Source organism: uncultured Shewanella sp. (genome assembly GCF_947497935.1).
Classification (GTDB): Bacteria; Pseudomonadota; Gammaproteobacteria; order Enterobacterales; family Shewanellaceae; genus Shewanella.
Genome location: NZ_CANMIO010000010.1, coordinates 1 through 57671, shown reverse-complemented (window position 1 = coordinate 57671; position 57671 = coordinate 1). Strand labels below are relative to the sequence as shown.

53 protein-coding genes and 1 pseudogene are annotated in these 57671 nt (G+C 42.0%); 50 read left to right on the top strand and 4 right to left on the bottom strand.

From position 1 onward, the window contains the following. Nucleotides 1–113: 113 nt before the first annotated feature. From Q1A86_RS12930 to Q1A86_RS12825, 22 genes are all read left to right on the top strand, one after another. Nucleotides 114–1685: a flagellar hook-length control protein FliK gene (locus Q1A86_RS12930; protein WP_299807177.1), complete on the top strand. Its 1572-nt coding sequence runs from the start codon at nucleotides 114–116 to the stop codon at nucleotides 1683–1685. Nucleotides 1686–1774: 89 nt separating this feature from the next. Then, nucleotides 1775–2293 (top strand): flagellar basal body-associated protein FliL, encoded by a 519-nt coding sequence (fliL, locus tag Q1A86_RS12925; RefSeq protein ID WP_299807175.1) that lies wholly within the window; start codon nucleotides 1775–1777, stop codon nucleotides 2291–2293. Between the two features lie 68 nt (nucleotides 2294–2361). Further along, a complete protein-coding gene (gene fliM / locus Q1A86_RS12920; RefSeq protein ID WP_299807173.1) occupies nucleotides 2362–3390 on the top strand; it encodes a flagellar motor switch protein FliM in 1029 nt (342 codons plus the stop codon). 12 nt (nucleotides 3391–3402) lie between these two features. Next, entirely contained in the window at nucleotides 3403–3783 is a 381-nt protein-coding gene (gene fliN / locus Q1A86_RS12915) for a flagellar motor switch protein FliN (protein WP_299807171.1), read from the top strand. A 27-nt stretch (nucleotides 3784–3810) separates the two neighbouring features. Continuing rightward, entirely contained in the window at nucleotides 3811–4185 is a 375-nt protein-coding gene (gene fliO, locus Q1A86_RS12910) for a flagellar biosynthetic protein FliO (RefSeq protein WP_299807169.1), read from the top strand. 10 nt (nucleotides 4186–4195) lie between these two features. After that, on the top strand, nucleotides 4196–4945 hold the full coding sequence (fliP, locus tag Q1A86_RS12905) for a flagellar type III secretion system pore protein FliP (protein ID WP_299807167.1): 750 nt from the start codon (nucleotides 4196–4198) through the stop codon (nucleotides 4943–4945). A gap of 7 nt (nucleotides 4946–4952) precedes the next feature. Then, nucleotides 4953–5222, top strand: coding sequence for a flagellar biosynthesis protein FliQ (gene fliQ, locus Q1A86_RS12900; protein WP_299807165.1), 270 nt, complete (start codon nucleotides 4953–4955; stop codon nucleotides 5220–5222). 135 nt (nucleotides 5223–5357) lie between these two features. After that, complete coding sequence (gene fliR, locus Q1A86_RS12895; protein WP_299807163.1) at nucleotides 5358–6158, top strand: flagellar biosynthetic protein FliR; 801 nt, start codon at nucleotides 5358–5360, stop codon at nucleotides 6156–6158. Between the two features lie 68 nt (nucleotides 6159–6226). After that, the gene (flhB, locus tag Q1A86_RS12890; protein ID WP_299807161.1) at nucleotides 6227–7360 is read left to right on the top strand and encodes a flagellar biosynthesis protein FlhB; all 1134 of its coding nucleotides are present in this window, start codon (nucleotides 6227–6229) and stop codon (nucleotides 7358–7360) included. A gap of 265 nt (nucleotides 7361–7625) precedes the next feature. Continuing rightward, entirely contained in the window at nucleotides 7626–9725 is a 2100-nt protein-coding gene (flhA, locus tag Q1A86_RS12885) for a flagellar biosynthesis protein FlhA (protein ID WP_299807159.1), read from the top strand. An 11-nt stretch (nucleotides 9726–9736) separates the two neighbouring features. After that, nucleotides 9737–11149 (top strand): flagellar biosynthesis protein FlhF, encoded by a 1413-nt coding sequence (flhF, locus tag Q1A86_RS12880; RefSeq protein WP_299807157.1) that lies wholly within the window; start codon nucleotides 9737–9739, stop codon nucleotides 11147–11149. Nucleotides 11150–11153: 4 nt separating this feature from the next. Continuing rightward, nucleotides 11154–12035, top strand: a complete 882-nt coding sequence (locus Q1A86_RS12875; protein WP_012154630.1) for a MinD/ParA family protein — start codon at nucleotides 11154–11156, stop codon at nucleotides 12033–12035. Then, entirely contained in the window at nucleotides 12028–12747 is a 720-nt protein-coding gene (locus Q1A86_RS12870; protein ID WP_299807155.1) for an RNA polymerase sigma factor FliA, read from the top strand. Before Q1A86_RS12875 ends, Q1A86_RS12870 begins: the two co-directional genes overlap by 8 nt. 60 nt (nucleotides 12748–12807) lie before the next feature. After that, a complete protein-coding gene (gene cheY, locus Q1A86_RS12865) occupies nucleotides 12808–13191 on the top strand; it encodes a chemotaxis response regulator CheY (RefSeq protein ID WP_220760167.1) in 384 nt (127 codons plus the stop codon). Between the two features lie 13 nt (nucleotides 13192–13204). Continuing rightward, nucleotides 13205–13942 carry a protein phosphatase CheZ gene (locus Q1A86_RS12860; RefSeq protein ID WP_299807152.1) on the top strand — a complete coding sequence of 246 codons (738 nt, stop codon included), beginning with the start codon at nucleotides 13205–13207 and terminating at the stop codon, nucleotides 13940–13942. Nucleotides 13943–13954: 12 nt separating this feature from the next. After that, the gene (locus tag Q1A86_RS12855) at nucleotides 13955–16174 is read left to right on the top strand and encodes a chemotaxis protein CheA (protein ID WP_299807150.1); all 2220 of its coding nucleotides are present in this window, start codon (nucleotides 13955–13957) and stop codon (nucleotides 16172–16174) included. Between the two features lie 94 nt (nucleotides 16175–16268). Further along, entirely contained in the window at nucleotides 16269–17450 is a 1182-nt protein-coding gene (locus Q1A86_RS12850; protein WP_299807148.1) for a chemotaxis response regulator protein-glutamate methylesterase, read from the top strand. Beyond that, complete coding sequence (locus tag Q1A86_RS12845; RefSeq protein ID WP_299807146.1) at nucleotides 17443–18141, top strand: hypothetical protein; 699 nt, start codon at nucleotides 17443–17445, stop codon at nucleotides 18139–18141. The genes Q1A86_RS12850 and Q1A86_RS12845 overlap by 8 nt, the downstream gene beginning before the upstream one ends. A gap of 128 nt (nucleotides 18142–18269) precedes the next feature. Beyond that, on the top strand, nucleotides 18270–19061 hold the full coding sequence (locus Q1A86_RS12840) for a ParA family protein (protein WP_299807144.1): 792 nt from the start codon (nucleotides 18270–18272) through the stop codon (nucleotides 19059–19061). After that, complete coding sequence (locus Q1A86_RS12835) at nucleotides 19045–19971, top strand: chemotaxis protein CheW (RefSeq protein WP_299807142.1); 927 nt, start codon at nucleotides 19045–19047, stop codon at nucleotides 19969–19971. Before Q1A86_RS12840 ends, Q1A86_RS12835 begins: the two co-directional genes overlap by 17 nt. A 467-nt stretch (nucleotides 19972–20438) precedes the next feature. Further along, nucleotides 20439–20930, top strand: a complete 492-nt coding sequence (locus tag Q1A86_RS12830) for a chemotaxis protein CheW (RefSeq protein ID WP_299807140.1) — start codon at nucleotides 20439–20441, stop codon at nucleotides 20928–20930. Nucleotides 20931–21206: 276 nt separating this feature from the next. Beyond that, nucleotides 21207–21611 (top strand): DUF2802 domain-containing protein, encoded by a 405-nt coding sequence (locus tag Q1A86_RS12825; RefSeq protein ID WP_299807138.1) that lies wholly within the window; start codon nucleotides 21207–21209, stop codon nucleotides 21609–21611. A 257-nt stretch (nucleotides 21612–21868) separates the two neighbouring features. Here Q1A86_RS12825 and Q1A86_RS12820 read toward each other — a convergent pair whose 3' ends face one another. Further along, on the bottom strand, nucleotides 21869–22177 hold the full coding sequence (locus Q1A86_RS12820) for an EscU/YscU/HrcU family type III secretion system export apparatus switch protein (RefSeq protein WP_299807136.1): 309 nt from the start codon (nucleotides 22175–22177) through the stop codon (nucleotides 21869–21871). A gap of 113 nt (nucleotides 22178–22290) precedes the next feature. After that, entirely contained in the window at nucleotides 22291–23898 is a 1608-nt protein-coding gene (locus tag Q1A86_RS12815) for a hypothetical protein (protein ID WP_299807134.1), read from the bottom strand. A 402-nt stretch (nucleotides 23899–24300) separates the two neighbouring features. Between Q1A86_RS12815 and Q1A86_RS12810 the strand changes: the two genes are divergently transcribed. The 3 genes from Q1A86_RS12810 (at nucleotide 24301) to Q1A86_RS12800 (ending at nucleotide 26828) form a co-directional block, all read left to right on the top strand. Then, complete coding sequence (locus tag Q1A86_RS12810) at nucleotides 24301–25068, top strand: VacJ family lipoprotein (RefSeq protein WP_299807132.1); 768 nt, start codon at nucleotides 24301–24303, stop codon at nucleotides 25066–25068. A 94-nt stretch (nucleotides 25069–25162) separates the two neighbouring features. Then, on the top strand, nucleotides 25163–26269 hold the full coding sequence (locus tag Q1A86_RS12805) for a response regulator (RefSeq protein ID WP_299807130.1): 1107 nt from the start codon (nucleotides 25163–25165) through the stop codon (nucleotides 26267–26269). Nucleotides 26270–26474: 205 nt separating this feature from the next. Further along, nucleotides 26475–26828, top strand: coding sequence for a four helix bundle protein (locus tag Q1A86_RS12800; protein WP_299807128.1), 354 nt, complete (start codon nucleotides 26475–26477; stop codon nucleotides 26826–26828). A gap of 473 nt (nucleotides 26829–27301) precedes the next feature. On the opposite strand, the gene Q1A86_RS12795 is transcribed toward Q1A86_RS12800, so the two are convergent. Beyond that, nucleotides 27302–28771: a peptide MFS transporter gene (locus Q1A86_RS12795; protein ID WP_299807126.1), complete on the bottom strand. Its 1470-nt coding sequence runs from the start codon at nucleotides 28769–28771 to the stop codon at nucleotides 27302–27304. Nucleotides 28772–29213: 442 nt separating this feature from the next. Between Q1A86_RS12795 and rfaH the strand changes: the two genes are divergently transcribed. From rfaH to Q1A86_RS12685, 23 genes and pseudogenes are all read left to right on the top strand, one after another. Next, nucleotides 29214–29735: a transcription/translation regulatory transformer protein RfaH gene (gene rfaH, locus Q1A86_RS12790; protein WP_299807124.1), complete on the top strand. Its 522-nt coding sequence runs from the start codon at nucleotides 29214–29216 to the stop codon at nucleotides 29733–29735. A 1089-nt stretch (nucleotides 29736–30824) separates the two neighbouring features. Continuing rightward, on the top strand, nucleotides 30825–33599 hold the full coding sequence (locus tag Q1A86_RS12785) for an SLBB domain-containing protein (protein WP_299807122.1): 2775 nt from the start codon (nucleotides 30825–30827) through the stop codon (nucleotides 33597–33599). A 244-nt stretch (nucleotides 33600–33843) separates the two neighbouring features. After that, nucleotides 33844–34221 (top strand): four helix bundle protein, encoded by a 378-nt coding sequence (locus Q1A86_RS12780; RefSeq protein ID WP_299807120.1) that lies wholly within the window; start codon nucleotides 33844–33846, stop codon nucleotides 34219–34221. Nucleotides 34222–34287: 66 nt separating this feature from the next. Next, complete coding sequence (locus Q1A86_RS12775; protein ID WP_299807118.1) at nucleotides 34288–35274, top strand: Wzz/FepE/Etk N-terminal domain-containing protein; 987 nt, start codon at nucleotides 34288–34290, stop codon at nucleotides 35272–35274. A 2-nt stretch (nucleotides 35275–35276) separates the two neighbouring features. Beyond that, entirely contained in the window at nucleotides 35277–36266 is a 990-nt protein-coding gene (locus tag Q1A86_RS12770; protein ID WP_299807116.1) for an exopolysaccharide biosynthesis polyprenyl glycosylphosphotransferase, read from the top strand. After that, nucleotides 36267–37010: a glycosyltransferase family 2 protein gene (locus tag Q1A86_RS12765; protein WP_299807114.1), complete on the top strand. Its 744-nt coding sequence runs from the start codon at nucleotides 36267–36269 to the stop codon at nucleotides 37008–37010. It abuts the gene before it with no gap. A gap of 14 nt (nucleotides 37011–37024) precedes the next feature. After that, nucleotides 37025–38119, top strand: coding sequence for a dTDP-glucose 4,6-dehydratase (gene rffG / locus Q1A86_RS12760; RefSeq protein WP_299807112.1), 1095 nt, complete (start codon nucleotides 37025–37027; stop codon nucleotides 38117–38119). Next, nucleotides 38119–38988, top strand: coding sequence for a glucose-1-phosphate thymidylyltransferase RfbA (rfbA, locus tag Q1A86_RS12755; RefSeq protein WP_299807110.1), 870 nt, complete (start codon nucleotides 38119–38121; stop codon nucleotides 38986–38988). The genes rffG and rfbA overlap by 1 nt, the downstream gene beginning before the upstream one ends. 79 nt (nucleotides 38989–39067) lie before the next feature. Next, a complete protein-coding gene (locus tag Q1A86_RS12750; protein WP_299807108.1) occupies nucleotides 39068–39286 on the top strand; it encodes an acyl carrier protein in 219 nt (72 codons plus the stop codon). 18 nt (nucleotides 39287–39304) lie between these two features. Next, on the top strand, nucleotides 39305–40312 hold the full coding sequence (locus Q1A86_RS12745) for a ketoacyl-ACP synthase III (RefSeq protein ID WP_299807106.1): 1008 nt from the start codon (nucleotides 39305–39307) through the stop codon (nucleotides 40310–40312). After that, nucleotides 40302–41060: an SDR family NAD(P)-dependent oxidoreductase gene (locus Q1A86_RS12740; protein WP_299807104.1), complete on the top strand. Its 759-nt coding sequence runs from the start codon at nucleotides 40302–40304 to the stop codon at nucleotides 41058–41060. The genes Q1A86_RS12745 and Q1A86_RS12740 overlap by 11 nt, the downstream gene beginning before the upstream one ends. Further along, the gene (locus Q1A86_RS12735) at nucleotides 41050–42093 is read left to right on the top strand and encodes a 3-oxoacyl-ACP synthase III family protein (protein ID WP_299807102.1); all 1044 of its coding nucleotides are present in this window, start codon (nucleotides 41050–41052) and stop codon (nucleotides 42091–42093) included. The genes Q1A86_RS12740 and Q1A86_RS12735 overlap by 11 nt, the downstream gene beginning before the upstream one ends. Next, nucleotides 42087–42611 (top strand): GNAT family N-acetyltransferase, encoded by a 525-nt coding sequence (locus tag Q1A86_RS12730; RefSeq protein WP_299807100.1) that lies wholly within the window; start codon nucleotides 42087–42089, stop codon nucleotides 42609–42611. Before Q1A86_RS12735 ends, Q1A86_RS12730 begins: the two co-directional genes overlap by 7 nt. Further along, nucleotides 42611–43771 (top strand): dTDP-4-amino-4,6-dideoxygalactose transaminase, encoded by a 1161-nt coding sequence (rffA, locus tag Q1A86_RS12725; protein WP_299807098.1) that lies wholly within the window; start codon nucleotides 42611–42613, stop codon nucleotides 43769–43771. Before Q1A86_RS12730 ends, rffA begins: the two co-directional genes overlap by 1 nt. A gap of 200 nt (nucleotides 43772–43971) precedes the next feature. Then, nucleotides 43972–44826, top strand: coding sequence for a TDP-N-acetylfucosamine:lipid II N-acetylfucosaminyltransferase (locus tag Q1A86_RS12720; protein WP_299807095.1), 855 nt, complete (start codon nucleotides 43972–43974; stop codon nucleotides 44824–44826). Nucleotides 44827–44853: 27 nt separating this feature from the next. Further along, on the top strand, nucleotides 44854–46290 hold the full coding sequence (locus Q1A86_RS12715; RefSeq protein ID WP_299807093.1) for an MOP flippase family protein: 1437 nt from the start codon (nucleotides 44854–44856) through the stop codon (nucleotides 46288–46290). A 12-nt stretch (nucleotides 46291–46302) separates the two neighbouring features. Further along, nucleotides 46303–47193 carry a glycosyltransferase family 2 protein gene (locus Q1A86_RS12710; protein ID WP_299807091.1) on the top strand — a complete coding sequence of 297 codons (891 nt, stop codon included), beginning with the start codon at nucleotides 46303–46305 and terminating at the stop codon, nucleotides 47191–47193. After that, nucleotides 47190–48143: an EpsG family protein gene (locus tag Q1A86_RS21205; protein WP_367277921.1), complete on the top strand. Its 954-nt coding sequence runs from the start codon at nucleotides 47190–47192 to the stop codon at nucleotides 48141–48143. The genes Q1A86_RS12710 and Q1A86_RS21205 overlap by 4 nt, the downstream gene beginning before the upstream one ends. A gap of 9 nt (nucleotides 48144–48152) precedes the next feature. Continuing rightward, nucleotides 48153–49343 carry a glycosyltransferase gene (locus Q1A86_RS12705; RefSeq protein ID WP_299807089.1) on the top strand — a complete coding sequence of 397 codons (1191 nt, stop codon included), beginning with the start codon at nucleotides 48153–48155 and terminating at the stop codon, nucleotides 49341–49343. A gap of 9 nt (nucleotides 49344–49352) precedes the next feature. Beyond that, complete coding sequence (locus Q1A86_RS12700; protein WP_299807087.1) at nucleotides 49353–49862, top strand: hypothetical protein; 510 nt, start codon at nucleotides 49353–49355, stop codon at nucleotides 49860–49862. An 11-nt stretch (nucleotides 49863–49873) separates the two neighbouring features. After that, nucleotides 49874–50932 carry a CapA family protein gene (locus Q1A86_RS12695; RefSeq protein WP_299807085.1) on the top strand — a complete coding sequence of 353 codons (1059 nt, stop codon included), beginning with the start codon at nucleotides 49874–49876 and terminating at the stop codon, nucleotides 50930–50932. Nucleotides 50933–50936: 4 nt separating this feature from the next. Continuing rightward, complete coding sequence (locus Q1A86_RS12690) at nucleotides 50937–51794, top strand: ATP-grasp fold amidoligase family protein (protein ID WP_299807083.1); 858 nt, start codon at nucleotides 50937–50939, stop codon at nucleotides 51792–51794. Nucleotides 51795–52043: 249 nt separating this feature from the next. Then, nucleotides 52044–52598, top strand: a pseudogene (locus Q1A86_RS12685) (dTDP-glucose 4,6-dehydratase); the annotation flags it as partial. 307 nt (nucleotides 52599–52905) lie between these two features. Here Q1A86_RS12685 and Q1A86_RS12680 read toward each other — a convergent pair. Next, the gene (locus Q1A86_RS12680) at nucleotides 52906–54369 is read right to left on the bottom strand and encodes an MBL fold metallo-hydrolase RNA specificity domain-containing protein (protein WP_299807081.1); all 1464 of its coding nucleotides are present in this window, start codon (nucleotides 54367–54369) and stop codon (nucleotides 52906–52908) included. Between the two features lie 478 nt (nucleotides 54370–54847). Here Q1A86_RS12680 and Q1A86_RS12675 point away from each other — a divergent pair, with 478 nt between their 5' ends. After that, on the top strand, nucleotides 54848–56014 hold the full coding sequence (locus Q1A86_RS12675; RefSeq protein ID WP_299807079.1) for a nucleotide sugar dehydrogenase: 1167 nt from the start codon (nucleotides 54848–54850) through the stop codon (nucleotides 56012–56014). 529 nt (nucleotides 56015–56543) lie between these two features. Further along, nucleotides 56544–57554, top strand: coding sequence for an NAD-dependent epimerase (locus tag Q1A86_RS12670; RefSeq protein ID WP_299807077.1), 1011 nt, complete (start codon nucleotides 56544–56546; stop codon nucleotides 57552–57554). Nucleotides 57555–57671: the final 117 nt, after the last annotated feature.

Below are 57671 nucleotides of genomic sequence, written 5' to 3'. Positions count from 1 at the left end.
CGACTACTTTTGGCATCATTATTGCTTTATTTATTCTTGATTGGCCAAATTTAGCGGTATTTTGACATTCGGTTGGGTTGCCGAGTGTTTATTGATGAGTGAATGGAGATGGAATGCAGCAGGTGACCAATGTTTTACTCAGTAGCCCTGACTCGAATAGAAAGGTTGCTGATCGTCAGAGTCAGTCCACTGAACCTAAGACTAATCCCGAAGGGGATAGTTTTTCTGCCGCACTAGAAAAGGCGGCGAGTCAGGCTCGTGATAAACAGGCTGAGTTAAATGCCAAGCAAACTACAGAAGCTCAATCGACTAGTGAGCAGGCGTCTAATAAAGGCGAGTTAGCCGACAGTCAAGAGAAAGGAAACACCGACTCCTTAGGCGCTAATCAAGATCAAGAGCAGACTGTTCAAAGTTCTGCTCCCCAAAGCTCTGATGATGAAGGTTCAGACGATGTCAGTCAGGTGTTTGCACAGATTCATTTAGCTAACAATTTTGGCGGTGACTCACAGCTTGCCGTTAACGGCGAAAATTTGCCGTTATCTCCTGAGTCGATAGGAACTGAGTCTATTGAACAAGAATTGAATAGTGATGATTTAACCGCTAGCGAGCTGTCTGATGAAGCGCTGCTTACACTTAGCCAACAAACAGGCCTATCTGAGCAAGAGCTGAGTCAGCTCTCATCTTCAGAACTTAAAACTCTGCTGCAGCAAGGGCAAATGCTTGATGCTAATGGTGCTTTAAAGCCAGAGTTTGCTGCGATATCTTCGCTACAGCTGAACTCAGCTGCAACGAGTGCTAACGTGACCAAAGATGAGATCGCATCGACAGCCGATAAAACCCTTGTGGGTAACGCAGCGACTGATGCTAAGGGGCTTAATACCACTGATGTAAAGGGCACTAATACTGGGCGCGACATTTTCGGTAAAGAGGTTTCAGGGCAAGTAGCGGCGAATGATGGGGGCAGTGAACCAGCAAAATCTGCTCTAAATGGCGAAAGCGCGAATTCCGCCAATACAACTACTATAACCAGTAGCACAGCGACCTCGGTAGAGCAGCTAAAGGGCGCAGAGCTATCGGTTCGTACCACGGCAGTTCAAGCCGGACTCGAGGCAAACCTCGCGGGTGTGAGTGAAGAAGGCAATTCTGAGCTGAAATCCTTTGCGGGTATGCAGAGTCAAGCTCTACAGCAACAATCGGCAACAAATCGCCCGGACTTGCCTCAGTTCAATTTGTCGCTAAAACAAGCTAGTGAACAGACGCCGCAAATGCAGCAGATGATCCAGCGTTTCTCACCTGTTATGAATCAGCAGCTAATAACCATGGTCAGTAACGGCATTCAGCAGGCCGAAATTCGCTTAGACCCACCTGAGTTAGGCCAGATGATGGTGCGGATCCAGGTTCAAGGTGATACCACACAGGTGCAATTTCAGGTGAGTCAGCATCAAACTCGCGAGCTCGTTGAGCAAGCGATGCCAAGATTACGTGAAATGTTAGCCGAACAAGGTATGCAGCTTACCGACGGGCAAGTATCTCAAGGTGACGGTGGAACCGGCCAAGGTGAGCAGGGCTCTGGCGCTGGTAATGGCAGAACTGGGGCTGAAACGGATGAAATTTCGGCAGAAGAGATGCTAACAAGGTCAAATCTATCAACAAGTTCGGCTTCAGGTATAGATTATTATGCATAAGCAGGTAACCTATAGTGCACAGAATAAAGTGCACCGGAATATTGATAAAGAGTGCTGAGCTTATTTAGCACTCTAACTAGGGAAGACACATGGCAGAAGAAGCGGCTTTAGAGCTAGAAGACGGCGTCAAACCAAAAAGTAAAAAGAAACTGATTATATTCGGTGTGGGCGGCGTGGTACTACTGATTGTCATTGCACTCACAACCTGGTTGTTATTGGGAACAGACGAAACTTCTGAGTCAGGGAGTACCGCTGAAGGGCCCGTTACAGAGCAAGCGGCTAGAACTGGGGAAGCCTATTATGCGGCGATGCCAAGGCCTTTCCTTTTTAACCTCTCTGATAACGGTCGTACCCGCTTAGTCGAGATAAAAGTACAGTTGATGGTACGTGGTAACGATGACGATACTCTGATTCGAAAACATATCCCGCTTATTGAAGATGCGTTGTTGACCACTTTTAGTGGATCGGATGTTCAAAAGTTAAGTTCACCGGCGGGCAAAGACGAATTACGTCAGTTAGCGCTGCGTAATGTGCAAAACACCCTGCAGCCAGTAACAGGCCGTACTGTGGTGGAAAAAGTGTTGTTTACCGGCTTTGTGATGCAATAACGCCCTTAAGTGTTACTAAGGGTTATTTGCTTCAATAAAAGCGATTATTTTTAAATAAAGGCGATATCGTGAGTGATTTATTAAGCCAAGACGAAATTGATGCGCTGCTCCACGGAGTCGATGATGTTGATGAAGACATTATTGACGACAACGAGCTAGACGCCCGTTCCTATGATTTCTCGTCCCAAGACAGAATCGTACGTGGTCGTATGCCAACGCTTGAGATCGTCAATGAGCGTTTTGCTCGCCACTTGCGGATCAGCATGTTTAATATGATGCGCCGCGCCGCTGAAGTGTCAATTAATGGCGTTCAGATGCTTAAGTTTGGTGAGTACGTACATACTCTGTTTGTACCGACCAGCTTGAACATGGTGCGCTTTAGTCCACTTAAAGGCACGGCATTAATTACCATGGAAGCGCGCCTAGTTTTTATCTTGGTGGATAACTTCTTCGGTGGTGATGGTCGTTTTCATGCCAAGATCGAGGGGCGTGAATTTACCCCGACTGAACGTCGTATTGTGCAGCTGTTATTAAAGATTATTTTCGAAGACTATAAAGAAGCCTGGGCGCCAGTGATGGAAGTTCAGTTCGACTATCTGGATTCTGAAGTTAACCCAGCCATGGCTAATATTGTTAGCCCAACAGAAGTGGTTGTGGTGAGCTCATTCCATATCGAAGTCGATGGTGGTGGCGGTGATTTCCATATTACCATGCCGTATTCCATGATTGAGCCTATCCGTGAACTGCTTGATGCGGGTGTACAGAGTGATACCCAAGATACCGACATGCGTTGGTCTCAGGCACTGCGTGATGAGATCATGGATGTGGATGTGGGGATCGATGCCACGATAGTCGAGCACAAGTTAACTTTAAGGGAAGTACTCGAATTTAAAGCGGGAGATGTTATTCCTGTAGAGCTTCCTGAACACATTATCTTGAAGGTTGAAGACTTACCCACTTACCGTTGTAAGATGGGTAAAGCCAAAGATAACCTAGCATTAAAAATTTGCGAAAAAATTCCACGACCTGAAACGGTTAAGACAGAGTTGCAGCTCGTGACCCATAAGGGCCGTGCTCGTGAACGTTCTGAGATATAAGGTGAAGAGTAAATGAGTACAGATAGCGGTGATGATTGGGCTGCAGCAATGGCAGAGCAAGCAATTGAAGAAGCCAAAGCGGTTGAATTAGATGAGTTTAGCAGTGACGGATCCCCTCTGACTGAAGAGGAAGCATCAAAGTTAGATGCAATTATGGATATTCCGGTCACCATCTCTATGGAAGTGGGTCGTAGCTTTATCAATATTCGTAACTTATTGCAGTTAAACCAAGGCTCAGTGGTGGAGCTTGACCGCGTTGCGGGTGAGCCATTAGATGTGATGGTTAACGGTACCTTGATTGCTCACGGTGAAGTGGTCGTGGTGAATGATAAATTTGGTATTCGTCTAACGGATGTGATCAGCCAAACTGAGCGCATCAAAAAGCTTAAGTAATAACAAGGTTATGTCAGAGGACGTTAGATGAGTTTTCAATTGGTTTTAGCCAATGCCAGTGCTGTAGCTGCTCAAGCTGAAGCGCCTGCTTCACCAACGAGCATAGCCACGCTTTCGAGTATGGTTGGCGGTTTGATCGTCGTGTTGTTATTAATTTTCTTTCTCGCTTACCTTGTTAGGCGCTTTAATTTAGTGCCAAGCAGCCAAGGGGTGTTAAAGACGATTGCCGTGACCCCATTAGGCCAGAAAGAGAAGCTGGTGCTAATTGAAGTCGATGGTCAACAATACCTGCTGGGCGTAACATCTCAGCAGATCAGCCTAGTCGATAAGTTATCGACACCTGTCGAGGTGTCGACTGAGTCCTTTGCTAGCCGCCTACGTCAAGCCAAGACGTCACAATGAAGACATCACAATGATGAAATGGATTTTAGTTATTGTCGGTTTGACTCTGTCATTAACTGCGCCAGCAGCCTTTGCTGAAAATGGCATTTTGCCAGCAGTGACAGTGTCGACCGGCGCGGATGGTTCGACCCAATATTCCGTCACCATGCAGATCTTGCTGTTGATGACAGCATTAAGCTTCATCCCAGCTATGGTCATCATGTTAACCTCGTTTACCCGAATTATTGTGGTGTTATCGATTCTGCGCCAAGCAATTGGCTTGCAGCAAACACCTTCTAATCAGGTGTTAATCGGCATCAGCATGTTTATGACATTTTTTATTATGTCGCCGGTATTTGACAAAATTTACGATCAAGCTGTACAGCCCTATATCGAGCAAGGCATGCCACTGCAGGATGCATTTACTAAGGGGCAGGGGCCGCTTAAAGACTTTATGCTGGCGCAGACGCGCTTAACCGATCTCGATACCTTTATCGAAATCTCTGGCTATCAAAATATCAATGAACCAGAAGATGCACCCATGACAGTCATCATTCCGGCATTCATCACCAGCGAGCTTAAAACCGCTTTCCAGATTGGTTTTATGTTGTTTGTGCCATTTTTGGTGCTAGATTTGGTGGTAGCCAGTATCTTGATGGCCATGGGTATGATGATGTTATCGCCGATGATTGTGTCATTGCCGTTTAAGATCATGCTATTTGTATTAGTCGATGGTTGGAGCCTAGTGATGGGCACATTAGCCAACAGTTTTGGATTATAGGTAAGCCATGAGTCCTGAATCGCTAGTTGATATCTTTCGAGAAGCATTGGCTGTTATCGTCATTATCGTGTCGATGATTATTGTGCCAGGTCTTATCATAGGTCTCGTGGTGGCAGTGTTTCAGGCTGCGACCTCTATCAACGAGCAAACCTTGAGCTTTCTTCCACGCTTGCTTACTACCTTGTTAGCACTGATGTTGATGGGCCACCTTTTGATCCAGATGATGATGGACTTCTTCGTGCAGATGGTCGACATGATCCCTCAAGTCATTGGCTAATTATTTTTAGTCATAGGTGAACTAATTGCTGGAGCTTTTTAACATGGATTTACACTTCCCTGTGTCGAAAATGATGTGCTTGCGGGTGATAGCTTAACGATGAGTCGTTTCCTCGCCGCTAGCAGACTGATCTAAATGGAGATCTTACTCGATACCATCATGAATGGCATTGCCGGTTATCTGTGGCCTTTAACCCGAATTTCTAGCATGTTTATGGTGATGGCGGTCTTTGGTGCAACCACGACTCCGACTCGGGTGAGACTGTTGCTGTCGGTTACGGTCACCGCTGCTGTAGCGCCAGTTTTACCTGCCATGCCAAACATCGATTTATTCTCCTTAAGCGCCGCATTTGTTACCGCTCAGCAGATCATTATCGGTGTCGCCATGGGCTTTGCGACTTTGTTATTGATGCAAACCTTTGTCCTTACTGGTCAAATCATCGGCATGCAAACCAGTCTAGGTTTTGCGTCAATGGTCGATCCTAGCTCTGGCCAGCAGACCCCAGTCGTGGGTAACTTTTTCTTGCTATTAACCACAGTAATTTTCTTAGCGGTAGATGGTCACCTTCTGTTGATTAAAATGGTTATTGCCAGTTTCGAGTCGATCCCTGTATCGATGCAGGGGCTAAGCCTAGCAAGTTATCGCTTATTTACCGAGTTCGTGGGTTATATGTTTGGCGCAGCCTTAACAATGTCACTTTCTGCGATTGTGGCGCTATTGACGATTAACCTCTCCTTTGGTGTGATGACTCGTGCGTCACCTCAGTTAAATATTTTTGCTATTGGTTTTCCGGTCACCATGGTTGCGGGTTTATTTATTTTATGGCTAACCCTATCGCCAATCATGTCTCACTTCGACGAGGTATGGCGTGAAACCCAAATCCTGTTGTGTAATGCACTTGAACTGCAATGTAGCGTCGATGGTGGGCTTAACTAATGGCGGTGTATTCAGTCTCGTTAATAGAGAGCGACTCGTTACCTCCCGCGCTAGGAGGGCGGCCATAAATGGCTGAAAACGATAGTAGTCAAGAAAAAACAGAGGAAGCAACCTCCAGGAAGTTGCAACAGGCCAAAGACAAAGGGCAGGTTGCACGCTCTAAGGACCTAGGTACCTCTGCTGTGCTCATTGCGGCCTCGGTCGGCCTGTTAATGACGGGTCCTAATATTGCTCAGGCCATGCATAACATCATGAGCAATATGTATACCCTAAGTCGGGACGAGATCTTTGATACTAACCAGATGATGAATGTTTGGGGGATGGTGGGCAGCGAGTTAGCTTTTCCTTTACTGGGTTTTATTCTATTTCTAGCACTAATCGCCTTTGCAGGTAACATAGCTCTTGGCGGGATCTCCTTCTCCGTGAGTGCTTTTATGCCAAAGGCCAGTAAAATGAGCCCCGTCGCCGGGTTTAAGCGGATGTTTGGTGTTCAGGCTCTAGTTGAATTGACCAAGGGTATCGCCAAGTTTTCTGTCGTGGCGATTACTGCCTACCTGTTATTGAATGTTTATCTCAACGACATCCTGTTGCTGTCCCAAGAGCACCTGCCAGGCAATATTTATCATGCACTGGACTTAATTGTGTGGATTTTTATATTGCTCTGCGCGTCGACCTTTCTGATTGTGATGATAGATGTGCCGTTTCAGATCTGGAATCACGCTAAACAGCTAAAGATGACCAAACAGGAAGTCAAAGATGAATATAAAGATACCGAGGGTAAGCCTGAGGTAAAGGGACGTATTCGTCAGTTGCAGCGTGAAATGGCACAAAGGCGAATGATGGGTGAAGTGCCCAATGCCGATGTGATAGTGGTTAACCCGGAGCATTATGCCGTAGCGGTAAAATATGACGCGGGTCGCTCAACTGCGCCTTTTGTGGTAGCGAAAGGCGTAGATGAGGTCGCCTTTAAAATTCGCGAGATCGCTCGTGAACATGACGTGGCAATTGTCTCTGCGCCGCCGCTTGCTCGTGCCATTTACCATACCACCAAAATAGACCAAGAGATCCCAGAAGGCTTGTTTACTGCTGTCGCTCAGGTGCTTGCCTACGTATTCCAATTACGCCAATACCAAAAAGGCAAAGGCCGCAGGCCTAATCCTATTCCTACTAAGCAGCCTATCCCTGAGGATCTAAAGCATTAATAACAATCCAGCATTAATAACAATCCAGCATTAACTGGTTACCAGCTATGAGTGACCTTTTGACATCCTGATTTAAGTTATCCAGATGCGGTGTCGCTTATCAGTGTATTGTAAATTGTTATCTATGCCTAAAAATGCAACATTTGAATCGCCAAATATTCTTTGTTGTCCGCTTTCAGGTTATAGTCCTTAACATATCAATAAAAATAATTGGTACAGTATTTGCTGTATTGACGCTAGACGTCAAAGATCGGACTCAGGGTGAATGGAACTTAAAGCAAGTCTAGGCCAGTTAAAACAGATAAAGCCTGCACATTTAAAAGGTATTGGTACGCCGTTATTAGTCTTAGCCGCACTGGCTATGATTATTTTACCTATGCCAGCGTTCCTGCTCGATATCCTTTTTACATTCAATATCGCATTGGCACTGGTGGTGCTTCTGGTTGCCATCTATAGCGACCGCCCGCTTGATTTTGCCGCTTTCCCGACGGTCTTACTGGTCGCAACCTTACTCAGACTTGCCCTAAACGTCGCCTCTACCCGTGTGGTGCTACTAGAAGGTCACAACGGTGGTGATGCGGCTGGTAAGGTAATTGAAGCGTTTGGCTCTGTAGTGATTGGCGGCAATTACGCCGTGGGTCTGGTGGTGTTTTTAATCCTTATTATCATTAACTTTGCTGTTGTGACTAAGGGTGCTGGGCGAATATCTGAGGTGAGTGCTCGCTTCACCCTAGACGCCATGCCAGGTAAGCAGATGGCAATCGATGCCGACTTAAATGCTGGGTTACTCTCCCAAGAAGAAGCTAGAGCTCGGCGCGCCGAAGTGACTCGTGAAGCCGACTTCTATGGTGCCATGGACGGTGCGTCAAAGTTTGTGAAGGGTGATGCGATAGCGGGCATTCTAATTTTGGTTATCAACATTGTTGGTGGCTTTATTATCGGTATGGCGCAACACGGTTTAGATTTCTCATCAGCGGTTGAGATCTATACCCTACTGACGATTGGTGACGGCCTAGTGGCGCAGATCCCTGGTCTTCTATTATCGATTGCGGCAGCCTTGATGGTCACGCGCCAAAATGAATCTGGCGATATGGGCGAGATGGTAATGGGGCAGATGTTTGACAGCCCTAAGTCTCTAGCCATTGCTTCGGCTGTAATGTTAGTGATGGGTCTTGTGCCTGGTATGCCACATTTTGTGTTCTTATCATGTGCTGTGATAGCGGGCGCTGCGGCATACTTAATTAAGAAAAAGAAAGACACAGATAGAGAACGCGCTCTTGAGCTTGCTAAGAGCGGCCCTGCTGAGCCTCGCGACGCTCAGCCTAAAGAGTTAAGTTGGGACGATGTGCAGCATGTTGACACCATTGGCCTAGAAGTTGGCTATCGATTAATTCCACTTGTAGATAAAGGCCAAGGCGGTGAGCTACTTGGCCGCATTAAAGGCGTACGTAAGAAGTTATCTCAAGAGCTAGGTTTCTTAGTGCCAGCGGTGCATATTCGTGACAACTTAGACTTATCCCCCAATGCCTATCGGATCTCTCTTATGGGTGTAGCTTCGGGAGAGGCTGAAATTCGTCATGACTGTGAACTTGCGATTAACCCCGGCCAAGTTTATGGAAAATTAGATGGTATCGAAACCAAAGATCCTGCTTTTGGCTTAGATGCGGTGTGGATTGCCCCTGAGATGCGTGAGCACGCACAGACTTTAGGTTATACCGTTGTGGATGCTTCCACGGTAGTGGCCACTCACATCAGTCAGCTACTGACCAATAATGCTGCCAAGTTACTAGGCTATGAAGAGGTACAGCAGTTACTTGAGATGTTAGGCAAGCATTCCCCTAAGTTGGTCGATGGCTTTATTCCCGATGTCATGCCGCTGGGTACGGTCGTGAAGGTGATGCAGAACCTGCTTAATGAAGGCGTGTCAATTCGAGACATGAAGACCATAGTTCAAACTTTACTTGAGTATGGTCCTAAGAGTAGTGACACTGAGGTGTTAACCGCTGCCGTTCGTATCGCCCTAAAACGTATGATAGTGCAGGAAATCAGCGGGCCTGAGCTTGAAATTCCCGTCATAACTTTGGCGCCAGAGTTGGAACAAATGTTGCATCAGTCTATGCAGGCGACGGGAGCAGATGGTCCGAATATCGAACCAAGCCTTGCAGAGCGCATGCAGAAGTCATTAGTGGACGCCACACAGCGTCAAGAAATGGTGGGGCAACCCGCGATTTTACTGACATCAGGCATGTTACGCTCAACCTTGTCGCGATTCGTTAAGCATACGATCCCTAATTTACGGGTGATTTCATATCAGGAAGTCCCCGACGAGAAGCAGATACGCATCGTCTCGGCAGTGGGTCAGTAGAGGTCGGATAATTGAAGATTAAAAGATTTTTAGCAAAAGATATGCGCTCGGCCTTAGCCCAAGTTAAAGAAACCTTGGGGTCTGATGCCGTGATCATGTCGAACAAGAAAGTGACTGGTGGCATTGAGATTGTTGCTGCGGTTGACTATGACGATCCTAAGCCAAAGATTGCAGAGGCTAAGCCGTCAGCTGGCATGTTCACCGATCTTGCAGAAGAGAGAGTAACCTTAGGTGCGCAGTCGGGTGGTAAGGGGCCAAATGTAAGGGCTGAAAGTCGTGCGAATCCCACGCCAGCTCCCGATTCACTACAAGCGTTGCTAGAGCGTCAGCAGAGTCGTATCAGTCAGCAAACTCAGCCTAGAAACAGTGACGAGCTTGATATGCCTGAATGGGCCAAAGGGCTGCAGGCGCAGGTGAAAAAACCGGAACCCGTTAAAGCAGAGTTTACGCCAAACCGTGCTCCAGACAGTTTCAATGGTCATAAGCAAAACAACAGTGCTGAAATTGATGCGATGAAAGAAGAATTAGCATCAATTCGAAATTTATTAACGCATCAAGTGAGTAGCTTGATGGTCGAACAGAAAAATCGCGTCGACCCCGTCGGTGCAATGCTTGAGAGCAAATTGCTAGACGCAGAGTTTTCGCCAGCGATTGCCAAGAAGTTATCGAGCCTTAGTGAGCATTACTCTCCAGCGGAATTAGTCGCCTCTTTGCCACGTAGTTTAGCTAATATGCTAGACAACCAAGGTGATGATATCGTGCGTCAAGGTGGAGTGGTGGCGTTTGTTGGCCCAACGGGTGTCGGTAAGACAACCACTGTGGCTAAATTAGCAGCGCGTTTTGCCGCTTATCATGGCTCAGATCAAGTTGCTCTCATTACAACGGACCATTATCGCATTGGAGCCTTTGAGCAATTAGCAACTTATGGCAAGATAATGGGGTGCCCCGTAAAACAGGCTCATGATTTTAATGAGTTAGAACAAATACTCTACCAGTTCAGGAACCGTAAGTTGGTTCTAATTGATACGGCAGGTATGGGGCAAAGAGATCAGCGTTTATTCCAGCAACTCGATAGCTTAGCCGCAAATAGCAGATTACCCATACGCAGTTATCTGGTAATGTCTGCAACAGGGCAACGCCGTGTATTAGAAGATGCTGTAAAACAGTTTACACGTATTCCACTTTCGGGTGCAGTACTGACAAAATTAGATGAATCAATTTCTTTAGCGCCAGCGTTAAGTGTCTTGATTCAAAGCGGGTTGCCTTTAAGTTATGTAACGGACGGACAAAGAGTTCCTGAAGATATGCAGGTGGCAGATACATTATCGTTAGCCAATCGCGCATTAACAGCATTAGATAACAAACCTATAGAACCATTACATAATAGTGAAAGGTCGCAAGAGATGACCTATGCATTTGAGTGAAGCCATGACTCCGGATCAAGCAAGCGGTTTACGTATGATGAATCAGCCAAATAATGAAAAAGTAAAAGTGATCGCCGTATCAGGTGGTAAAGGTGGCGTTGGTAAAACCAGCGTGTCAATTAACACCGCTGTCGCGTTAGCCGAAAAGGGTAAACGTGTACTGGTTTTAGACGCCGATTTAGGTTTAGCGAACGTCGATGTGATGTTAGGTTTACGCGCAGAGCGAAATTTATCTCATGTTTTGTCGGGAGATGCCGAATTAGATGATGTGATCCTGCGAGGACCGAAAGGTATTGGTATTATTCCAGCCACTTCGGGTACTCAGGCTATGGTTGAACTGACTCAAGCTCAGCATGCCGGTCTTATTCGTGCGTTTAGCGAAATGAGAACCCAATTTGATATCTTGATTGTCGATACGGCAGCGGGAATTTCAGATATGGTTCTGAGTTTTTCGCGTGCGTCACAAGACGTGCTAATTGTGGTATGTGATGAGCCGACCTCAATTACCGATGCTTATGCGTTGATTAAGATCTTGAGTCGTGAGCACGGTGTGTTCCGCTTTAAGATTGTGGCTAATATGGTACGTAGCTTACGTGAAGGCATGGAGTTGTTCGCTAAATTAAGCAAGGTGACGGACAGATTCCTCGATGTAGCACTAGAGCTCGTAGCCACTGTGCCATTTGATGAGAATTTACGTAAATCGGTGCGTAAGCAAAAGTTGATTGTTGAGGCATTTCCTAAGTCGCCTGCAGCGATTGCTTACCAGGGGTTAGCGAATAAAATCATGAGCTGGCCTGTGCCATCTCAACCGGGTGGTCATTTAGAATTTTTCGTTGAACGTCTAGTGCAACGTCCTGATTATCAAGAGGATAAATCGGGTGAATAAAGCGGCTGCGTATACTCGTTTTGATAACAAGACGTCTATCGTTGAACAGTATGCACCGCTTGTAAAAAGAATAGCCCATCATCTTTTGGCTCGTTTACCTGCATCAGTTCAGTTAGATGACTTGTTGCAGGCAGGCATGATGGGGCTACTCGAAGCGTCATCAAACTTTGATGGTAGTAAGGGCGCCAAGTTCGAAACCTTTGCCGGTATTCGAATTCGGGGTTCAATGTTAGATGAAATTAGGCGAGGCGACTGGGTACCCCGTTCGGTACATAGAAATCAGCGCCGCGTGGCTCAGGTCATAGATGAACTTGAGCAGGAGTTAGGCCGTGATGCTCGTGATGGCGAGATCGCCGAGCGACTCGAGGTTTCACTTGAAGAATACCATACCATTTTAAACGATGTTTCGGTCGGCAAAGTGGTAGGTATAGAAGATTTAGGCGTAGCTGTTGATGGAATAAATCCTGAAGACGGTCACGAAGACGATGCTTATGAATCACTTGCTGAAGTCGAGTTCCATTCAGCGCTCGTCGCAGCGATTAAGTTATTACCAGAAAGAGATGCGCTGGTCTTGTCGCTTTATTACGATGAAGCATTAAATTTAAAAGAGATTGGGGCCATTCTTGAGGTCAGTGAGTCTAGAGTCAGCCAGATCCATAGTCAGGCGATGCTCAGACTCAAAGGTAAGCTCAAGCATTGGACACAAGAATAAAATCATAATCACTGATAGCACATTACACGCGCATTTATCGCGCGCTCCGCGGAGGAAACCTTGGACAAGAATATGAAGATTCTTGTTGTTGACGATTTTTCAACAATGAGACGGATCATTAAGAACTTGTTACGCGACTTGGGGTTTAATAATACCCAAGAAGCAGATGACGGCTCTACAGCCCTACCTATGCTACAAAAAGGCGATTTTGATTTCGTTGTAACCGACTGGAACATGCCAGGAATGCAGGGGATCGATCTATTAAAGGCTATTCGTGCCGATGATAACCTCAAGCACCTTCCTGTGTTGATGGTGACTGCCGAAGCTAAGCGTGAGCAGATCATTACCGCAGCACAAGCTGGCGTAAACGGCTACGTAGTTAAGCCATTTACCGCCGCCACCCTTAAAGAGAAGTTAGATAAAATTTTTGAAAGACTCGGCTAAGCAGGGATGAGCTATGCAGCAACAATTGTCAGAGCTTATTACTCTTGAGCAAGCAGAGAGTCTGGTAACATTTCTCAGACAGGGTGAGCAAGAAAAAGCAGATGAATTGGTAAGAGAGATCGCCGCACCCATTCAAAAAGATCTTTTTGATGAAGTCGGTCGTTTAACTCGTCAACTTCATAGTGCTATTGCTGATTTTCAATTTGACAGTCGTCTTGTTGAATTAGCGAACACTGAGATCCCAGATGCAAAAGAACGTTTGACTTATGTTATTGATATGACAGAGCAAGCGGCAAATAAAACCATGGATGCAGTGGAAGAGTGCTTACCTCTAGCGAGTGAGCTAAACGACAATATTCAAGCAATAAAACCTGCATGGGATAAGCTGATGCGTCGTGAGTTGCCACTGACAGAATTTAAAGCCTTATGCCATGATATCCACCAGTTTGTTGAAAGAAGTGAGTCGGATGCAAGCCGAGTCAAAGAGCTTCTAAATCAAATTCTATTGGCGCAAGACTTTCAAGACTTAACCGGCCAGATGATCCGTCGAGTGATCGATCTCGTCAGAGAAGTCGAAAACAGCTTAGTGTCCATGTTGACAGCATTTGGTGAGCAACCTATTGATACTGTCGAAGCAAAGCCAAAGCTAAATGTTGAAGCTGAAGGTCCTATTATGAACGCAGAGCACCGCCAGGACGTGGTGACGGGTCAAGATGAAGTTGACGATCTGCTTTCGAGTTTAGGTTTTTAAGGGAGTCAAAGAATGTCCTTTGATGTTGATGAAGAGATACTGCAGGACTTTTTGATTGAAGCTGGTGAGATATTAGAGCTTCTACAAGAACAACTCGTTTCGTTAGAAAATAACCCGGACGATACCGAATTGCTAAATGCGATATTTAGAGGTTTCCATACGGTTAAAGGCGGTGCAGGTTTCTTAGGTTTATCGCCCATGGTAGATGTCTGCCATGAAGCAGAGAACACCTTCGATCTGTTGCGTACTGGGAAGCGTGAAGTTTCTGCTAATTTGATGGATGTCATTTTACAAGCGGTCGACTCTATCAACTCAATGTTTGCTGAAACGCAAGCTGGGCAGCCTCAATCTCCCGCTGAGCCAACACTATTAGCTCAGCTTAAAACCTTAAGTGCTGGTGAGTTACTGCCATCTGAAATGGCACAAACTGCCACTCCGTCTGTTGTAGAGCCTACCGTCAGCGTTCAAGAGCCTATTGTTGAACAAGCGCCTCCAGTGATAGAACAGGCCGCTGCAACTAGCGGTAGCATTGACGATATCGATGATATCGAATTTGAAGCCCTGCTCGATGCACTGCATGGTTCGGGTAAGGGGCCTGGCAAGCCTGTAGAGTCGACCTCTTCTCTCTCACAAGCCTCACAACCAGCATCAGATGATATTACCGATGATGAGTTTGAATCTTTACTCGATGAGTTACATGGATCTGGTCAGTTTAAGGTTGAATCGGCAGCGCCGGCGGTTATCGAACCAAGTGGCTCACAAGTCGATTCTGATGAAATAACAGATGATGAGTTTGAACGTTTGCTGGATGAATTGCATGGCTCAGGCACTGGCCCAGGAAAATCAGCTAATGTGAGCGATACCAGTGACGCAGCCTCTGAGTCGGCGGTAGTCAATCAATCTCAGCCAGTGGTGCAAGCGATAACGACATCGCAGCAGATGCCTGCTGTTAATGCTGAAGTTAAAGCCGTAAGTCAACCTGAACCTAAGCCAGAACTGAAACCTGCAGCGGCAAAAGTTGCGCCAAAAGCGGCTGGAAATAACGCACCCCAAGCAGAAACCACAGTTCGGGTAGATACCTCAAGACTCGATCAGATCATGAATATGGTCGGTGAGCTAGTATTAGTGCGCAATCGTTTACTCAGTCTAGGCGTAGCACGTGAAGATGAAGACATGTCAAAGGCATTAGCTAACCTTGACCTAGTCACAGCCGATCTTCAAGGCGCAGTGATGAAAACGCGCATGCAGCCCATTAAGAAAGTGTTCGGTCGCTTCCCTCGCGTTGTTCGCGATTTAGCCCGTAGTTTAAACAAAGAAATTGACCTTGTTATGATCGGTGAAGATACCGATCTAGATAAGAATCTTGTCGAAGCGTTGGCCGATCCTCTAGTTCACTTAGTGAGGAACTCGGTCGATCATGGTATTGAAATGCCAGATGCACGTGAAGCGAGTGGTAAAACACGTACGGGCACAATTACGTTATCAGCTAGTCAAGAAGGCGATCACATCCTGCTTAAGATTGAGGATGATGGTGCTGGTATGGATCCAGACAAGCTTAAAGGGATCGCAATCAGTCGTGGCGTGTTGGACGAAGATGCCGCCGCGCGTATGAGTGATGAAGAAGCCTACAACCTTATTTTTGCACCAGGCTTCTCAACTAAAGTTGAAATCTCTGATATTTCAGGCCGTGGTGTTGGCATGGATGTGGTGAAAACCCGTATTACTCAGTTAAACGGTTCGGTTCATATCGACTCACAACTGGGTAAGGGTACGCGCCTTGAGATTAAGGTGCCGTTGACCTTAGCGATTATGCCGACCTTGATGGTTGAAGTTGCCGAGCAAGTGTTTGCTCTGCCGCTGTCGAGTGTTAATGAGATTTTCCATTTAGACTTAACCAAGACCAACGTGGTAGATGGCCAATTGACGGTGATTGTCCGTGATAAAGCAGTACCATTATTCTATTTAGAGCAATGGCTATCTCGCAAGCAATTGAGCTTTAAACATGGTGATAAACAGCATGGGCATGTTGTTATCGTTCAATTGGGGACGATGCAGATTGGCTTTGTGGTAGATTCACTTATAGGCCAAGAAGAAGTGGTGATTAAACCGCTAGGAACATTGCTTCATGGTACACCAGGCATGGCGGGTGCCACCATTACTTCGGATGGTGGAATCGCACTGATTTTAGATGTGCCAGGACTACTTAAGCATTACGCACGTAACAGGAGCTAACCTTGGTTAGCATAGGGAATAACAGGCGTCGCTTTGTTGTTCCCTTTTTTACATACAGCATTGAATGAGCCAGTGGTGCGGTATAGGGATTTAAATGGGCATTAAAGTTTTAGTCGTTGATGATTCGAGTTTTTTTAGACGACGTGTTAGTGAAATAGTGAATCAAGACTCTGAACTTGAGGTGGTGGGAACTGCCTGTAATGGTGCAGAGGCAGTCAAGATGGCTGCTGAGCTGAATCCAAATGTGATCACCATGGACATCGAAATGCCAGTCATGGATGGGATCACTGCGGTTAAAGAGATCATGGCGAGTAAGCCAATTCCAATCTTGATGTTTTCATCATTGACGCACGATGGCGCTAAGGCGACGCTAGAAGCGTTGGATGCTGGGGCTTTAGATTTCTTACCAAAACGCTTTGAAGATATCGCGAGTAATAAAGACGACGCCATAGCGCTGTTACAACAACGTATTCGAGCATTAGGTCGCCGTCGCTTGTTTAGACCCATAGCTCGAACATTGTCGAGTAACGATAGAGCGCTTTCGGCTAATGAAAGATCTCAAGCTGTTACAGACAGAGCTCGCCCTGTCGCCAGTTTCTCTCGAGCAGCCGTTAATGCACCCGCAACAAGCGGTCATTCGCTCGCCGCTAGCGATATACCCGCGAGTCGCTCCAGTGTTGTGACCCGTAGTAGTGGAAAAAAATACAAAGCATTACTCATCGGTACCTCCACAGGTGGGCCTGTGGCATTACAAAAGGTATTGACTCAATTCCCCGCTAATTACCCACATCCTATTTTGCTTATTCAGCATATGCCTGCGGCCTTTACGCCTACGTTTGCAACACGGCTGAATGGCTTGTGCAAGATTGAAGTAAAAGAGGCTGTGAGTGGAGATCAGTTAAGACCGGGTTGTGCATACCTTGCCCCCGGAGGCATGCAGATGATGCTAGAGCGAGGCGGAGCCTATGGCAGAATTAAGGTGATTGCTGGTAAGGCTGACATGAACTACAAGCCTTGCGTCGATATTACTTTTGCCTCGGCTTCGAAGGTGATTGGTGGAGATGTGTTAGCCGTAGTACTCACAGGTATGGGAGCCGATGGCCGCGAAGGTGCAAGAATGCTAAAGAGTATTGGCGCGACCATTTGGGCGCAAGATGAGGCCAGCTGTGTGGTTTACGGTATGCCACAAGCGGTAGCGTCTGCGGGGATTGCAACGAAATCGATAGCCTTAGAACATATGGCGGAATCTATTATAAAAGAGACGATTAATGGCTAAGGCTGTTATGAGACAGAGTGACATTCTGCAACGGGGCGAAATCAATACCTTGTCGTTGCTGTTACTCTTTTTGCTAAGTATTGCGTCTTTTACGTTCGGCTCACTCTATTTTGAATCGCAACATAAAAATAAGTTGTTATCTAGCGAAGTTCAAAAGCTTAAAAGCAGCCAAGTACTACTCATGGTACCGGATGAACAAGCGGAAGTGATGGCGATTTGGATGGCTGAAAATCCGCATTTTGTGAGCACTTTTGTCGATAAGGCTACTCAAGGTGAATCTACCGTTTTGCCTATCGGCCCAGGAGCGATGCTGCAATCATTAGGCCAGTCGGCTAGTTCTCAACCGAGTGAGTTAATCGTTGAAAAACTGAAAAGTGAAAGTGTCAGTCGCCAAGAAGCTATAAAAGTTAAAGCTCTTTCTGAGAAAGACAATGAACAGGCTTCAAATGGCGCGACAGCGAAAACTGAGCAGCAACAAACTGTCGCTTTATTGCAGGAGCCGTATATCGCTGCAGAGTTAATGGATAAGACTGAAGAACGTCATTCTCCTTCACAAGTGAAAGATACAGCTTTTAGCGGCAAACGTGTAGCTAAGCAAGCCGTCACTTTGAGCGAGTCGGCAGACGGGGTAAAGCTTATCAGTTTACCTCATGGTGGGATCAGGGTAACAACTAGAGAGCCTGAAAAGTAATTATGCTTCTAGCTCAATTGTGAACGGGTATATCATTCAGCCCTGCCTAGACCGCTGATTTAACATTGAATTGATAGCTGGTTGAGTGTATTCGTATTTTATTAGCTTAATAAATCTAAGGGTATTTCTTGAAGATCTGGACCATAGCAAACCAAAAAGGCGGAGTGGGTAAAACAACAACTGTTGCCAGTCTTGCTGGTGCGTTTGTAAAACGTGGCCAACGAGTATTAATGATTGATACCGATCCTCATGCATCCCTTGGTTATTACTTAGGCATAGACAGCGAGCAATTACCTTGCTCTCTCTACGATCTATTTTTATCTCACAAGAATCTGACCCGAGAGATGGTTCAAACCCATATTGTACCGACGAATGTGCAAGGGTTAGATCTGATCCCCTCCACCATGGCTTTGGCGACATTAGATCGCAGTCTTGGTCACGAAGAGGGGATGGGGCTTATCTTAAAAAGAGCCCTAAAACTCATCGAGGGACAGTACGATATCGTGCTGATTGATTGTCCTCCAGTACTCGGTGTGTTGATGGTGAACGCATTAGCCGCAAGTGAGCATATTATCGTACCCGTTCAAACCGAGTTCCTGGCCATAAAAGGCTTAGACCGTATGGTAAAAACCATGCTGTTGATGGGACGCTCAAAAAAAATGAAATACAGTTACACCATAGTGCCAACCATGTTTGATAAACGCACTCGCGCGGCCTCCGCCGCTTTGTTGCAACTGAATGAAGATTACATTGATGAGCTGTGGCAGGACGTGATCCCTGTCGATACCAAATTTAGAGATGCAAGCTTGAGTCATTTACCCGCTTCCCATTATGCCCCAAATAGCCGTGGCGTGAAGGCTTACAATAGATTGCTAGATTATTTACTCGCGAAGGACTTATCCCATGTCAAAATCAGTTGATGATGCGGTATGTGATTATTTTTCGTTGTTGCTCAATGAGCCCGAAACAGAATCAGTGAAAAATGAGTCGTTAAAAGACACTCATTTATCTGAAACGTTAGAGGTTGACTCAAGTTTTAGTCGTCAGTCTCTGGAGTTACTATTTACACGGGCTAAACAGAGTGGAAGCCAGCAAGTCGCACAGACGGTTACGAATTCAGAAATAGCCGTTGCTCATGCACAACCAGTGGCTGCCGAAGTAAACGAACCCGTTGCAGTAAAAGTGGCTGCTCTGACACACCCAGAAACTCAGGCAAAAGCTCAGGAAAAAGTTCAGCAAGATACAATTACACAGCTAGAAGATTCACCTCTCGATGATTTAGACGTTGATTCAGCATTACAAGCAAGTGCATCGATAACAGGCGTACAGTCTAAACAAGAGGCGTTAGTATCGACTCAAACGCTATTAGAACAACTCGATGAAGAGTTTCAGGTGCTTTTTTTCAAGGTTGCAGGTTTAACACTCGCAGTGCCTTTAGTTAGTCTTGGCGGGATCGTTAATTTAGACAAGATCACTCGACTCATGGGACGGCCTGATTGGTATATGGGCGTACAGCAGCATCGCGAGGCACAACTTAATGTTGTCGATACCTGCGCTTGGGTGATGCCTGAGAAATATGATCAGCAGTTAGCTCAGAAAGTGAATTATCAATACGTTGTCGTACTTAAAGATAGCGCCTGGGGCCTTGGCTGTGAGTCGTTAGTCGATACGATAACCATTAAAAAATCTGAAATTAATTGGCGCAGACAAGCAGGCAAGCGCCCGTGGCTAGCTGGGGTGGTAAAAGAGCAGATGTGCGGCATTTTAAATGTTGATGCCTTGGTTCAATTGTTAGGCTCGGGCTTAGGTTGCCAAGACGCGCTCACCTAGTGCGCTCATACCGGAGCACTCATATAAGCGCGAGTGTAGAGAAATAATATAGTCTGCCAACAGTGGCTAGTTAGCTGAGTCTTGATATGTGATGTGTTGGGTTAAAGAGTGCCATTTAGCTGCCGATACATATAACAAAGCTCTAAGGTCATTGGGTTGAAAGCGAAAAAGTAACGCTTTGCACCATGCAATGGCTAATGAGCATTACTAGCAATCATAGATAATAGGTTTATTTATTAACAGGTAAAAATAGTCTATACATGATGTTGGGTTAACTACCTATTCTAATTGTAAAATTTTACGCAACTTGCTTACTAAGCGACATATAGGCGTTGATTTTAGACAGTTAGGAGGAGTTAGATGCAATTAAATACAGTTAGACGGTTAGTTAAATAATTAGTTTTATTGGTATCAGTATTCACAAATAGTTTAGAAATATAGCTGCAGAGCTATTGATTGAGGCGATTATGACAAGTTCAAACAGTGTAGCCGTAGCAGCGGGAACCGAAGACGCAGTTTTACAGTGGGTAACATTTAAGCTGGATAACGAAACATATGGTATTAACGTCATGCAGGTACAAGAAGTGCTACGTTATACCGAGATAGCGCCAGTACCTGGTGCGCCTCATTATGTTTTAGGTATTATTAACTTACGTGGCAACGTAGTGACAGTTATTGATACTCGCTCACGCTTTGGCTTAGCTTCAGCTGATGTTAATGACTCGACACGTATTGTGATTATTGAAGCTGAAAAGCAGGTGATCGGTATTCTAGTCGATAGTGTGGCAGAAGTTGTTTACCTGCGTGGTTCAGAAATTGACAATGCACCTAACGTGGGAACTGAAGAGAGCGCCAAGTTTATCCAAGGTGTTAGTAATCGAGATGGTGAATTATTGATTTTGGTTGATTTAGATAAGTTACTTTCAGATGAAGAGTGGATGGAACTAACGCAGATCTAATTTAACAGAAGATCTTAGGGCGTTCGCTTATAGGGCGGACTTCGTCCTGCTAGGGCGTTCGCAGGCTCACTGCTAGGACGCTTCGCTTCTAGGTCCTAGAACCTAGAACCTGCTTTTCCTAGGGCCTCGAACCTAGGGCCTAGGATTGTCTTTAGTTTGTGTCGTCTTAGCTTTAACCTAGGATCTAGAAGTCGCAAGGCGACGCACTCGAAGTGACGCAGTCACACTCTAGCTGCGCAGCGTCCTTCTTAGATATTTTTATAAAAAGAGTCACTCATGATTGCCGAAGAAATTTTAATCGCCATAGCTTTATTGTTTATTGTTGCATGCCTTGGCTTAGTGCTGTTCTTACAAAAGCAAACTGGCAAGTTACGTGCGAAAGTCGATGCGTTGACTGTGTTAGTAAAAGAAGGCGATAAGCAAAGAGAAGCCGTTAAGCGTGAACTACAAGAGCTTAGAAGTGGCACTATTGGTGTCGGACGTCGTATGTTGGAGTTAGAGAAAAAGCTTGCACAACAAGATGCTAAGTTCGAAGAGAGCAGCCAGCAAGATCCACAGGCTAGGCTATATTCTCGCGCAATGAAGATGGTTGCCTTGGGCGCCGGTGTTGAGGAGCTTATTGAAGAGTGTGAGTTACCTAAGGCCGAAGCCGAATTACTGATCCGCTTGCATGGTAAGTAGAAGGGCGTTCGCAAGCTCACTATGAGGTTTTAGGGCATTCGCAAGCTCACTTCGAGGACGCTTCGCTGCTAGGGCGGACTGCGTCCTTTTATAAATCAAAGCGTTCCGTAAGGCCGCAGGCCGTTCTGCTTATCCGTCTTTGCTTTAACCTAGAACCTGCTTTTCCTAGAACCTAGAACCTTCTTTAAATGTAGGCCGTTCGTCTTTAGTTTGTATGGTCTTAGCTTTAACCTAGTAGCGCAGCGTCCTTCTTAGTCTTACGCCTCTTCCATAATCTTCTGATGCATATTGTTCCACTTTTCAGGAAATTTACCGTCTAGGATATACACAAAAGCGATGAGTTCAGCGATGAGTAAGTACAGCTCGCTTGGGATCTCATCACCAACTTCTAAGCGCTGTAAAAAATCACATAAGTACTCATCTTGATGTATCGCGATCCCGGCTTGCTGTGCCAAGGCGATGATTTCCTCTGCGAGTTTATCTTCCCCCTTAGCCGAGACTTTTGGCGCGGTGCCTCGCTGATAACTGAGCGCAACAGCCTTTCTAGGATTTTCTATCTCAGTCATCGGTTCTCTCCTCTGGTTGCAACTAATGTCATTGGTGTCACGAGATCTCGGCAATAGTCAAAATATCCATGCGATAAGATCAATTTCTGCTATTTATCATAATGAGTAAGTGACTATACATTGAGCTTCACCAAGTAGTGCTCTCCCGGCAAAATAGTTGCAGGGACACTGTCTTTTTTCGTATTAACCGTTACTTGTCTAAAACCTATATCCTCTAACTTCTTAGCCAGTGCGGGCTTAAGAAGGTCAATTTTACTGATGACGGTTTCATTACGAGATAAAAAGTTTAGCTTAAGCGACGAGCTGGCCTGAGATTTTACCTGTTTAAGCACTTGAGCATTAATGAGTAGGGGGCCGCTAGCTAAATTGAACTTTAATTGTAATCTCCAAATATCGTTTTTATCGCTACTTGACGAGTTATCCTTTTGAACATGCCCCTCTAATTGTTCTTGATAATGATTGATTGAATAAGGAACAGCAAAATAGTAGTTAATCATTTGGTCGTTTTTACTTGAGGCATGCTGATAAAGGCTGAGATTACTTAACAGCTTAGAGATTGAACTGTGGCAAGCTGAAGACTCAACTAGCTTTACTAGTGGCTCTGGAAGCCCTAGGTGTTCTTGCAACATCGATAGCTTAAGGGCTAGTTCCGGGGTTATTTGTGACGCTGATGCTCTACCTAACAACAACTGAAACAATAGACTTATGGTATTGATATGGTTATTGAGCGGTGTGCTGAGCCAGTCATTAGGTGAGGGGCTGTGGCTGAGTGTTCCTATGATCGTTTGCTTAAGCCGTTGTGGTTGGCTTAGTTCAATTAATGTCTCAGGGCTTAACATAGGAAGAAATCTTAGCAATGCAGTTGCAAGAGTCTCTTTAGCCTGTGGCATAGCAGAAGCACTTCTAGGTAATCCGCCAGCTTTTTCCAGTGCTCCAGCTAATAGATGGCTAGGTGTTACTGGACGAAGAGGAGCGGCGTCTTCTTCGCAGTCGTTATGATTAAGCTCTTCTTTTTTAAGAGATAAGTTTTCAGTAGTAATACTTTCTAATGATTTGAATAGTTGCCTATATTGGAAGTTAACGTCTGTCTTTTGAGTTAACTTCTGGCTTGAGGCTTCTGAAGCCTCACTATTCACTTTATCGGCCAGTGGCTTGTTAGTGCCTAGTGCCGAAATCAAATTGACTTCAGCTTTTAATTGAATGGGGTTGAGCTCAAGAAAAAGTTGATTGTTTTTGCTTTTAATCGATGCTGAATACTCGCCTTGTTTTATTAGGTGCAGTATCTCGAGTTTAATACTGAATCCTGTGTTAAAAACCAGCTCTTCATGCTTAATCTTAGCCGTTGGTAACGGATAGCCACTACTACGATTTGCAAGTTGATGTAATTTTCTTTCTTGAAGCTTGTTATGGCTCACTGCAGATAATAAGGCTTGAGGTAAGGGGATACTATGTGCCTGACCTAAGGCCAATAGAGTGCTTTGCGTTATAGCGCCGTTAATTTGCACTATATTTAAAACAAAGTGCTGAGCCTGTTTGAGTGACTGAAGAGATAACTGAGGGGGAGTTTTTAACGTATATACTTGCCCAGAAAGGTTTACGCTTAATCCTGATTTTGACATCTGTAAATTGACTGGCACTAGGGAGCTAACAGCCTTTTCGTTAGTAAAAGACCCGTTTGTTAATTGATTGGACGTAGTGGTGATATTGGTTAAAGTATCCAAAATGGGCTCTTAATATTTTTACATTAGTTAAAACAACTGTCTTGTTATGTTTGTTCACAATTTTTTGTTTGACCTTGTTGCCTTACTTAGTATCCTTAGCCACCTTAAAGGCATTAACAGAGATTTTCGACTGCCTAGATACGATTTTGGTTTAGTGTGGTCTTATTCATTGTATCGACATAGACCAGTACGACTTTAGTTAGAATTTTGTTTTATGTTATACCTATAGAGCTGAGTATGGGAACAAGGTGTTAGATCTACACTTTTTATATAATTGAAACAGACTATTAGCAATTAAGTCGTTGAGATCCATGAGTGAATATTTATACTGTGGAATTTAGTCGATGAGTCGAAATGGACAGGCACGACTAGTAAGACGAACTCCTTTTCAAAGAGACAATTATGAAGTTTAAATGGATTGTGCTTTCTCTGGCGATATTTGGAATGCCTTCAATTGAAGCTGCAGAAGATACGACTACGGATGGTGAGCAACAAATAACGGTAACCTATAACGATCCACGAGATCCGATAGAAGGCTTTAACCGAGCGATGTGGGACTTTAACTATCTGTTTATGGACAGATATTTTTATCGTCCAGTTGCCCATGGCTATAATGATTACATTCCTCACCCAGTAAAAAGTGGCATTAATAACTTTGTACTCAACCTCGAAGAGCCTTCAACTTTAGTTAATAATACATTACAAGGCAATTGGGGCTGGGCCGCGAATGCGGGCGGCAGATTTACGGTCAATACCACCTTAGGCTTGTTGGGAGTGATTGATGTTGCCGAGATGATGGGGATGACTCGTAAGCAAGATGCCTTCAATGAAGTGCTTGGTTATTATGGTGTGCCAAATGGCCCGTATTTTATGGCCCCCTTCTTCGGCCCTTATGTTACTCGTGAACTCGCGTCAGACTGGGTTGATGATCTATACTTCCCACTATCTGAGCTGACATTCTGGCAGTCAGTCTTAAAATGGGGTCTTAAAAACTTGCATACGCGAGCGTCCGCAATCGATCAGGAACGATTGGTTGATAATGCGCTTGACCCATATACTTTCGTGAAAGATGCATACTTTCAGCACATGGACTACAAGGTATATGACGGTGATATTCCTCAAAGTGACGACGATGAGTTACTTGACGAGTACATGCAGGAATTAGAATAGTATTAGATAAGTGGGCAAATAAGAATAACAGCTCCGCTTAAAGCGTAAACAAGGCACATGGACGTCGGTTTTCGCTGTTGTCAAAGGGCAGCTTATGGCGCTAAAAGAGCTAACAATACTTTTTGTGGAAGACGATCCTGTCTTTCGTAAACTTGTCTCATCTTATCTAGAAAGCCGCGGTGCAGACGTAACAGAAGCTGAGAATGGTGAGCAAGGGCTCACTCGTTTTAAATCACAGAAGTTTGATATTGTTATTGCAGACTTAAGCATGCCAAAACTGGGTGGCTTAGACATGCTTAAGGCTATGAATCAACATTGCCCCAGTACACCATCAATTATTATCTCTGGTAACCAGGCTATGTCTGATGTCATTGAAGCTTTAAGACGAGGTGCCAGTGATTACCTTGTCAAACCGATATCAGATCTGAATCTAATTGAAAACTCAATTCGTGAATGTTTGAATGGCTCGCTAGAAGAGTCATTAAATCTTGATGAACAAGAGTCTTTGTCCTATTTAGAACTCAATGAAAACTTAGCTCTTTTAGAGCAAAACAGCGAAGCGGCTAAGAGTGTTCAGCAGCAGCTGTTTCCCCCAAGCCGTGTTGAATATAGCGGCGTAGTGATCGATTACAGCCTATTTAACACTGATGAAGTGAGTGCACACTTTATCGATACTGCCATGATAGATGAAAAACATGTGATGATGTACATGGCACATTTTCATCCCCATGATAACCGAGCAGCGTTTGCTTCAGTTCTATTAAAGAGTTTCGTTAACCATAAGCTTAAGCTCTTCAGGAATGGCGTGTCGCAGATCATTACCGAACCTTTTAATATGTTGGTTTATCTTAATGATCGAATGACGAAGTCAGGACTGGGTATTGTCGTTGATATGGCCTATATCGTTGTCGATTTAACGAATTACCGAGCGGCATTAGCGACAGCTGGAAATGAATTTCGCTGTTATTTAAAGAACAGCGAAGGGCTTTCTCCTATAGCACTAGCCGATTCATTGCAGCTTGGCATGACAAATTGGAGCAAGCCCAGCACTCAATTTAGAACCTTACTCTTTGGAGAAAAGCTGTGTATTTCAACATTAGTGAGCGAACACAAACAACTGCTGTTAGATAATCAATTTCATGGGTTAATTCATCAGCCTACAACCCAGCCCGGCGGATATATACAGCTTTCTTTAAGCTGAGATGGTACAAGCAAAGACGAGCGGCCTGTGGCCTTACGGAACGTTCGCAAGCTCACTCACAGAACGCTTCGTTTACGGAAAAGCAAAGATACACAGTTGACTGTAGGTTGGTCTTTAGCCCATCAAACTTGCTAGTGATAAGTAAGATTTGTCGGCATAAATACCGCCTTACGAGTAAGCTAAAATTGATTATTCAAGGATGAATATGGCGACTTTTAAAAAATTGGAAATATGGCGGCGTGGGTGTGACTTGAGTTGTCGTATCTATGAGTTAACGAAAGATGTTAGTGATTATGGATTCCGTGACCAGATCTCTAGGGCAGGGCTATCCATCCCCTCAAATATTGCAGAGGGAATTGAGCGAGAATCGGTAAAAGAACAAATTCGCTTCTTATTTATATCAAAGAGCTCTGCTGCTGAAGTGATAACTCAAATAACCATCGGCATTCGAATAGGTTATATAGAACCAAGTGTAGGCAATCTATTAATCAAAGAAACAGAAAGTATTACAATGATGATTGCTGCACTGATTAGAAAAAAGAAGAGTTTACTGAGTTGAGACGGTCAAGCTAAGACGAGTGGCCTGCGGCCTTACGGAACGTTCACAGACTCTCTCACGGAACGCATCACTTATGGAAAAGTAAAGATAAAAAATTGACAATAGGTTGGGCTTTAGCCCATCAAGTTTGACACTGATGAGTAAGAGTTGTCGGTATAAATACCGTTCTACGAGTGAGTTTTATTGCCAGCTTAAACAAAAAATTAGGAGCAGGCTGATTAAGATTTTCTAAGTTGTAATGTCTCAAGCTTTTCCGGTTTTTAGTCTTAGCTCATTCGGCATTCCCGTGTCAGCTCTAACCGTCTTTCACCGCCTTAGTTCTAATTGGCCCTTAAAAGTAAAAAAGCCAGAAGAGTTATCTTCTGGCTTTTTCATGCTTTAAGCTTTTCCGGTACTTAGCCTTACCTTGGACCGTCTTTGCTCATTCGGCTTTTCCGTCTCAGCATTAACCGTCTTAGCTGAAACCGGATTTCCTATCTTCTAATAGCTTCATGCTCTGCTGTAACAGCAATTTCTTCTTCTAAAGCTTGCTCTTCAGTATGCGGGCCATCTTCAGCGCCGTGCATCCAATCAACAAGTTTATCAGCCATGAAGTAAAGGATAATGCCTGAAACCGCAGCTGTGATAGCAATACCTGCGAAGATAGACATTGCATTAGCAAGCTGCTCTTCTTTACCACCACCGTGACCAATTAACGAACCTACGATGCCACCAATCTTGTTTGCTGCAGCGATAAACAAGAACCATGCACCCATCATTAATGATGCGATACGCAGTGGAGCTAGTTTAGTCACCATAGATAGACCGATTGGTGATAAACATAGTTCGCCCATGGTATGGAAGAAGTATGCACCGACTAACCACCACATGCTTGATTTAGCGTTAGCGTCACCGCCCATCTCTAAAACAGCACCGATCATGAATAGGAAACCAATACCAAGAAGTATAAGACCAAGTGCAAATTTAACCGGTGAGTTCGGCTCATTTTTACCTAAGCGGATCCAAATAGAGGCAATAACAGGCGCAAAGATAACGATAAACATAGCGTTTAATGACTGGAACCAAGTCGTTGGTACTTCCCAGCCGCCAATCATACGGTCAGTAAAATCGTTGGTGAAAATATTCATTAAACCACCTGCCTGCTCAAAACCAGCCCAGAAGATGATAGTGAATAGACCCATGATCATAATAACTTTAATACGGTCACGTTCAATCTTAGTAAGAGGCTCTTTACGAACCTGGCCAGCCGCAGCTGCCTTTTCTTTTTCAAGCTGTGCAGCAGGTACACGACCAATATCACCAAGTAGCTTTTGAGCAAACATGAATTGGATGATTAGCGACAAAATCATACCAATACCGGCACAGATAAAGCCTGCTTGGAAGTTACCATCGTAATAGGCTACAACAGCACCTACGATAATACCTGATAAGAAAGCACCAACGTTGATACCCATATAGAAGATAGTAAACGCACCATCACGGCGGTGATCGCCCTCTTCATATAAGTCACCAACCATAGTAGAGATGTTTGGCTTAAATAAGCCGTTACCAAGGATCAATACACCCAAACCGATATAAAACACTTCGGTTTCCATGCCTTGCACCCAAGCATGAGGCGTACCTAGAATAAATTGACCAGCGGCCATCAATGCGCCACCAATAATAATAGCTCTACGTTGGCCTAGGTAAGTATCCGCTAACCAGCCACCGATAAGTGGTGTCAGATAAACTAAACCGGTAAATGTTCCGTAAAGAGAAAGTGCGTCAGCTTGGGTCCAGCCCATGCCGTGACCACCTTGAGATTGCACTGCATCTACTAGGTATAAAACCAAAATCGCACGCATTGCGTAATAACTGAAACGTTCCCATAGCTCTGTTGTAAACAACAGGAACAGTCCCTTAGGATGCCCGAGCATCGTCCCCTGGGGTTTTGCTACGCTCATGTATTCTTCCACCTTCACTTGTGATTGCCTGCAGTTCAATTATCACCACAGAAATATGATTTACTTAAGTTATCCCAGCTTTCAATGCATACATTCAGTTAAGAGTGTTAACGCTTAAGTGTATTTGTAGTGCAACTGGCTGTTTTGTTGTGGGCTTGTATTCTAGTTTTTATCATTTGGCGCTAAAAATAGCGCCAAATGCGATAAAGCCTACCTTATATACCCTTTATGAGCGACTAAAGTCAATTTTGAAAAAGTAACTGACGACATAATGACCACTCAAGAGTTGGCTATGATGTGCGAGTTTGAAAATGAGACCTAGAGTCTCTGCTTTGGTCTGTCACTACTTCCAATTTAGGCAACAAATTTGCTAGTATTCGTGCCGTGAATGGGAAGTCACCGCTTGTGAAAGCAGTTGTTGAATTAAAGAAGAGAGAATGAAATGAAGGCTTGGTATTTATTGTATTGCAAGTCTCGTGGCGAGGCCCGAGCTCAGCAAAACCTGGCTCTTCAGCAGATTGATACCTATCTGCCTACCTACCCAGAAGAAAAGTTAGTAAAAGGACAAGTCACAGTAAAAAGAGTTTTACTGTTCCCTAGTTACTTGTTTGTTAACTTTGATCCCGAAGTGACTAGCGTTTCTAAGATCCATAACACCCGAGGTGTGATCAGAATCGTTGGCTGTAAAGAACTCATGACGCCTATTGATGACAGTATTATTCATGCCATTAAACTGCGTGAACATAAGTTGATTTCAGAAGTGTCTTCCCAAGAGGCTGCACCAACACCCGAGCCAGAGATGGAGCGAGGGGATAAAGTGTGCTTTACCGAAGGGCCATTTGCAGAGCTCGAAGGGATCTTCGATGAAACTAATGGTGAGAAGCGTTGCTTTGTTCTGTTTGACCTAATGGGTAAGCAGCAACGAGTTGTGGTAAATAAAGAGTCGATAAAACCAGCTAAATAGAAACATTGGTTATCCGGTTTTTGCTTAACGAATTCAAAGTACGAATCTTGCCATTTCTTTTGTAAGACATTTGCCATAGCACGATTGTGATCGTCAATGTTTTCTGATGCTAATTTGACTGATAATGTTGGTTTTTATCGGATTGTTTTACTCGATTTAATTCAGCTTTTAGGTTCAGCGAATAATGAAGAGTCATAAAAGGCAACAAAGGAAATGCTGTAACAGCGTAAGGTGGCTGGGAAAGACTAACAACAGGCTCAGATATTAATCGGTTTAGGTCGTAAGTTGTTGAAGCTTGGCTGGCAAAATTTACAACTGCATAAAGAATCGGCAACCGAAACTTGCTAAAGGTTAGAGTTACTGCTCAAGTGCAGTTGTTAGTGTATAATTTCGCGCTGCTCGAATCTTTATGGTTTAGCGCTTTTGGTTGGCTTCTATTTTTTAAAGTAAGTACCAAAGCTATTAAGGTTGAATTTGACCTGTAAGTATCGCACCGAAAGTGCTTCCTCCAGCGGTTTAGAGGTAGAGACTGACAAAGTAAGTATGGAATAGGCAGAATAAGAAGCCTAGTACATAAACGGCTTAATCTGCAAATCGCCAAAGCCAAAAGTAAAGCCGGTGATTAGCAGGAATAAGCTAGAAGAAGCAAGCAGAGCAAAGAGTTGATTTAAGTTAGGCGCACGAGCTGAACTTACCTTAAGTCAATTTGTAAAACGACATAAAATCAGACATATCCGCTAAGCGGATGGGCACTTTGGAAGCCGCAATCCATGGGCGGTAGCGTGTCTGAAAATTGAAAAAGGGCGCTGCGCTTCTAGATACTAGGGCGTTCGCAAGCTCACTTCTAGGTCGCTTCGCTACTAGGTCCTAGACCTTCTTGTTTAACCGTAAAGCCGCAGGCCGTTCGTCTTAGTTTTAAGATTTTGCTTTTCCTAGGACCTCGAACCTAGGATCGTCTTTGCTTTTACTGTAAGGCCGTAGGCCGTTCGTCTGTGCCTTACATCGTCTTAGCTTTAACCATCTTTGCTTGTTTCGGCTTCAACCGTCTCAGCTTTTAAACTATTTTTTAACCTCTCTCGGAGATCACTGGTGCTTAACAAGACTAAAAACCTCATCATTGCTGGTATGTCAGCGCTGATATTGCTATCAGGGCAGGCGAGTGCAATTACGCCTTCTCCGCAAATGATAGAGCAATTTAAAAATCTTCCAGCATCTGAGCAGCAACGCTTAGCAAAGCAGTATGGTATTGACCCATCAATGCTGGGCGGTAGCAATAGCTCTCAGGCACAACTTGAAAATCCAAATTTGGTAAATCCCCGTGCCCAGTACGATGAGAATGGCCAACGAATTCAAGTTGACCAGTTTGGTAAGCCGTTAACAGATAAGTCAGATGAGCAACTGAAATTTGAAGAAGACGCTGCAAAAGCCGAACTAAAACGTTTTGGCTATGACCTGTTTGCGGGCGAGCCAACAACGTTTGCGCCAGTTTCAGATGTACCAGTACCGAGTGAGTATTTAGTTGGCCCTGGTGACAACATTAAAGTGCAACTCTTTGGTAAAGACAATAAAGAGTATGACCTTGTTATTAATCGTGAAGGGGTTATTCAGTTCCCTGAGCTTGGTCCTATCTCAGTCGCAGGGTTAACCTTTAGCGAACTGCGTGAAACGTTATCAGAGCGTATTAATCAGCAGATGATTGGTATTCAGTCAAATATCACCATGGGCGAGTTACGCTCAATCCGTATTTTTGTTGCGGGTGACGCATATAAGCCTGGCTCTTATACGGTTTCAAGCCTTTCAACCATTACTCAAGCATTGTTTGTGGCAGGGGGTGTTAATGAAATCGGCTCGCTACGAAATATTCAAGTAAAGCGTAACGGCAAGTTAGTCGGTAGCATGGATCTATATGACCTGCTGCTTCGTGGCGATGCATCGGGTGATATCAGCCTGCGCTCTGGCGATGTGGTATTTATCCCCTCTGTTGGCGGTTTAGTTAGTGTAACAGGCGAAGTTCGTCGCCCAGCTATCTATGAACTTAAAAAGCACGAAACCATGGCACAAGTCATAGAGATGGCGGCAGGGTTGAAACCTGGTGCTTATCCAAGACGCAGTAGCGTTGAGCGTTTCAATGCAAACAGCCTAAAATCGATTTTAAATGTCGATTTAACATCAGCTAAAGGCAAAGCAACTAAAGCGGTTGCCGGTGACGTTATCCGCGTTAAAAGTGCGACCACTCAATATGAAGATGCCATTACCGTTGTTGGCGCAGTAGTACGCCCAGGCAAATATCAGTGGTATCAAGGCCAAAAGATCAGTGATCTGGTACCGTCTATCTGGGGCGATCTATCCGTATCAGTCGATCTTGAATACGCGATCATCGTTCGTGAAATCAATAAGCAAGGTGATATTCAGGTTTATCAATTCTCACCAGTGAAGGCCATTAATGGCAAAGTCGCTTCACAAGACTTACCGCTGCAAGCGCGCGATAAAGTGATCTTCTTTAACTTTAGCGATCTTACACAAAACCGTTACGAGCTAAACAAGCTGGTAAAAGAACGAGTTAAAAAGGTTCAATCACTTGCTGGTAACTCTTTAATTGGTAATGACCTATTTAGCGCAGGTTTCTCACAATTAAACCAACAAAAATTTGCTGATCGTTCTGAGCTTGGTGGCGTAGCCATTAATAGCCAAGTTCAAGAACAGGACCCAACAGCCAAGGCGATAAAAGGTGAAGTCAACAAGATGTTGGTTAACCTTTTTGAAGACAGCGATTTAATAAAGCTCAGCGGTGAAATGAACCGCGGCGAACTGCTTTATCCTGTAGTGATGAAGCTAAATAGCCAAGGTCGTGCAGGTAAGGGCGTCCAAGCTGTTGCTATCAACGGGCGAGTGAACAATCCTGGCATCTATCCGCTGTCTGTCAATGCACGCATTAAAGACCTTGTTATGGCAGCTGGTGGGCTTGAAGAGGGCGCATATACACTACGAGCAGAACTAACAAGTACGTATACAACAGCAGATGGTTCAGCAATTAAGCATACCAATATTGCTTTAGAATCCGCCCTTCAAGGTGATGCAACGCAAAATATCGCCCTAAAAGGTCGTGATATCTTAACTGTGATGACAACGCCCGATTGGCAAGATAATAAGTCGGTTGAGATCCGCGGTGAGGTTAAATTCCCTGGTACCTACAACATCCGCCGCGGTGAAACCCTTGCTGATGTATTAAAGCGTGCCGGTGGTTTTACCGAATATGCATATCTACCTTCTTCAGTATTTGTGCGTGAATCAGTGCGCCAGCAAGAGCAGTTAGAAATCAAAAAGCTTGCGGACCAACTACGCAGGGATATTGCAACTCGTGGAGTATCGAAAGACGGTAATGTAGTTAATTACTCTGATGCACAAATGATGTTAACTGATTTGGAAACCATCAAAGCAGTTGGCCGTTTGGTCGTGGATCTTTCTGCAATATCAGTAGGTATTGAACAGGCCGACCTTCAATTAGAAGACCAAGATGTACTTTATATTCCATCAACCAAGCAGACGATTGCAGTTATGGGTGAAGTACAGCATGCAGCAACTCACAGATTTAAAGAAGGTCAAACACTCGACCAATACTTAGCTATGTCTGGTGGTGCAAGAGAGCGTGCAGATAGTGATAGAACCTATGTTATCAAGGCTGACGGTTCTGTGATGATGCCAAGCCGCTCAATGTGGTTTAGCAGTGAAAGCAGCCTACAACCAGGTGACACTATCATCGTACCATTAGATACAGAGTACAAAGACAACCTAACTCTTTGGACCCAAGTCACAAGCATCATCTACAACACTGCAGTCGCATTCGCCACAGTCGCTAATCTTTAGACCGCAAAGCGGTCTTAGAACGCCGTTGGCTTGCTAGAACGTTCGCAAGCTCACGGCTAGAACGCTACGCTGCTAGAACGGGCTTCGCCCTGCTATAAAAGCAAAAGCTTAAGAGCCTGCGTTATATACTACGTCAGTGCTATCTTTTGCTTTTATAGAATCTAGAAGGAGCGAAGCGACGTTCTCGCCGTGACAAAGTCACGACCTAGAAGCGCAGCGCTCTGCCAAAGCTAAGGAGTAGCTAATGAGATTTGAACAACTGGATGTTTGGAAGAGAGCTTCAAGACTGGCTTGCGATATATATAAAGCGACAGAAACAATACAAAACTGGGGCTTTAAAGATCAAATAACGCGCTCGGGCTTATCAGTTCCTTCGAATATAGGCGAAGGTGAAGAGCGAGAAACCAACAAAGAGAAAGTACGTTTTTTGTATTATGCAAAAGGCTCACTCGGAGAGTTGGTTACCCAGTTATACATTGGAATTGAAATCGGCTACCTAAATAAGCAGTCTTCGATGGATATGATAAAAGAAGCTAAAGAGCTAGCTAAAATCATAGGTTCTCTTATTAAAAATATGGAATCACAGATCAAAGAAGAAAACGCTGATTACAAAATTGACTAACAGCCTTTATAGCAGCGTAGCGCTCTATCCGCGAAGCGTCCTAGAATCTAGAATCTGAAGAATATAATGAATAAAGACATACAACAAACCAACACTGACGCACAGTTCCCACATATGAACTCCGTTCATAGCCCGCAAGACGACGAAATCGATCTTCGCGAACTCTTCTCTGTCATCTGGCAGGGCAAATGGCTCATCATCGCCATTACAGCAGTCTTCGCCATTGGCTCCGTTATTTTTGCTTTAATGCAGCCTAACATCTATAAATCTGAAGCATTACTTGCCCCCGCAAGTGAAGAACAAGGCGGTGGACTTAGTGCACTAGCTAGCCAGTTCGGTGGCTTAGCAAGTATGGCGGGCATAAACCTTGGAGGAGGTGGCGGCGTTGATAAAACTCAAATGGCCATTGAGGTGATGAAGTCACGCCAGTTTACCAGTCAGTTTATCCACAAGCATAATATTCTTCCTGACTTGATGGCAGCAGAGAAGTGGGTTATGGCAACTAATACAGTTGTGTACGATAACGAATTGTATAACTCGGAAACTAAAGTCTGGCTACGCGAAACTCAGGCACCATTTAAGCCAGAACCTTCAATGCAAGAAGCTTTCAATGTGTTCAAAGACATTATTAAAGTTAATTCTGCTAAAGATACAGGGATGGTTACAGTCTCAGTTGAGCATCTATCACCACATATAGCTCAGCAGTGGGTAAACTGGTTAGTCGAAGATATTAATAAGGTGATGAAAGAACGTGATGTTGCCGAAGCCATTCGCAGTAGCGAGTTCTTAAATAAGCAAATCGCAATGACAAACGTCGCCGATATTCGCTCGATTCTTTACAAACTAATCGAAGAGCAGGCAAAAACGATTATGTTTGCAGAGGTTCGGGACGAATATGTTTTCAAAACTATCGATCCTGCCATAGTTGCTGAAAGCCCTTCATTACCTAAAAGAAAGTTGATCTGTGTTTTAGGAACTATTTTAGGTGGCGTTTTGGCAGTGCTTGTCGTACTAATTCGTTATTTTCTACGAAATACTAAAACTGGTTGTTAATTATGAACGTGCATCTAAGTGATAAAGTAGAACAAAAAAAAATAAAAAAAGTTAAAAGTATTGAAACTCGCTTCAAGTCAAAAAAGCAGGTTTTAAGACAAAAAACTATTTATGTTTATTGCCCAAAAGATCGTGAAGAAAGCATTGGAAGATTGGTTGAAGACTACTCTTTTGACATGGTTGTTAACGATTATTTGATTGATGACTTAGGCTGTAAGGTTATCTGCCATTATGAAAGCGCTCATTTAACAAAAGAAGAAAGGCAGTTTTTAGTAAAAGCTACTGAGCTAGGCGCTTGGACTGAACCCTTGGTTAGTTACCTCGATTCTCGGTTAGGTTATACTGAAGTCAAATTGCTTCGAAGTGGATACTTTTTACATCAAAAAGCATTTTCTATTTTATCGACGAAGAGAACTCAATTAGCTAAAAGAACAGTTGATATTATATCTGCAATTCTACTTACTATCATTGCATTACCAGTTGCAATTATTACTGCGATAGCTATAAAACTTGAGAGCTCAGGACCTGTGTTTTATAAACAGAAACGCACAGGACAGTATAATGATGAGTTCTCTGTTATTAAGTTTCGCTCGATGCGAAGTGATGCTGAACAGAGTGGTGCACAATGGGCAACTCAAAATGATACTCGTGTAACTAGAGTTGGTAGATTCATAAGAAAGACTCGTATTGATGAACTACCACAGATTATAAATATTTTAAAGGGTGAAATGTCAATTGTAGGTCCAAGACCAGAGCGAGAAGTTTTCATTTCGAATTTAGAAAAAGAAATTCCTTACTATCGGTTTCGTCACGCCGTTAAACCGGGAGTTACTGGATTAGCACAAGTTAGCTATCCGTACGGCGCTTCCACTGAGGATGCAATTTGGAAACATAAGTATGATATTTTTTATATTAAACATCATAGTTTGCTTCTAGACATCAAGATATTGCTTAAGACTGTAAAAGTTGTTTTATTTGGTATGGGACGATAAATGAAACCATTAGTCTCTATTATAATGCCGAGTTACAACTCTGAAAAAACGATTAGTCAGAGTATCGACTCAGTTTTATCGCAAAATTACGAAAATTGGGAACTGTTAATTACTGATGATAATTCTAATGATAAAACCATAAGTATTGTTAATACTTATATCGAAAAAGATAAGCGAATTCGACTATTTATAAATGCTAAAAATCTAGGTGCAGGCGGCTCAAGAAATCGCTCAATTAAAGAAGCTAAGGGAAAATATATAGCTTTTTTAGACTCTGATGACATTTGGTTTAGCAATAAACTTGATGCGCAAATAGAACACATGTTACGCCACAATGTTGCATTGTCATACAGTTGGTATCAAAAGTTTACTGAGTTAGGGGATGGTGGATTTGTAAAGCCCGAATTGACCGTAACTTATCAACAACTACTGTATAGTAATGTCATAGGATGTTTGACGGCCATCTACGATACTGAAAAGTTAGGTAAACGCTATATGCCTTTAATTCGGAAGAGGCAAGATATGGGGTTATGGCTTGACATTTTAAAAGATATTGATGAGGCGGTAGCAGTACCTCAAGTTCTTGCTAAATATCGTGTTGATTCAGGAATGACACAAAATAAATTTAAAGTCTTGAAGTGGCAGTGGCTTTTTTATCGGGATGTAGTAGGGCTTAATTTATTGCAAGCGATAAAATGCTTCGGGATATATTCGTATAAGGGCTTTTTAAAAAGTCGAATTTAAATAGAGTGGTTTAAATGAAAATTCTAGTAACAGGTGGAGCTGGTTTTATTGGCTCTGCAGTAGTTCGTCATATCATTAATAATACAACAGACTGTGTTATTAATGTGGATAAGTTAACTTACGCTGGGAACCTTGAATCACTTGTTAGCGTAGATGAAGAGCCGAGATATGCTTTTGAACAAGTTGATATTTGTGACAGGGCTGAATTAGACAGAGTTTTTTCAAAACATAAACCTGATGCCGTGATGCATCTTGCTGCTGAATCTCATGTAGACCGATCGATAGATGGCCCTGCAGCATTTATTGAGACTAATATTGTTGGTACTTACACGTTGCTTGAGGCTACAAGAGCTTATTGGAGCACTTTGTCTGATGTTAAGAAGTTAGCATTTCGTTTCCACCATATTTCTACGGATGAAGTATATGGTGATCTAGTCGGTACAGATGATTTGTTTACTGAGAGTACATCATACGAGCCATCAAGCCCTTACTCAGCATCGAAAGCATCTTCTGATCACTTAGTACGAGCATGGTTGCGTACTTATGGACTGCCTACAGTTGTGACAAACTGTTCAAATAACTATGGTCCTTACCATTTCCCTGAAAAACTGATCCCATTGATGATCCTAAATGCGCTGGATGGTAAGGCTTTACCAGTGTATGGAAATGGTATGCAAATTCGAGATTGGTTGTTTGTTGAAGATCACGCCCGCGCTTTATATAAAGTAGTAACAGAAGGTGTTGTAGGTGAAACATATAACATTGGTGGTCACAACGAAAAAGCTAACATTGATGTAGTCAAAACCATTTGCTTGCTACTTGAAGAATTAGTGCCTAATAAACCCGAGGGTGTATGCCAGTACCATGATTTAATTACGTACGTGGCTGACCGACCAGGGCATGATGTTCGCTATGCAATCGATGCATCAAAGATCGAGCGTGAATTGGGTTGGAAGCCAGAAGAGACATTTGAATCAGGTATTCGTAAAACTGTTGAATGGTATTTAGATAATAAACAATGGTGGTCGCGTGTTCTTGATGGATCTTATGCTGGTAAGCGTTTAGGTGTATTAGATGAGTCAGCTACTGAGAGCGAGGTTGTAAAATAATGAAAGGAATAATTCTGGCAGGTGGTTCAGGCTCGCGGTTGTACCCTATAACAAAGGGGGTATCTAAGCAGCTTTTACCTGTTTATGATAAGCCTATGATTTACTATCCGCTCTCTGTCTTAATGTTAGCTGGTATCAGGGAGGTGTTAATTATCACTACTCCTGAAGACCAAAGCTCTTTTGAAAGGCTTTTAGGTGATGGTTCTGATTTTGGTCTTACATTGGAATATGCAAGTCAGGAAAAGCCTGATGGCCTAGCGCAAGCCTTTTTGATTGCTGAAGAGTTTATTGGTGAAAGCAGTGTTTGTCTTGCATTAGGAGATAATATCTTTTGGGGGCAAGGTTTTTCACCCATTTTGAAAAAAGCTGCTAATAGAATTAATGGAGCTACGGTATTTGGCTATCAGGTAAATGATCCTGAACGCTTTGGTGTGGTTGAGTTTGATAGTTCATGTAAAGCTATTAGCATTGAAGAAAAGCCAATAGAGCCAAAATCTAACTATGCAGTCACAGGGTTATACTTTTATGATAATCAAGTTGTTGAAATTGCCAAAAAAGTAAAACCCTCGGATAGAGGTGAACTTGAAATAACCAGTATTAATCAAGCTTACTTAGAGCTTGGAGAGCTGAATGTTGAATTATTAGGGCGTGGCTTTGCGTGGCTTGATACTGGCACTTACGAAAGTTTATTGGAGGCGGCTACATTTGTTGAAACAATTGAGAAACGTCAGGGATACAAAATAGCCTGTTTAGAGGAAATCGCATTCAACAACAATTGGTTAAGTAAAAGTCAAATTTTAGATGTTGCTGAGCGACACTCAAAAAATAGCTATGGGCAGTACTTAAAGGCTCTAGCTAATAGTAAGTGATAAATTAGTACAGTCTAGTCTTAGCCTGTGTATTTATAGTAAAAATATATTTTCATAAAAATTGAATTCGGAGATTAAAATGAATAAGCAAGAGCAAGTTTTAGAGATAATTGCAGAAATTTTAGAGTTAGAAACTGAAGAAGTAACGCTTCAAACAGAATTAGATGATGAGAACTGGGATTCACTTGCTGTAGTAACATTTATTTCAGAAATTGATTCTAACTTCGATCAAATAGTTTCTCCATCTGAAGTTACTGATGTAAAAAACGTTTCAGATTTAATTAATTTAGTTAAGTAAAATTTTTAAGGGTTTCGAATGCTCGCTATTAATAATGTATCTATTCAGGGGATCGCAAGCACAGTTCCGAATAAAAAGGTCTGTAACGCTGATTTATCTCAAGTATATGGTGAGAAAGAAACCCTGAAACTCATTTCAAGTATAGGTGTAAATTCTCGTTACGTTGTTGATGATATAACTACCGCTTCAGATCTATGCTTTCATGCAGCTAGAAGATTGATAGCTGAGTTAAATTGGGAATTAGAAGAAATCGGAGCTGTCATCTTTGTTTCTCAGACGCCAGATTATCAATTACCGGCGACAGCATGTATTTTGCAACATAAGCTTGGTATTCCTAACGAAGCAATGGCTTTCGATATTAACTTAGGTTGTTCAGGCTATGTTTATGGATTGAAAGTCGCCTCAAGTCTTGTTAATGCTGGTGTTAAAAAGGTTCTGTTATTAGTTGGTGACACTATTAGTAAAATAGTTAAACCAGGTGATAGAAGTACTGAGTTACTATTTGGTGATGCGGGTAGTGCTACTGCGATTCAATATAAACCAGGTGGAAGTTTGCACTTTGAGATGGGGACTGATGGGGCAGGGTGGGAGAGTATTGTTGCGCGTAATCAAATTCTTTCAAAGGCCAACAGGGGAAGTAATTTAGCTTCTCTGGAAATGAATGGCGGTGAAGTATTCACGTTTACTCTTAAAAGAGTGCCAGCGCTGGTTAACAATTTTCTAAATGAACTTCAATTAGATGCTAAACAAGTTGATGTTTGTATCTATCATCAAGCTAACCATTTTATGCTAAAGCATTTAGCAAAAAAATCCAAATTAGATTCGGAGCAGGTAGCTATTAGTATTGACGAATTTGGTAATACAAGTTGTGCTTCGATTCCTGTAACTCTTTGTTCAAGGCCTCAAAAAAATTATAAAAAGTCATTACTTGTAGGTTTTGGTGTTGGACTTTCCTGGGGAGCTGTAATGGCAGATTTGAGTGATACGCTATTGATACCGGTGGAGGTTATTTCAAATGGTAAATAATATGTTACAGGGCAAGACAATCTTAATAACTGGAGCTTCGTCAGGTATTGGTCGTTCGATAGCTAAATTTTATAGTCAGCAAGGTGCTAAACTTATTATAACTGCTAGAAACCTTGAACGATTAAATGAAACTTTAAATGCTTTAGAGCCTAATGAGCATATTGCCTTGAACGCTGATTTATCATCCGTCGATAGTATAAATCAGCTAATGGATAACATATATCAACAGGTAGGGCCTATAGACGGGTTAGTTCATTGTGCGGGCATAATGAAAACTATTCCATTACAAGCTTTAAAAGAAAATGATTTTGATGATAGTTTTGCTATAAATGTAAAAAGCGCGCAGTTCCTGACTAAGCTGCTTCGAAAGAAAGGTAGATTCAATAGAGATGGTACAAGTGTTGTATTCTTAAGTTCCGTTGCAGCTACTTGTGGCGAGCCTGCCAATACAACGTATGCAGCAAGTAAAGCAGCGCTAGAAGGGCTTTCTAAGTCACTAGCAATGGAACTGGCTAAGTTGAATTTTAGAATAAACTGCCTTGCGCCAGGACTTGTGAAAACTGAAATGATGTTAGATTTTTCCAAGCAATTAACAGAAGAGCAGCTATTTAAGATTGAATCAAAACATCCGCTAGGGCTTGGCGAACCAGAAAATGTTGCACATGCTGCAGCATTTTTAAGTAGTGATTTGTCAAAATGGATAACTGGAACCACGTTGTTTGTTGACGGAGGTTACAGTGCACACTAATCAAGAAACTATAAAAGCATATGTATCAGCCGTATCCTCTTATTTACCAAAAGCTACATTGACTAATGGACAATTAGCTGAAGAGTTTCCTGAGTGGAGCGTCGAAAAAATATATGAAAAAACGGGGATTAATAACCGATATATAGCTGAAGAATATGACACCTGTTCAGGAATGGCTGTAAGTGCAGCTAAAAACCTGTTTGCTAAATATAACATATCTGCTGAAGAGATCGATTATATTTTACTGTGTACTCAAAGTCCTGATCATCTGTTACCTACAACAGCATGTATAGTTCAAAATGAACTTGGAATACCAACATCAGTAGGAGCATTAGACTTTAATTTGGGGTGTTCAGGCTATGTTTATGGTTTAAGCCTAGCTAAAGCATTAATTGAATCTCTTCAAGCTAAAAAAGTACTTTTATTAACTTCAGAGCTCTATTCCCGTTATATAAATAAAAATGATAAAAGCGTTAGAACATTATTTGGAGATGCGGCAACAGCTACATTGGTCGAAGGAAAGTGTTCGAACAAAGACTTGATTCATAGTTTTAAGTTTGGTACCGATGGTTCCGGAGCAAACAATTTAATTGTCCCACATGGCGGTTCCAAAAAACCAATTACGAACGGATCGCATATTGAAGCTGAGGATAAAAGTGGAAATAAGCGTTCACCATGTAACTTGTTTATGGATGGTGCTGAAATATTAACCTTTACTCTTAAAACTGTGCCTAAAAGCATAGCCTCAGTTTTAAAGTCTGCTAACTTAGATTCTGCGCAGGTTGACAGGGTTATTTTCCATCAAGCTAACAAGTTTATGCTCGATAAGTTAAGAAAGAAAACTGGTTTTACAGAAGAGCAGTTTTTACTTTCTTATAAAGACTATGGAAATACAGTTTCTTCAACGATTCCATTGGGAATAGAGAAAGCGATTTCTGATAATCAATTAAAGCAAGATGATAAGCTTTTAGTTTGTGGATTTGGAGTTGGTTACTCTTGGGCTGGTTGTGTTATCGAGTGGACAGAATGTTAATTAGTGGATATGGGATCGAGCTTCACCCTATAAGCGAAGATAATATTGAGCTTTTAAGGCAATGGAGAAACAGTGAGTTTGTACAGCAATTCATGCAGCAAACTGTTCGTATAACTCCTGAAATGCAAAAAAAATGGTTCAACTCTTTAGATAAGGATAGAAACCATTATTTTTTAATTAAAGAAGGTGATACATTTATTGGCTGCTGTAATATAAAAAATATTACAGACGAACATGTTGGCGAGGGTGGCGTTTTTCTCTGTGAAGAAAAATACTTAAACGGAATATCTGCCTCGAAAGCAATTTTTTTAATGTATGAGTGGGCATTTAATTCAGGAATAATCATTGGCGCAAAATCTGAGATTTTATCTAATAATAGAAGAGCTATTAGGTTTAATAAAATGCTTGGGTTTACTGTGGAAAAACATGATCTTGTTTCTTATGGTTATTTAAATAAAGATAGATTTTTTGAACAGTTAACTAAGTTTTCAAGTGTACTTAATTCTAGAGAACAATAATGAATATTCCATTTAATGTACCGCCAGTCGTTGGCAATGAGATTGAACATGTTTCTAAAGCAATATCACAAGGGAAAATGTGTGGTGATGGACCTTATACAAAACTCTGTCAAAAATGGTTTCAAGACAACTTTAAAAGCCCTCTAGTACTGTTAACCCCATCTTGTACTGCATCTTTAGAGATGGCTGCAATATTACTAGATATCAAGGAAGGCGATGAGATTATCATGCCTTCATATACATTCGTATCTACAGCTAATGCATTTGTATTGCGAGGCGCTAAAATTGTTTTTGTTGATATTCGTCCTGATACAATGAATATCGATGAAAAGAAAATTGAAGCAGCCATTACAGATAAGACTAAAGCCATTGTTCCAGTTCATTACGCCGGTATTCCTTGTGAAATGGACGTTATTATGTCGATCGCTGAGCAGTACAACTTATGGGTAATCGAGGATGCTGCTCAGGGGGTAATGTCAACATATAAGGGGCGTGCATTAGGTACAATAGGGCATATAGGTTGTTATTCATTTCACGAAACCAAAAATTATACTTCTGGTGGTGAAGGGGGAGCAACACTTATCAACGCTACTGAATTAATGGAACGAGCTGAAATAGTTAGAGAGAAAGGCACCAACCGTGCTCAGTTTTTTAAAGGACAGATCGACAAGTATACTTGGAGAGACATCGGTTCTAGTTTTTTGATGTCTGATATTCAGGCTGCTTTTTTATTTGCACAGTTAGAAAAAGCGGATGAGATAAATAGTAAACGCCTTGCTATTTGGAACAAATATTATGATTCATTAGAGCCTCTTGTGGTTGATGGTGTTTTCGAGTTGCCCATGATTACAAATTCTGATATGAAACATAATGCTCATATGTTTTATGTGAAATTAAGAGATATTGAAGTAAGAACAAAATTTATTGAAAAAATGAAAGAGCTCGAAGTCATTACTCCCTTTCACTATCTTCCATTGCATTCTTGTCATGCCGGTTTACTCTACGGAAATTTTGTTGGGGACGACGTATACACAACAATAGAAAGCGAGCGTTTGGTCAGACTGCCTTTATATTATAACATGTCCGAAGATGCTATTAATAAAGTTATAGCTAGCGTTAAGCAGGTCTTGTTGGAAATATTAAATGAGGTCGAGAATTGAAAAAGATTTTGCACGTCGCTGTAAATGATAAGTTTATAACGCCTTACATTGATTTTGTTAATGATAATTTCGAACCCAATTTGCATTCTTTTTTTATTTATGGGAATTCGAAAATATATTCATGGTCAAAATGCAATAATGTAGAGAATCATAAAGATTCGAAATTTAAACCGTTGCTTTATGCAAGGCTGTTATTGTTGATGATAAAGAGTGATAAGATTATATTTCATGGTCTTTTTGACAATAAATTAATCTTTTTACTGTTTTTTAACCAATATCTTTTGAGTAAGTGCCACTGGGCCATCTGGGGGGGCGACCTTTACTCCAAAGTAAGTCGCTCGGCTAAGTTTTACTTATTGAAAGATTTTGTAAAAAAAAGAGTCATTAAAAAAATCAAATACCTGATTACTTATGTTAATGGCGATGTGCAATTTGCTCGAGAATGGTATGGGGCGACAGGTACACAACAAAGTTGCATCGGATACCTAAGCAATGTTTATAAAGAACAGAGTTTAAGTTCCGATGAGGCTGCTAGAAAGAGTGATGTTGTTACAATTCAGGTTGGCAACTCTGCAGATCTCAGTAACGCTCACTTAGAGGTTTTTAATATTTTAAAGAGTCTTGAGAAGCAGGATTTTACCATTAGGTGTCCGTTATCTTATGGTTCTGAAGAGTACGCTGATGAAGTAGAGACTGTTGGCTATTCAATTTTTAAAGACCGATTTTATCCTAGTCGTAAGTTTTTACCGTTAAATGAATATCAACTGCAGCAGCAGCAAATTGATATCGGAGTTTTTAACCATAACCGTCAACAAGGAATGGGAAATATAATTTCATTAATTGGTATGGGGAAAAAAGTGTATCTTCGTAAAGATACAACTCATTGGTTTTTTTTCTGTGAAATTGACGTTAAGGTTTTTGATATTACAGAACTTAATTTGGAGCCTATAGAAGAAACTGTGGCAAAAAATAACATAGAAAATATTAAAAGCTATTTTAGTGTTAATAACCTAATTAAACAGTGGGATGATATTTTCTCGAGTGCCTGTCGGTAGCGGTTAAATTAAAATTGCAAGAGTTGAATGTTGAACACTATTAAAGCTAAAACAGTAAGCGGTGTTAAATGGACTTCGTTGTCTATGATTATTACCGTCGTGATGTTATTTATACAAATGGCTGTACTTGGTCGCTACCTAACTCCAGAGGAGTTTGGTGTGATGGCTATTTTAATGCTAATTATTGGGTTCTCTGATATTTTTAGCCAATTCGGACTGAGTGAGGCAATAATCCAAGAGCAAAGTACTTCTCGGATCTCATTGTCGAGTTTATATTGGTTAAATTTACTTTTTGGAGTTGCTGTATATTTTGTTGTTAATTCGCTTTCTCTTGTGTACGCCGCTCTTCATTCAAGTGAAATCTTTACAGAATACGTACCTTATGTAACATTGTCCTTTTTGATTCTTCCTCTTTCATCACAATTTAAGACTTTATTTCAAAAGCAACTAAAATTTAAAGTTTTAGCTGTATCTGAAATTGTAAGTGTTTTAGTAGGTGTTTGTTTTGCAATCTTCTACGCGATAGAATTTAAGGATGTCTGGGCCTTAATATATGGGTATTTAATTAGGTGCACATTAAACTCGTTATTTGTTTTTATCGTTGGGTTAAGGAGTGGCTTGGCTCCTAGGGTTGAATTTTCATTAAGCTCCGTAAAACCCTATATGAATTTTGGTTTGAATTTATTCATATCTAATGTTATGAATTTTTTCAATTCAAGGGTTGACCAGTTATTGATTGGTTCAATTCTCGGTGTTACTGCTTTAGGGTATTATAGTATGGCTTTTAACTTGGTTATTCAGCCTATAATTAAACTTAACCCGGTGTTAACCAAAGTCGCATTCCCAATATTAGCCAAGCTTAAAGCAACTCCGGATGGTTTAAAAGATGGATATCTAAAGCTTATGAAAGGGGTGTTATTTTTAAATACTCCTCTATTAATTGGGCTGTCAATCTTTGCACCGACTGTTATCCCAATGTTTATTGGAGAAAAGTGGACCCCATCTGTCGAAATTGTTCAGATACTAGCTTTCTATGCACTGATTCGTTCCAGCGGTAATGCTGGCGGTAGTATGGTTCTTGCCGCAGGGAAAGCAAATTTATTGATGCGTTGGAATTTATGGATGTTTATTTTTCAACCTGTTGTTATTTATGCTGTAGCAAGCTTTGGAACAGTGGTGGATGTAGCCATTGCGCTTGTATTTATTCAGCTTGTATCAATTTTTATTTGGTATCATAAAATTGTTGTAAAGCTTATTGGTAACTGTTTTATTGAGTACGCTTCATGCTTTCTCTTTCCTTTATTGGCCTCTCTACCAATGTATTTGATTAACCTATTTATTACTTCGAGTTTTACTTCGTTAAATCATATAAGTTTATCTATTATCTCAATTTTCATATGTGGGATTTGTTATTTGTGTTTAATGTTGTATTTTGAAAAAACAACTAAATTATTTAAAGGCTAGTTGGTGATGCATTTGAGTTCAGGTTTAATTAGTGTTGTTATCCCCTTTTTTTCTAAGGTTAGTGGTCGATTGAAGCAATCCGTTATGAGTGCTCTTCAGCAACAGGGGGTAAATGTAGAGGTTATTGTTGTTGATGATTGTTCACCACTTAGTGCCGCTTCTGAACTAGAGGGCCTGCAGGACCCTAGATTGAGAGTTATTCGCCATTCTAAGAATAGTAATGGTGGGATTGCCAGAAATACCGGTGTTGATAATGCGAATGGTAAATTTATAGCATTTTTAGATTATGATGATGTTTGGTATCAAGATAAGCTCGTTAAACAGTTAGCGTTACACCTTAAAAGTCTCAATCAGTATGCACATCCGGTGATTTACTCAAAATGTAGAATCGTAGAGGGAGAACATAGCTTTATCCGTCCACGTCGTGCCATTTGTTCTAATGAGTCGGTTGGAGATTATTTATTTATTCATAAAGAGATCATCCAAACAAGTGGTATATTCTTGAGTAGGGAGACCGCTAGCCTAGTCAAATTCGATGATTTAAAGCGTCATCAGGATTATCAGTATTGTCTTGCACTAGAATCCGTTGGGGCGGAGTTTGTATTGCTGGAAGATATTGCTTATGATTTTGTTCAGGTTCCAAAGTTAAATGATTATACCTTTTCATTATATTGGCTTAAACAATATAGAGGCTTCTTAAGTGATAGAGCTATAAACTCCTTTAAGGTTCTAGTCATTCTTAGGTCTATGGTTGCTAATAGGCATTTTGCTAAAGCCTTTAAGTTTACATTGGAAAACCGAATTTACAGAGACTTTTTTAAAATTTGTTTGATAAACTTTATTAAGGCTGCATTTCCGAGTGGTTTAGTTCTCCTTATAAAGAATAGGAAGGATGGAAAGTGAGATTTCGAGTAACCAAAGCAGGTGTTATTTATTTGACAGTTTTGTTTTTTGTCATGCCAGTGTTATTCTATTTTGTTAATTTCGACAGATCTCTCAATCTCGATTATTTAAACTATAAAGTAAATTATGAATCAAATTGGAAGCAGTTCGAATTTGGCTTTAGTTTTATAGAGTCTGGATTTCAAAGCTTTAATATTGAATTTGACTATTTTTGGATTTTTATAATATTTCTAGAACTTTTTCTTATATCTTTGCTGTACAATAATTATGCCGTGTTGCTTTTGGCTTTCCCTAATTTGATTTATTTGTCACAGGGGATGCTAGGCACTCAAATTCGGTTTGGACTCGCAGTCCTTATTTCCTTGGTTATATTCAAGTATTCTTATAGGAAGTGGTGGTACTATCTGGCTTCATTAGCAAGTATCTTGTTTCATAATGCTATTTTGGTGTTGTTTGCACTTTCTTCTTATTTAAAGTTTTCGTTTTCACATCAGTTCAGAATTCTACACAAAAAGAACTTCAATGCTTTTATTTTAGTTGCTATAGGATTCTTTTTCATAAGTTTTGCTGTAAGCGCTATCCTTTCCCAAATGGGCTACTATTACTATGTAGGAACGAAATATCAGGAGGGGCGGTCGCTAGCTGCGATACTTTACCTTATAGGCTCGTTATTTTTTTTGTTGGTTTTGCTTTTTAATAAGAATTTAAGTGGCAGGTATGCGGAGTTTGTATATCTAGGGTTGTTAATTACTATTTTTAGTCTTATTTTTAATCAGTCCTCCATTATATCAGGGCGTTATAGTTTAGTTTATTTGTTAGTTGAACCCTTTATTTTATATTCCTTTTGTTATTCATTGTGTCGGAAAGGAAATTTATTTTATTTGCTTTTGTTTTTGTTTTTTTTATTGTTTAGCTTGTCTAAATTCGTTTCTTTAAATCTATATTTCTGAGTGGTAATAATGAAAATCACTGCTTTTGTTGGTGAAACTTTTGAAAGTTTTAACCAAAATTATCATGCAAAACCCACTTCCGCAGCTTTTCTGCAAGAATGTGTTGGTATCGATAATGTATATGTTGCATCTTCTGCAACTCCTTCAAGCGGACTCGAGCCTCAAGGTATTAGTACAGTTGTTGCTGATGACCACTTTTACCCTTTTCCCCACTATACATCTACTAAAGATTTCGTGCTAAAGACTTTATTTAAGAAAGGTTTTTACAAGAGCTATGTTTCGCTTTCAGAAGACGTTATTCGCAAACATGAAGGTGAGTTTTTCTGGATAAGGACGCCTTCAATAGGCAGTATTGTCTTTGGTTTAACCGTATTAAGGTTAGATCAGAAACTATTGCATCACATGTGTGCCGATGCATCAAATACCTGGAAAGATAATAAATATAAGGGCTTTAACAAAGTCTTGGCTTTTTGCTTTTCAAAGGTATTAAGGTTTAAGCTTAAAGAAATTTGCAGACATCAGAATACGATAAATCTCTGTACAGGAGATGTATTAGAGAGGTTTAGTAAAACTTATTCGCCGAATCAGACGTTTCAGTTTGTTGATGTGATGATTGAAGCTCCTATCAATGCACTTCAGCTTAAGCCTCGATTTGTAAAACAGGGGGATGTTATAAACCTCTTATTTGTAGGCCGAGTGGTTGACGATAAAGGTGTTTTTGATTTAATTGATGCCGTGTCAAGGCTAAACGGGCGTGTAAAAGCAACTATTGTTGGCGATGGTCCTGACTTGTCGAAAGCAAAGCGCGTTGTCAATGAAAGAAAACTTGACTCGCAGGTTGTATTTTTAGGACAACTGCCTCATAAACAACTCAATCAGTTGTATGAAGATACGGACTTAGTCGTTGTCCCTTCCAATAATAATTACGAGGGATTCCCTAGGGTTATTATGGAGGCTTGGTCAAACCTAAAGCCAGTTATTGTATCTAATGTTGGTGGTGTAAACGCTTTTGTGAAAGAAGGTGTTAACGGTTTTATTTTTGAACCGGGTAATGTTGATGCTTTAACGGGAATTATCGCCTCTGTAGTGACAGATGTTGGTGTACTGTCTGAGCTGGAGGACGGCGTTCGAGAGATGTCGATTATTTCTAATAAAGAGTATTGGGTTAAGCAAGTTTTAGACATTATTGAGACTAATTAGGTAAGAACTATGAAACATAAAATATCACTACTTTATTCATGGTTTGTTTGGGCAACAACTTTCTTTTTCCCCGATATTCCGTTGGTCATGAGGTTTAGGGGCTTTTTGTATGGATTTACAATGGCCAAAACTGGGCGAAATTTTCAAGTATCTTCAGGGGCGAAACTTTACTGCTTATATAATTTAAGTTGTGGGAACGATGTGTATATAGCTACAAATGTAGTTATTAATGCATGTGACGTTATAGAACTAGAGGATGAAGTTATGATCGGTATTGGCAGTGTCTTAATTTCTGGTAACCATAGTCTGCTAAATGATAGTTATCGTTTTGGTTCTCCTGTGAGAGCACCAATTAAAATTAAATGCGGAAGTTGGGTTGCAGGTAATGTTTTAGTCACTGCTGGAGCACAGCTTCCTTCTTCAAGCTTGTTAGCTGGCGGTTCTGTTCTTAATAGTGCGTTTGTCGACCCAGGCATCTATGGTGGTGTCCCCGCTAAACTTATTAAATTAAAAAATTAGAGTTGAACTATATGGAAGTATCATTTGTTGGAGACGTTAGCTTTACTGGTAATTTTGCAGAAAACTTAAATTTAAAAAAAGATATCATTTCTAGTGAGTTAGTCAGCTTTTTAGGCGAATCTTCTTATGCGGTAGTCAATTTAGAAGGACCTTGTACTACGTTACCATCGCAGCGGAAAGATGTGGAAGTATTAAGTCCTCCAGCTGCTTTAGATTATTTGAAGCAAATAAATGTTAGCCATGTAAGCCTTGCGAACAATCATATATTTGATTGTGGCAAGATAGGCCTAAAACATACGGTCAACCAAGCATCTGAATCTGGTTTGACAGTACTTGGTTTAACTGATGATATCGCATACGGATTTGAAATAATTGAAGGTTCTGATTTAAAAATTGGAATGATTTCAATTTGTCAAAGTTATAAAAACATGGGGGAAGACTGCAAGGCTTCTGTAAATATATATGACGAGGTGAAATTTAAAGCGTTTATTTCAGAGGTTAAATCTAAAGTAGACTGGATTGTAGTAAACTACCATGGTGGTGAAGAATATACCATTTACCCATGGCCTAGTAGAAGACGTTTTCTCCATAGTTTACTTAATATGGGAGCCAGCATAATCGTTTGTCATCACTCTCATACAGTGCAACCTTATGAGAAGGTGGGAAACGATAAGTTTATTTTTTACTCTTTGGGGAACTTTGTTTTTGATTTGGAAAATCATAAAAACAAATCATTTCTGAATGACTCGGTCATCTTAAAGATTAAATTTAAACAGAAGTCTTTAAGTGTAAGCTTTATTCCCGTCCTTATAAATCCTAAAACAGGAACAGTTATTAAGGCAGATAAAGACTTAGGTCATTTTTATTTATTAAACGATAGACAATATCAACGTTCTAAGTGGAATGCGGAGTGTGCTAGAGTTTTTAGTGAAAGAAATAGAGTAAGTGCTCATACATCTAGTGCTTCATCTAGTTTTAAACTGCTAAATAAAATTCGAACCGTATTGTTTAACGCAGAGTTTCGTGCTGTTATCGTTGGTTATATTTTGAATAAGTTTTCTTCAAGGTAGTATTATGAATTTATTTGTTTTTTTTGCGAAACTTCTCCCTTTAACAATTAGGCTAAAGGCATACTATTTGTTAAAGCATAGAAGTTTTCTTGATCTTAAACATCCAAAAAAGTATAGCGAAAAGCTGCAAGTTAGAAAGTTAAATATGCTTCCTGAGTACTCAAGTTTATCAGATAAGTATGCTGTTAGAGAATTTGTGGAACGGAAGCTAGGTAACGAAAATTTAATTCCTCTTCTCGGTGTCTATAACAGTGTAAGTGATATCGATTTTGATGTTTTACCTAACGCATTTGTCGCTAAAACCAATTTCGGAAGTGGTGAGGAACATATTCAAATTGTTAAGGACAAAGCAACAATCAATCGACATGAGTTTGTTGAAAAGTTTGAGAAGGCCCTCGGCTCAAGCTATAAAGGTTCGATTTTAGGTGAGACTCAGTATGATGCTATCCCCAAAAAAATCATCATTGAAGAGTTTATAGATAGTGACGGCGTAGATATTGAGGATTTCAAATTCCATATATTTAACGGCAAAGATGGTTTTTTGCAAATCGATTTTGATCGTTTCAGCGATCATAGAAGAAATCTGTATTCACTTTCTTTTGAACAACTTCCTTTTGACTTGTTATATAAAAGTGGCGGGTACAAACTGCCAGAACTGGAAAGTCTAAATAAGTTGAAACAAGCTGCATTAGTTTTAGCTGAAGGTTTTGATTATGTTAGAGTCGATTTGTATTTAGTTAAAGGTCAAGTCCTTTTCGGTGAGATGACTTTTACACCTGGCAATGGCTTTGAAAGTTTTTCCTCCATTGATGCCGATGTCTTATTTGGTGATATGTGGGTACAGCCAAAAATTATTTTGTAACCAACTTTTCTCAACAAATAAGCCCGCAGCTTGAATTTAATGATGACACAGATAAAGTGAGTATATCTGTAAGTCTTTGTTAGTATTTGTAAAGGCGAGTGGTAGCAGTATCATTTTTATTCCCTACGTATAGCTAAGACTACAAGAGTTGGTCGATGTGAGGACGCTAATTTGCATCAAGGATGATGAAAGTGTCCCTGCTTACCTATTGTAACTGCCCTTTCGGCTACAGTGAAAGTAATGAATGGTGCTTGGCATAGAACCTATGGTTTACCAGTTGTCGTGACAAATTGCTCTAATAATTATGGTCCTTTGCAGCATGCCGAGAAGTTAATTCCACAAACGATAAGTAATGCATTATCAGGCAAGGGGATCCCAATATACTGTAACGGTTTACAAGTGAGGGATTGGTTATTCGTGGATGACCATGTTCGAGCTCTCTATACCGTTTTGACTGAAGGCAAAATTGGTCAAACCTATAATATCGGTGGCAGTTGTGAAAAACGCAATATCGACGTGGTTAATACGATCTGCGAGTTATTAGAAGAGTTAGCCCCTGCCAATCTAAATTCATTTACAAGTAACTGTAATCAAATAGGGTTTAAAAGCTTAATTAGTTATGTAGCCGATAGACCAGGGCATGACGTTCGCTACGCTATCGACTCAAGTAAGATTCAGAATGAGTTGGGTTGGAGGCCGATGGAGACGTTTGAGTCAGGCTTAAGAAAAACGGTAGAGTGGTATATAAAGGCGGCGGAAATGGCTATGACGGTACAGGCTGAGAAGGTACTAGGTTCTAGGTAAAAAGCTAAGAAGGTCCTAGGTTAAAGCAAAGACGGAAAAGCGGAACGGCCTGCTGCCTTCAGAACGCTTCGCTGACGGTTAAGTGCCGATAAAAGCTGCAAGGTCAAAGACCACGCTGTTTTGTTTTTGATTACCTAGCAGACTGAAGGACGTCCTCGAAGTGAAGCGTCCTAGAACCTTACTTTTAAAGTAGGTCGGCATTTATGCCGTCAATTCTAGTGGCCTTTTGGGTATATGATGGACTAAAGTCCAACCTACAAAATCAAAAAATTAGTTGTTATTTTGCCACAAAAGTAAAGGAGCAACTCTAGCCTGTTGGAATCATTATTTCGCATTCCGGCATTAGCTGGCGGTATTTATCTGCTAACGTTTGTTTGGCTTCGGCGTCGCCGTGGACTATGCGGATGTGCTTGGGCTTATGTTTTATGTTTTTAACAAAATTAATTAGATCCTGTTGGTCTGCATGGGCTGAATAGCCGCTTATGGTACGAACTCCTGCCCTAATATCGATTCTCTCCCCTTCTAGATATACGTAGCCTCCCGTTGGTCCATATGTCTGTATATCCCGTCCAGTCGTTCCTTCTGCTTGGTAACCCACAAATAAAATATCTGCTGTTGATTCAGGTAAAAAGCGCTGTAGATAGTTAATGACTCGGCCGCCAGTACACATGCCACTAGCCGCAATCACAATTGCAGGCTTTTGCCTGCTTGAAAGATAGTTGACGACCGCTAGGTGATCTTGGTGGCTATCTATGGTGTAAAGCTGACTAAAATCGAGCGGGTGTCGTTGCTGCGCTAATACGGCTTTGGCCTCAGAATCCCACAAGCTTTTATATTCTATGTATTGCTCAGTAAAGTTGGCAGCCATGGGGGAATCTATAATAATCTCTATGCTCTTCCACATGGGGTCGTGCTGTTGATTAAAGATAATTTGCTCTAATTCATACAGTAATTCTTGGGTTCGGCCTATGCTAAAGGCTGGAATGAGTACGACGCCGTTGTCACTAACTGATTTTTCGATGACTTGGCGTAAGCTTTCGGCTCTATGTTCACGATTAAGGTGGTTTTTATTGCCATAGGTTGACTCAATCACTAAGGTGTCGGCACGAAATGGGCTTTTCGGGCTTGGCAGTAATGGGGTGTTGCTTGCGCCTAAGTCGCCAGAAAAAACGACAAGGTGGCTGTCATTATTGTTTATTGCGTCAGCGTCATGACAGTTGTGGCTATTATCGGAACCTGCGATTTTATTAGTTAGTGATGGGTTACTCAGCTCTATTTCAACATAGGCTGAGCCAAGAATATGTCCCGCGATGTTAAACCGCGCTTTGGCTTGTTTAAATCCACTCTCACTATTATTCACATCCAGAGTAAACCATTGCCCATAATCAATAGGCTTAATTAACTGCTGTAAGCGTTTTAAATATAAACTAATTAATTGCTGATTTCTGGTGACGCCGACCTTTAGTGCATCCTCTATGACTAATGGTAGTAATTCGGTAGTGGCCTTTGTCGCGTATATAGGTCCATCGAAACCTGCTGCCAATAGATATGGGATCCTGCCCACATGGTCAATGTGGCAGTGAGTGATAATTAGTGAGGTTATATGGGTTAAGTCAAATTCTATTTTGAGCTGCTCTGCAGCGGTTTTGCCTGCTGTTTCAGCTCCTTGAAACAGCCCGCAATCAATAAGAATACTTGATTGCTCATTAATATCTAACTGATGGCATGAGCCTGTAACACCATCAACAGCACCATGATGAATGATTTGCATGTTCGACTTCCTTATCGTTGTTATTAAGCGTAGATGCTAGAGCTTGGCTTCGCCAAGGCTAGAGCGTCGCTATGCTCCTGCTAGATTCTATACGATCTAAAAGTTAAAGCTAAGACGATTAAAGCCGGTCAAGCTGAGACGGATAAGCGGAACGGCCGGTGGCCTTACGGTATACGGAACGTTCGCAGGCTCACTCACGGAACGCTGCGCTGACGGTTAAAAGCAGAAAAGAGCTGCAAGGTTGAAGGCAACGCTGTTTTACTTTTGATTTCCTCGGAGCGAAGCGTCCTAGTTCCTAGAACCTTGTTTATTCAGTGAGCTCGCGAACGCCCTATAACCTAGGGCCTTGTATATTCAGACCGTCCTCGAAGTGTCCTAGGATCTAGTTCCTTCATAGCGGTAAAAATGTGAGCCTAAAACAAGACTTTTTGCTTGTTGAATGCTATTTTACGCGGATATTTTTTTTTAAGGTTTAAAGATGAAAATTGCTATAGCAGGGACAGGCTATGTCGGCTTGTCAAACGCGGTATTGTTGGCGCAAAAGAACACCGTTATGGCTGTTGATATTGTTGCTGAAAAAGTAGAGATGATTAACCAAGGTCGATCACCTATAGCAGATGCTGAGATAGAAGATTATCTGAGTAACCATAAGCTTGATTTAACAGCTACATTAAATAAACAGTTAGCATATCAAGATGCTGATTATGTGGTTATTGCAACACCAACCGATTACGACACAGAGACTAATTATTTCAACACTGCATCGGTTGAGGCAGTCATTCAAGATGTGTTAGCCATTAACCCGAACGCGGTTATGATTATTAAATCTACTGTGCCAGTTGGCTATACCGAATCTGTTAAACGAAAATTTGATACTCAGAATATTATTTTCTCACCTGAATTTTTAAGGGAAGGCCGCGCGCTTTACGACAACCTGCACCCTTCACGCATCATCATCGGTGAGCGCTCTGAGCGTGCAAAAGTGTTCGCTAATTTACTTAGCGATGCCGCAGTCAAGCAGAATATTGATATTCTTTATACTGACTCGACAGAAGCCGAAGCGGTTAAGCTTTTCTCTAATACCTACCTTGCAATGCGGGTGGCTTACTTTAACGAGCTAGACAGTTATGCGGAGTCCCATGGTCTTGATTCTCGCCAGATCATTGAAGGTGTAGGCTTAGACCCGCGTATAGGTAGCCATTATAACAATCCGTCTTTTGGCTACGGTGGTTACTGCTTGCCGAAAGACACTAAGCAGCTTCGTGCTAATTATGCTGATGTACCTAATAGCCTGATCAGTGCAATTGTTGATGCTAACTCAACCCGTAAAGACTTTATTGCCGACTCAATTATTAAGAAGCAGCCTAAAGTCGTGGGTATATACCGCCTAATTATGAAGTCTGGCTCTGATAACTTCCGTGCCTCATCTATTCAGGGCATTATGAAGCGCATAAAAGCTAAGGGTATTGAGGTTGTAGTATTTGAACCTGTACTTAATGAAGCTGAGTTCTTTAACTCGCGTGTAATACAAGATCTGAATGAATTTAAACAGCTCTCAGATGTCATAGTTTCAAACCGTATGGTAGATGAGCTTGCAGATGTAGCCGGAAAAGTTTATACCCGAGATCTGTTTGGTTCGGATTGATGAAAAGCTAAGAAGGGCGCTGCGCTTCTAGGATGTTAGGGCGTGGCTTCGCCACTTCTAGGACGTGACTTCGTCACTGCGAGAGCGTCGCGTTGCGACCTTTAGATGCTATAAAAGCAAAGACGGTACAAGCTGAGACGGAAAAGCTGAACGGCCTTCGGCCTAACGGTTGACGGAACGCTGCACTGACGGTGAAAGGCTTAGGTTCTAGGTTCTAGGAAAGGCTGGTCCTAGGTACAAGCTGAGACGGAAAAGCGGAACGGCCTGTGGCCTACGGTTGACGGAACGCTGCGCTGACGGTGAAGGGCTAAGAAGGGCTTAGATCCTAGGTTCTAGGTACTGGCTAAGATGGTTAAATCTCAGAAGAGCCGGAAGCAGCTAAGACGAATATGCAGAAGTTAGAAGAGAATAGAAAGGTTACTGGTGGCGCTTCTGGGCATTTGACTTTCCTAGCAGGCGGAGGCCGTCCTAGGAGTGAGCTCGTGAACGCCCTAGAACCTAGCATCCTTCTTTAACAAAAGAGAATTTTATGAAATATTTAGTAACTGGTGCAGCAGGCTTTATCGGCTCTAAAGTTAGTGAATACTTAAGTTCTATAGGTCATGAGGTAATTGGCATCGATAATATTAACGATTATTATGATGTTAACTTAAAATTAGACCGTCTTAAAAATTTGGAGCCACAGGCTCTTTTTTCATTTAAGAAGTTAGACTTAGCAGACAGAGAAGGCATTGCTGCACTGTTTGCCGAGCAAGGCTTCGATAGAGTGATCCACTTGGCTGCTCAAGCCGGTGTTCGCTACTCTATTGATAACCCAATGGCCTATGCCGATAGTAACCTAGTGGGGCACTTGACCATTCTAGAGGGGTGTCGTCACCATAAGATCCAGCATCTGGTCTACGCGTCATCGAGCTCTGTTTATGGTCTAAATTCAAAAATGCCATTCTCTACTGACGACAGTGTGGATCATCCAATTTCATTGTATGCAGCGACTAAGAAAGCCAATGAGTTGATGTCACACACTTATTCTCATCTTTATGGTGTGCCAACGACTGGACTACGCTTTTTTACCGTTTATGGTCCTTGGGGACGCCCTGATATGGCGCTGCTTAAGTTCACCAATAAAATCGTGAAAGGCGAGGCTATCGATGTTTATAACCATGGTAATTTGAGCCGCGACTTTACCTATATTGATGATATTGTCGAAGGCATCATTCGTATTCAAGACAGTGTGCCTGTTGCTAACGCTCAGTGGAAAGCTGAGGAGGCAACACCTGCAACTAGCTCTGCACCTTACCGTGTGTTCAACATCGGTAATGGTAGTCCAGTTAAGTTGATGGATTATATTTCTGCGCTTGAAAAATCATTTGGCATCGAAGCCATTAAAAATATGATGGATATGCAACCTGGTGACGTGCATTCAACCTGGGCTGATACTGAAGATCTATTCAAAACAGTTGGTTATAAGCCACAAACGAGCGTTGAAGAGGGCGTACAGAAGTTTGTTGAGTGGTATAAAGAGTATTACATGAAGGGCTAAGAAGGGCGCTGCGCTTCTAGGGCGTGACTTCGCCACTTCTAGGGCGCTGCGCTTCTAGGGCGTGACTTCGCCACTTCTAGGGCGCTGCGCTTCTAGGGCGTGACTTCGCCACTTCTA

Bases quoted from the DNA above. Each gene is read 5' to 3' on its own strand.
- Q1A86_RS12845 (WP_299807146.1), top strand. From the start codon at position 17,443: ATGGCTAAGGCTGTTATGAGACAGAGTGACATTCTGCAACGGGGCGAA.
- fliO (WP_299807169.1), top strand. From the start codon at position 3,811: ATGAGTTTTCAATTGGTTTTAGCCAATGCCAGTGCTGTAGCTGCTCAA.
- Q1A86_RS12690 (WP_299807083.1), top strand. From the start codon at position 50,937: ATGAATTTATTTGTTTTTTTTGCGAAACTTCTCCCTTTAACAATTAGG.
- fliR (WP_299807163.1), top strand. From the start codon at position 5,358: ATGGAGATCTTACTCGATACCATCATGAATGGCATTGCCGGTTATCTG.
- Q1A86_RS12680 (WP_299807081.1), bottom strand. From the start codon at position 54,369: ATGCAAATCATTCATCATGGTGCTGTTGATGGTGTTACAGGCTCATGC.
- Q1A86_RS12780 (WP_299807120.1), top strand. From the start codon at position 33,844: ATGAGATTTGAACAACTGGATGTTTGGAAGAGAGCTTCAAGACTGGCT.
- Q1A86_RS12795 (WP_299807126.1), bottom strand. From the start codon at position 28,771: ATGAGCGTAGCAAAACCCCAGGGGACGATGCTCGGGCATCCTAAGGGA.
- Q1A86_RS12820 (WP_299807136.1), bottom strand. From the start codon at position 22,177: ATGACTGAGATAGAAAATCCTAGAAAGGCTGTTGCGCTCAGTTATCAG.
- Q1A86_RS12715 (WP_299807093.1), top strand. From the start codon at position 44,854: ATGTTGAACACTATTAAAGCTAAAACAGTAAGCGGTGTTAAATGGACT.
- rfaH (WP_299807124.1), top strand. From the start codon at position 29,214: ATGAAGGCTTGGTATTTATTGTATTGCAAGTCTCGTGGCGAGGCCCGA.
- fliN (WP_299807171.1), top strand. From the start codon at position 3,403: ATGAGTACAGATAGCGGTGATGATTGGGCTGCAGCAATGGCAGAGCAA.
- Q1A86_RS12700 (WP_299807087.1), top strand. From the start codon at position 49,353: ATGAAACATAAAATATCACTACTTTATTCATGGTTTGTTTGGGCAACA.
- Q1A86_RS12850 (WP_299807148.1), top strand. From the start codon at position 16,269: ATGGGCATTAAAGTTTTAGTCGTTGATGATTCGAGTTTTTTTAGACGA.
- Q1A86_RS12695 (WP_299807085.1), top strand. From the start codon at position 49,874: ATGGAAGTATCATTTGTTGGAGACGTTAGCTTTACTGGTAATTTTGCA.
- fliQ (WP_299807165.1), top strand. From the start codon at position 4,953: ATGAGTCCTGAATCGCTAGTTGATATCTTTCGAGAAGCATTGGCTGTT.
- Q1A86_RS12805 (WP_299807130.1), top strand. From the start codon at position 25,163: ATGGCGCTAAAAGAGCTAACAATACTTTTTGTGGAAGACGATCCTGTC.
- Q1A86_RS12875 (WP_012154630.1), top strand. From the start codon at position 11,154: ATGACTCCGGATCAAGCAAGCGGTTTACGTATGATGAATCAGCCAAAT.
- Q1A86_RS12810 (WP_299807132.1), top strand. From the start codon at position 24,301: ATGAAGTTTAAATGGATTGTGCTTTCTCTGGCGATATTTGGAATGCCT.
- Q1A86_RS12750 (WP_299807108.1), top strand. From the start codon at position 39,068: ATGAATAAGCAAGAGCAAGTTTTAGAGATAATTGCAGAAATTTTAGAG.
- Q1A86_RS12860 (WP_299807152.1), top strand. From the start codon at position 13,205: ATGCAGCAACAATTGTCAGAGCTTATTACTCTTGAGCAAGCAGAGAGT.
- Q1A86_RS12670 (WP_299807077.1), top strand. From the start codon at position 56,544: ATGAAATATTTAGTAACTGGTGCAGCAGGCTTTATCGGCTCTAAAGTT.
- flhB (WP_299807161.1), top strand. From the start codon at position 6,227: ATGGCTGAAAACGATAGTAGTCAAGAAAAAACAGAGGAAGCAACCTCC.
- Q1A86_RS12740 (WP_299807104.1), top strand. From the start codon at position 40,302: ATGGTAAATAATATGTTACAGGGCAAGACAATCTTAATAACTGGAGCT.
- Q1A86_RS12770 (WP_299807116.1), top strand. From the start codon at position 35,277: ATGAACGTGCATCTAAGTGATAAAGTAGAACAAAAAAAAATAAAAAAA.
- Q1A86_RS12800 (WP_299807128.1), top strand. From the start codon at position 26,475: ATGGCGACTTTTAAAAAATTGGAAATATGGCGGCGTGGGTGTGACTTG.
- Q1A86_RS12745 (WP_299807106.1), top strand. From the start codon at position 39,305: ATGCTCGCTATTAATAATGTATCTATTCAGGGGATCGCAAGCACAGTT.
- Q1A86_RS12675 (WP_299807079.1), top strand. From the start codon at position 54,848: ATGAAAATTGCTATAGCAGGGACAGGCTATGTCGGCTTGTCAAACGCG.
- flhA (WP_299807159.1), top strand. From the start codon at position 7,626: ATGGAACTTAAAGCAAGTCTAGGCCAGTTAAAACAGATAAAGCCTGCA.
- Q1A86_RS12765 (WP_299807114.1), top strand. From the start codon at position 36,267: ATGAAACCATTAGTCTCTATTATAATGCCGAGTTACAACTCTGAAAAA.
- Q1A86_RS12775 (WP_299807118.1), top strand. From the start codon at position 34,288: ATGAATAAAGACATACAACAAACCAACACTGACGCACAGTTCCCACAT.
- Q1A86_RS12835 (WP_299807142.1), top strand. From the start codon at position 19,045: ATGTCAAAATCAGTTGATGATGCGGTATGTGATTATTTTTCGTTGTTG.
- fliL (WP_299807175.1), top strand. From the start codon at position 1,775: ATGGCAGAAGAAGCGGCTTTAGAGCTAGAAGACGGCGTCAAACCAAAA.
- Q1A86_RS12720 (WP_299807095.1), top strand. From the start codon at position 43,972: ATGATAAAGAGTGATAAGATTATATTTCATGGTCTTTTTGACAATAAA.
- Q1A86_RS12830 (WP_299807140.1), top strand. From the start codon at position 20,439: ATGACAAGTTCAAACAGTGTAGCCGTAGCAGCGGGAACCGAAGACGCA.
- Q1A86_RS12930 (WP_299807177.1), top strand. From the start codon at position 114: ATGCAGCAGGTGACCAATGTTTTACTCAGTAGCCCTGACTCGAATAGA.
- rffA (WP_299807098.1), top strand. From the start codon at position 42,611: ATGAATATTCCATTTAATGTACCGCCAGTCGTTGGCAATGAGATTGAA.
- Q1A86_RS12825 (WP_299807138.1), top strand. From the start codon at position 21,207: ATGATTGCCGAAGAAATTTTAATCGCCATAGCTTTATTGTTTATTGTT.
- rfbA (WP_299807110.1), top strand. From the start codon at position 38,119: ATGAAAGGAATAATTCTGGCAGGTGGTTCAGGCTCGCGGTTGTACCCT.
- Q1A86_RS12855 (WP_299807150.1), top strand. From the start codon at position 13,955: ATGTCCTTTGATGTTGATGAAGAGATACTGCAGGACTTTTTGATTGAA.
- fliP (WP_299807167.1), top strand. From the start codon at position 4,196: ATGATGAAATGGATTTTAGTTATTGTCGGTTTGACTCTGTCATTAACT.
- rffG (WP_299807112.1), top strand. From the start codon at position 37,025: ATGAAAATTCTAGTAACAGGTGGAGCTGGTTTTATTGGCTCTGCAGTA.
- Q1A86_RS12730 (WP_299807100.1), top strand. From the start codon at position 42,087: ATGTTAATTAGTGGATATGGGATCGAGCTTCACCCTATAAGCGAAGAT.
- Q1A86_RS12705 (WP_299807089.1), top strand. From the start codon at position 48,153: ATGAAAATCACTGCTTTTGTTGGTGAAACTTTTGAAAGTTTTAACCAA.